Here is a 55930-nt window from a genome sequence, read left to right on the forward strand (position 1 = left end):
ACCTTAAAACGGACAGATACATTTTTTGGAGCAGCAGCTCCCTCCAATGAAACTAGCAAAATATGTTCGAGATTGACATCCAAAGCTGAATGCAAAGGTTTCACCTTTTTTATGACAACATTTTTCAATGTATTGTTTGTACGCTCGGCATTGAAAATAAAGACACCACTTTTCGCATTTCGATCGCCGCTATATTGTCCGGGATGTTCCTGAACCATATAATCGACCGCAATCTTGACATTTTCATTAAACCGTTGTGCTAATTGTTTTTTTCTCCAAAAAAAAGCTCCCAAAAAAATGAATAGAATAACTAGAATACCCGTAACCATAAAACATGCGTTTAATATAACATAAATAGATGGTTCAAAAGTAGCGGTTTTTTGCTTCTTGAAGCGCATATAGACAGCTCTTAACCAGATTTATACAGCACAAAATGAAAAATTGTAATTTATCAACTACAAATCACGCGTAAAAAATGCATTTCCAAAAAATGTCGTTATAAACAAGCAGAAATCAACAACCTTTCCCCAGCGATTAAATCAACTTGTCCATCGAATTATGTAGCGCAAATATCACCGCAAGCAAAACGAATCGTAAACAAAGTCTCACGGATATAAATAGACAAAAAAATGCCTGGTCTTAATGCGCATATTTGCTTAAGCAAAAGACAAACGAGCAATGATGGTTATAAAAAATGCTTAGACCAATGCGCTACGTTTCGCCTTATTGGGACTGAAACAGGGAACAAAAAATGAAAGCAGCAGAAATTTTTGACCAGATTGGACATCAAATCGCCACACATTATAAAGCATTAAGCTTTAAATACAGCAAGAAATGGGGCGTAAAGAAAACAACGGATGAATATGAATATAGTATCCGCTTTCATTCGGCCGAAGGAAACAGCAAAACGAAAATAGCCCTTTTCACCACATTCGTGATAAGCTGTAAAACGGTAAAGAGCGACTGGAATACTGCCACAGGTTTGATTTCAATCTCGTTATGGGATTTAGGTTACTACTATGAGATTGGTGAAATATACAGCCTAGAGCAAGCTTATACGGATATTTGCAGACATGCCGAAGTATTATTTATTCCATTTATTGACGTTTTTGAAAACCATGCCAATGCGCATTTGGGTGAATGGATTGAGCAAGGGTTTTTAGGAAAAATTCCGAATGATTTATATCATTATCCACATCGGGATTATACCACACACAAACATTATTGGGCTGGAAGTAAATTTCTAGCAGAACACAATGAATTTGGGTTTACCATTTCCCTGCGTTACATACTCGAAAAATTCGGCCAGCATCAGGCTGAAAAATGCCTGAATAATTACTACCAGTCACTTAACGATGAATCCAAAAGGTATTTTTCACAAGCCTATCAGGCCGAGAAAATCAATACAACACAACCCTGGGATTGTGACGATCAACATAGGCCTGACGTCGAAATGGTAAAATACGCTGTCAAACAAGGATTAACATTAAACATCTCATCATCAAGCAAAGGATAAAACACTAAAATATGAAAAAATATATAATCGTTTTCAGTCTCAGTCTACTTACTTTGGCTGCATCTGCACAGAAAAAAAAGAAAAAGCAAATACCTCCCCCAAAAGTTGAAATCATCCCTGAGGTGCTCGAAAAGGTTCCCAGGACGGAAACCATTTCTGAGCCTGCCGTCTTTGCTGCGCCGATGCCTACAACGAGTACTCCTGTTATTCATGCCACAACAACCGGCGGAAAGGAAATACACTTCCAGGATATCGAAGAATTTAAAAATGCAGATCTATCGACCTTGAAAGAACTGTCTTTTAGTACCATGGTCTCAGGAAAAACGATCGAAAGCAGTCTTCTACAGAAGATTGTGAACGAAGGCACACAATTGGAAGTTTTGACGATCAACAATTTTGCACTGGATGTTTTTCCGGAAATCAAAACGCCCAATCATCGGTTGAAAAAGCTGTCATTAACGCAAAATCAGTTAAAAACACTTCCGTCCAGTATTTCCAATCTTACCGCACTTGAAGGTTTCGATTGCAACAACCCCTTGACAGCACTGCCGGCATCATTTGCACAGCTCAAAAATCTACAGCACCTCGGACTCAACAACTACATGTTTACAGCCTTTCCAAAGGAAATCTTTAGTCTCAATAAACTGTCCGTGTTATATCTATCGCGCAATTACAAAAGTAAATCGGAACAAACGGAGCTGCCTGATCTGTTTCAGCAGCTACCTGAATTGAAAGAGCTCGGTATAGAAAATGCAGGACTATCTGCCCTGCCAAAATCTATTGCTATACTTAAAAAATTGGAAAAAGCTAATTTTTCCTACAACAAATTTACGTCCTTTCCCGAAGTACTGGCATCAAATCCTAAACTGACCTATATCCCCTTTACCAATAATCCTCTGCAATGGGAACCGTTTTTGGCTTCCGTCAAAAAGATAAAATTCGGTGGGTTGTTTTTCTTGGACGAAACTGGCCTTACCAAAAAACAATACGAACAGATCCAGGATATCCTAACCAAAACAGATGTCTATTACGACAGTATGAATGATTAAAATTCATAAGATCCGCCAACGATATATTTAGGCAGTCTGGTCAAAAGCTAGATTGCCACCATTCTGATACGATTCAAATAGATGAATAATTCGAACGAGAGTTACTTAAAAGAAACAAGGAGATTTAGCGACAAAATTACGTTCAAATTTCTGATGCCTCTTTTATACCTTATATTTTTCGTCACAAGTCCACTGATTACTATTATTCTTACACTGGTCTTATCACCACTGTTATTTATCCTCTTTTTTAACCGTAAAATCTTCAGTAGAAAATTCCTCTATTTTTCCTTTGCTGTCTACCTGACAATGTCCTTTATCTACTCCTGTTTGCCCAGATATCAATACCAGAGTTTCCGTCTTTTCCATCCCCAATGGACTGAGGTAGTCGGCAAAATTGTTGATTATAAAATCAGCTGGACGCCAACAACAAAGCAAAGTGCGGCTTCATCCTATGCGTCCATTACCTACGCGTACCAAGTTGGAGGTAAAGAGCAGCGCGTGTATGCATCGAAAGCCATTACCCGATATTCCGGCAATGTATGGAATACAGATGCTGATATTGCAGGCCACAATTTAGCATTAAAGCGAACAGTAGAAGCTTATGTGAACAGCAAAAATTATAAGATATTAGTTAACGAACAGGCGGACTCCGCATTATTTATTCCTTTGGATTATTTTACCTTTTGGGGTTCATTTTATTTGCAACTCATCGTCATTATTCTGAAAATCGGACTTACAATAGGCATTGTTGTTTCGTTGCCTTTTATCTATGCATATGTACTTGAACGCGTCAAGGAAGACCGACGGAGAAATTACCGGTGATCATCTACACATCTTTTCAATATCACTATTTTTTTATACTGATCAAATGGGTTTTCCGTTTCAAACCGCTCCTTTAGCTCTTTATCATAAAGGCCCAACCATGAAAGTTTTAAGACATCGCGATTAACCAGTTCAACGGTACATACCGTTTCATCATTCTGATATGCCGATGAATCATAGTCCTGTGATTCCTGGCCATTCATTTTTTCATAGCCATAATATACTTTGTTCTTCACGCGCTTAATTTCTTTCAAAGTGATATAATATTGATTTGTTGCCATTGAAATCACCAGATTGGCGTCCCGAATATTGATTGTTCTTTCTGCGGGATTACCATGTACTGACCAGAGTCCAATCAGCTGTTTTGCATCCGGAATAGTATCCTTTTTTAAAAGAACAGCATGTATTGAAAACGATGCTTCCTTTTTATCATCGCTAAATGAAAACGAAGTCAAGATCAAGAAAAAAGGGATGGATAGTATTTGACTAAATTTCATATTTAACATAACAAGATGTTCAGGTTACTCCAATTTAATAAGGTGGCCCGAACCTGTCAAATTCCATGGCATAGGCAATCATTTCTGGGAGATGGGGCAAATTATAATCATGCTCTTGCTGCAATTGACGCTGCAGCTTTACCCATAGTGTTTTACGATGGACCACATAACAATAACCGAGAATATTTCCCCACATACCATTATGCCAATGTTCAGGCGACTCATTCCAGAGCCCTTTGTGCAATGGATCAGTTGTATTGGCCGCAAAGGCGATAATTTTGATCAGTTCCTCCTCAGTCCACTGCTTTTGGTCGTCATAATATAGGGCATTGATCGCACGGGTAACATATTTTTGAAGTGCTATCACATAGGCATTGTCCTGCGCTGTGGTGTTATTCTGAATGTAACTGAGGATCGCGGTATCGATCTGAAGCTGATGGTTTTCGTCCCGTGTAAAGATGAGATTATCCGTAATATATTCTGGGGTACTTTTATACTCAGCCATACGCTCATCTAGCGGAATAGTATCTTTGTCTCTTAGATCCGTTCCCTGATTCAGGTTGAAGTTAGATTTTTGTTGTCCCTCCTGAAATGATACTTCAAGTTCCTCTCCGACCTGGCCTACTTCTAGTGTGATTGGCTGGGCTATTTTATCCGTCAATGTAACCTCCCATTTGCCCATGTACCTCAACTTGGTTGCGTCATAAAAATAAACGACGTATAAATGACCATATTCTAAAAAGGCATCGAGTATAATTACCTTGTTGGGGCCATGACCATACGCAAAAACCTGGCATCCCTGCTCGCATATATCATCAGCGGCCTGATCGACATAACTGACATCATTGACAGAGAAGCTGACACTTTTTTTTGAAAGAGCGATAGAAATTTTCTCATTTTCATTGAAACACCTATTGGGATTGTACTGTTCTCCATAACACTTCAGTGGTATTTCCTCAAAAGGGATGATCGCTGCCGTATCCTGAGGGGAAACGCTAGGCGCTCCCGTTGAGGTACGATTATCACCGCAGGATACTGCCCCTAAGAAAGCAAGTAAACCTATCAAAAACACTATTTTTTTCATCCGTATAAATGATCTGTAAGTATCTAAGCGCATCCATTCAATGCGCTTCACACTAAAAATAGCGATATTATACCTTGTCTATCAAACGATTTTATATCCGTATCGTATCATTTAATATCCGCTGTTTTTTTAAAGAAGATACTAAATCCAATAACCTAAACGCCTGAGTTTTCTAGACTCAGGCGTTTAGGTTATTGGATTTATTTCCAGTTTTTGATGATTTCACTCATCTTGTCAAAGGAGGTTTCGCCGCCGCCCGTACTTCGGTAGACGATCTTGCCATTGGGATCCACGAGGATCTTTGTCGGAAATCCGGTGACATTCAGCCGCAGGACAAAATTGTTGCTACCTTTGTCGTTCAATATTTGTACCCAGTTGAGCTCGTGCTGCTCGATGGCCTTGCGCCAGCTCTCATTTTTATCGGACGCGATGCCCAGTACACGCAGCTGATCGGGATAGCTGTCTCTCAGTTTTTTCAGATCAGGCACATCGGCCATACATGGACCACACCATGAGCCCCAAAAATCGATGAGATAAAATTTACCTTTCCAGCTGTTTGAGTCGAATGCCTTACCATCATAAGTATTGCTACTGTTTATCTGGAATATGGACTTGCCTACATCGTATTTGCTGCCCTCTACACGATTCTTTAAAGAGGTATAGAAAGGTGAGCTTCGGTATGCCTTATCTACGGTAGGTAACAGTGCCTCTACGGTCTCGATCGTTACAATCTCCCTGACCAGCATATCCTCAAGGTAATACAGGCCGGCTACAGACGAAACATTCTTCTTTAGAAAGTCGTTCACGTATTTAGCGGCCTGGGCATCGATCTGTTCTTGCTCGGCTGCAAGACGTTTGTTTAGCACCGCATCTGAAGTGTCTTTTGCCAGTTTTAGCTCGATATTTGCCGATCTATTCAACAGTGGGTGATAGCCTCTATTTAGCTTACTGATTATATTGTTTTCTTTATCTCCGCTAGGATAAACCTCAGCAAAGTCGGATAGCTTTCCTTTGAGTAATACCTTGCCACCCGGCATGGTTACAAACCAGATGGACTGGCTTTTGACAGGGATATAACCCCGGTCGACACGCTTAAAAAGCGATTCGGTCGGAAGGGTGAGCCGTACGATTAAGGGCATAGAAGTCGTGTCCTGATAAAATATCTGCCCGTTTTTAGTGCTGCCTTTTTTGTAATAGGCATCGGTCACACCATTCCAGATGGTCATGCTGTAGGTGCTGTCCTTAAAGTCAGCAATCTGGGAGGTCACCGTAAATGTTTTGCTCTGCCCAAAGCTATGCAGGCTGCTGGCTACCAGTAGGCCTGTAAGGACGAATAATTTTCTGAATTTCATGATCGTATTGATTAGCTAAATAATTTTTTCTAGTATGGATTCTGTTGTATCTGTCCCTTGCTGGCATCGATCTCTACACCGTTGATAGGTAAGACCAGATGCTTGCTTTCCAGGGTGTAAGTTTTTGGCGTATTGAGGTCAACAGCTGTTATACTGACCTGGTAGAAATCTCTTTTTACAGTGATATCATCCGCAGCATAGTCGTTGACACTAAATCGGCGTATATCGTACCAGCGCATCACAAACGGAAGTTCACGGCGTCGCTCGGCGAGCACTTGTTTGATGGCTTCGTCTTTGTTAGAAGCTGTAAGCGCAATATAAGTAGACATCCGTTTTTGACGTAGGGTATTGACCGCCGATAAGGCGTTCGGAACATCGCCTTTACGGGCCAGCACCTCGGCTTTGTTAAGAAGCATCTCCGCTCTGGTAGGACCTGAAACCAAGGTGCTCCCATCGGTAAACATGGTGTACCGATACGCTGCTGGTGTCACGACACTGAAACGTCGGCCTCCATTAGGGATCATCAGGTGCTTGTAACGAAGGTCGTTGGTCTGATCGTATAGGGCTACCAATGCGCTGCTCGGACTATACCATTGTGCGCCGGTGTATTGATAGCGGCTGTAATAGAGCTCGCTCCAATAGAGGTATTTTGCGGCGTTCCAATCGTTTAACTCACTGTACCGGAGCGTTGCAGCCGGATTGCTGTATGAAGCGCTTCTGCCCGGAAGAATGCTGTTGTAATCTACTAAGCTTACAGTACCAGACTCTAGTGCCTTGTTTGATTCGGCCAAACTCTTATCATAGTCGCCAGTGAATAGATAATACCGGCTCATTAAAGCGGAAATGGCTTTTTGGCTCACACGCCATGTCTTTCTAGGATCGACATCGGTTTCGGCTACTTTCTTCGCTTCTTCTATATCGGCAAGGATAAAATCGTAGGTTTCTTTCAAGGTTGCGCGTTTTAGAGATTCTTCATAATCTACGCTACGCTTTAAGGGAAGTCCTAAGGTATTCATATTGGCCGCAGTATATGGCGCACAATAGTTGTTGACAAGGATCCAGTAAGACATCGCCCGGATAAAATGGGCATCTGCTTTTACCCGTCTGCGACTGGTCTCGTCACCGCTCACCAGGTCTATGTTTTTTAAAATGACATTTGCGGTGAAGATCTTTTTGTATTCTCCGCTCCACAACTCGTCCGTAGCGAGGTTTTCAATACCCTCAGTAGAGGATACATAACGCTGGAGATTGCTGACAGTGAAAGCCGTAACATTATTTTTGTACAGCTCCTTGCTGATCTCGGTGTCATCCGTAGCGTAGGTGGCCGCATAATTCTCTTCTCTGGAAAATGCAGTCGCGTTATCTACTAAGGCCTCCAACTGATCTACGGTTTTGATACTGGCCTGTTTTTTGGGTTCTTCGGATAAGTATTTTTTGCAGCTTGCGGTCATTAGAATCGCAGCGGCAAGCCCTATATATGTGAACACTCTCATGTCTGTCTGTTATTAAAATTGAAAATTGATACCGAATGTATAACTCTGTGCAGGACGCATCGTGCCCGGTAACCAATCCGGATTGTAACCTTTAGAATTGGCACGCCAGATCAAGCCAAGGTCACGGGCCTGGACGAATAGGTTGACATTGTTCAGGCGGATGGCTTCTGTCCAGCGGTTGGACAGTTTGTACCCTAAGCTAAGCTCTTTAAATTCAATGTAAGATGATTTTTCGACCTGGCTGCTTAAAGCCTCACTGTAGCGGTCCCAAAGGTATAGATTGGTCTCATCAGGCAGTGCAAATCCCGGAATATCAGGTTTTCCGGCTAGCACATCATTGACATACTTGTTGACGAAAGTCTTGTCGGACCCTACAAGTGCGGCATAGTTGAAGATAGGATTGCGGTATACGCCTCCCATCTTGCCCAATAGGATAAACATGATGTTGAAGTTGCCTAACTGTACCGTATTGGTCCAGCCCAAAGTATGTGGCGGTACGTCGGTACCCATATAATGGAGGAAGGGAAGTCCTAAACCTCTATTGTAAATAGAGACATCATTAAATGTCTGCGGGCTATTGTTTGGTCCGGCTACATGCGGTACACCATCGATCATACCAATATAATCGAATGCGTAAACCGAACCGACGGGACGGCCTTCGACAAAAGTACCGGTGATCAACTGATAGGTGTAGAGCGACGGATTGTACAGCGCATCAATATTGTTGGCATTGTACGCGTAGTTGAAATTTGTGCTATACTGAATATTCTTGGCTATCGCTAAATTGGTACCTAACGCGAGCTCAAATCCTTTGTTGGTGATCTCGGCATTATTAAATTTCTGCGATTTTGTTCCGGTTGCTGTAGGCAGGGCAATCTGTCCGATAATACCTGAACCTTTTTTGCGGTATAGATCCACCGAACCGAAAAACTTGCTCTTGAAAAAGGAGAAGTCTATTCCGAAGTTGGTCGAAGCGGTTTTTTCCCAGCGCAGTCTTGGGTTTCCATTGTCGGCAATGGTGGCAGTAATGGTTCCTGTAGAGGAATTTAAGCTCCCGCCCACACTGAGCAAGGTCGCTGTCGAAGTAGAATTTTCCATGTTGCCGTTTTTACCATAGGTCAGGCGCATCTCCAGGCGGTCTACATAGTCCTGAGCGGCCATAAAGTTTTCTTTGGCGAGATTCCACTTGGCACCTACAGACCACAACGGTGACCAGCGCAATTTGGGGTCGTCTGTAATGAAATTGGATGCATCGCTCCGTATGCTACCCGATAGGGTGTAACGGCTGAGATAGGTATAGGCTGCATTTCCATAAAGGGAGATGAACTTGTTTTTCTGCCATCTGAAGGTTGTATTGCCCCCCGGAATAGTCGTTGGGGAACCTTCAAAATCGGTAAACTGGTCTACTGAGCTGCCGTAACCATAAGGCGGTGTCGTTGCCTGAAGCTTATCACCATAGTAGCCATATACCGTAGGATTGATCGTACCCTTGGTCAGGTACTGTGACATTTCCATGCCTCCGATAGCCGAGATATGATGATCAGCACCGAAAACCCTATCAAAATTCAATTGATTCCGAAAGACAAAACTCTGTATGTCCTCCTGCCCCAGTTCTTCAGCATTGAAGCCATCTTCGTATTGTAACATGCCACGCCTCAGGATTCCGCCTTTAGGGATATAAGCCTTACCTACCGTCTTGGTGTCATCGTCGTATTGAGTCTTGCTATTGATCAGACTACGTACGTAGAAGGTACTCTCATCATAGATACGCTCGCGATCGATCTTGTTTCGCTCATATTGAAACTTGGTATCGAAAGTAAGCCCCGGAATAATCTTTAGATTAAGTCCGGTCTGTACACGGGCATTGATGCGTTCGTCGGTAAAATCGCGGCCACGTACTTCGCGTAGCAGGTTGTACGACCAATCCGAATAGGTGAATTTTCCGGTAGGGATAAGTCCCAGCTGCTCGCGGTTATAGTCTTTTAGATTGACGCCGTAACTACCATCTTGGTTCAATAGCAGCTCATACGGCGATAGTTCCTCTATTTCAGCAATGGTCGCACCGCCGTATTGTTGTTTTTTGTACTGCAGGTTGGCGCCCAGGTTGAACTTTAGGAAAGAGGTAATGTTGAAATCGTTGTTGAAATTCAGGTTGAAACGGTCATAACCGTTTTTCTGAAAAGAACCCTTACTGTTTTCATAGAGAACAGAAGTGTAGTTGCGTATACGCTCGTTGCCGGCCTGCAAATTGACATTGTATTGATTGAGTACGGCTCTTTGCGTCAGCAAGTCCCGGAGCTGACCCCGATTGTCGATTTTGCTCAATCTGTCTAGCTCGGCATTCATGTCGGCTGTAGACATTGTGCCATATTGATTGGCATATAGTGCTTCTTGCGCTAGCGTCAACGAGTTCGCAATATCTCCAAAGGAATTCGCATAAGGGTAGAAAGCCCAGTTGTTTTCATAAGCCTTACGTTCGTAGGCAACCTGATCGGCCGAATTGGCTTGAGTAAGGATGTAGTTGAGATCCGGTCTCCGCGATATTCTGGAAAATGCACTCCCCTGAATCGTGAGTCTGTTGTCGGTTTTTGCTTTTTTGGTGACAATAACAATCACACCATTGGCGGCACGCGCCCCCCAGATGGATGCCGCGGCAGCATCTTTAAGTACAGTGACGGATTCGACATCATTGGGGTTGATATCCGAGAAGTTGCTACTGGATATCGGGAATCCATCGACCACGATCAGTGGTTTACTATCGGCATAAAGGGTGCTATTGCCCCGGATCAGGAAGTTTACACTACCATCTTCATTTTCCTTGGCCTGCATACCGGCAACTGTACCCTGTAGGGCACTGGAAAGATTGGATGTAGGACGCTTGCCCAATACCGATTGTCCGACCTGACTGAATGATCCTGTCGCCCGTTCTTTCGAAATCGTCTGATAGCCTGTACTGACCGTGACATCGACACCTTCCAGTGTCGATAAACTTGGCGTCAGCTGAATCAGCCCCATGGATTCTCTGACTTTGAGGCTGAGGGGCTCATAACCGACGTAGGATACCAAAATCATGGCATCCCGATCGGGTACCCGTAGGCTGAACGTGCCGTCTTTGCCTGTTGTGGTCGTCATATCGCTCTGAATCACGCGTATGGAAGCACCGGAAAGGTTTTCCAAATGTTCATTCACGACCCGCCCTCGGATGACCAACTGTTGCATAGCCGCTGCAGCTTCCGTCTTTGGTTTTAATGCGATAATATCCGTATCTATACGATACATAATATTGGTATTTTTAAAGATCTGATTTAGGACGTCGACTAGCGGAGCGTCTTTTACGGTTAGGTTGAGACCATTGACTTTTTTGATTAGTTGTGCATCTCCAATAAAATCGTAACCGCTTTGTTTACGGATTTTATTGATAATAAGCTCTAAAGAAGCATTTTTTTCTTTTAGCGTTATTTTTTGAGCAAAGCCACTGGCATATACCTGGCAAAGGCCGAATGTCAGTAGCACAATGATTAGTTTCATCACGACTAGCGTTTTATAGAGGATATAGACAGGCGTCCCCCTCCATTTTTCAAGGTAAAAATTCATACATTTGAGTAATTTGGGTTAGATGCTATTGTTAGTTTGTTGGAATTAATAATTGGGGCCCAAAAATGTACCGGATGTGTTCGCTGCACATTCGGTTTTTTTACGACCCAATTTTAGTTTTTACTAGGGCGGCTGTTTCATGATTTCTACTTTATTAAGGTTAGTATTTACTTTATCTGGTTAGGATGTGACTACAATCTTTCGTCCCGTACGTTTGAATTTAACATCGGCCGCAGCCTCCAGTGCACGTAGTACAGCAGATAGGTTGCGGGATCGGGATACGGCACCGATATAGGTCTTCTGAGAGGGCGTCTTTTCATACGTGAATTCGACATCGTACCAGCGCTCTATCTTACTAAGGATGCTGGCCAAGGTTTCGTTATCGAAATTAAAGTAGCCGTTCTTCCAGGCTAGAGCATGCTCGGTATTGATATGGGCTAGCTCTATCTGCTTTGTATCGTCGTTAATTGTACTTTGTTGACCGGGTTTTAGTAAGACCGAATTGCCATTGGCAATCCTATTTACTTTGACAGCGCCTTCTAATAGTGTAGTTACTGTGGATTCGGATTCGTAAGCCGATATGTTGAAATGTGTACCCAGTACTTCTATCGTTTGCTCCTGACTGCGTACTTTAAAAGGCTGTTTTTTATTGGGAGCCACTTCAAAGTAAGCTTCACCAAGTAATTCTACCACGCGTTCCTTGCTGTCAAATCTGGATGGAAATTTTAAGGAGGAATAGGCATTGAGCCATACCTTGGTTCCGTCTGCAAGTACGATATTGTATGCTCCAGTCCTGGGGGTTTGGAGTGTATGAAATATGGGGGCTTCGGATATTGAAGTGGTACCGAAATTCTGCCGTAAGTCCGGACCATCAGCATAACTGATATTTTCGCCTACGAGGATGGTATTACTATCCTCACTTAACTGGATGGCACTTCCGTCACTGCTCAGTAAAACAGCTTTGTTGCCCCCCGGCTGGATATCAGCCTGCTGCAAAGCGCCCTGATCTATAGCTGTCTTATCCGATTGTCTCATGGAGAAGTAGCTGCCCCCCAATAATAAGACTAAGGACGCTGCCACTGCACTTATTTTAAGGATCTGATTCTTCCTTCTTATCCGCTTGATATTATAGTGGATATCGGAGTCTATTTTGGTTTTTACTTCTTCCTGAATACGCATTATATCCACCGGATCTGCTGTATATCGGCTTTCTTTGAGCTGTTGAAGATGCCAGGTTTCTACCCAAGATTTCTCCTCTTCGGAACAGGTGCCCTGGCGGTAACGTTCAAGAATTTCTTTTGCGTTTTTGATCTCCATGATAACAAAGGTTTAATACATTTCTTTGTTATATGTAGGTTAAAGATGAAAAAAGTAGTAGATGAAATTTAAAAAAAAGTAAAAAAAAGCGATGTAAATTTAGAACGCATGATTTTCAAGGCGTTACTGACCTGTTTACGTACCGTGTTTAGGGAAACATTGCTCTGTCTTGCAATTTCTTCATAGCTTTTTTCTTCCTGACGGCTCAGGATGAATATCTCACGCATCTTGGGCGGCAGATTCATGATTTCTTTTTCGATCTGTTGTTGCAGTTCTTTTTCGAGGAGGTAGTTGTCGGTCGAATATACCCCCTGATCTAAAAAATGCTGTAGCGAATCAGCATAGCCCTGTCTAACTTTTTGCTTGTCGATGTAGTCGAATAACTGGAAACGCACGGCGGCATAGATGTAAGAAGAAAAACTCGTATTTATTTCTAGCAGCGTTTTCGACCAAAGGGAAACAAATACATCCTGAAGAATATCCTTGACCACCTCTTCATCGGAGATAATTTTACTCGCATAGATAAATAAAAGTGGGAAATATCGTTCATATAGGAGGCCAAACGCTTGTTCATCTTTTTTTAAAACAAGTGCTATCAATTCTTTATCCGATAAATCTGTGTAGCAATACATTCGTTAGTCAGAACCTGAAATCAAACTTACATTAAAATTGACAAAATACAAATTCTCGGGGTATGATTTATGGGGAACCCTCTAAGTCTACAGACCAGAAAATATTCGCCTATTTTTATCTGCCCAGGGAGGCAAGATTATCTTTCAGGCCGAAAGTGCGTTCGAATCAAGACAAGGACCAGCCAATAGCTTTGTCACTTCAATGTAGTTCAGATTATCCCGATTCAAAAGTTTAGCATATTTTCCTATATTTATGCCATGCTCCAAGAGCTCCTATTATGTCAATTGCTTAATACATCTTAAATCACTTGGAAAATTTGCAGACATCTCTACCTTATGACATTGAATCGCTTTTTCAACGGTATTACAAACAGCTCTGTCTGTTTGCAAACAATATACTGCATGACGAAGCGTTGGCTGAAGATATTGTCCAGAGCTTTTTCGCAGGACTCTGTGAGGGGCGGAATACCTTGCCCGAAGATGAAGATGCACGCAAGGGCTACCTATTTATTGCCGTCCGAAACAACTGCCTCAAACAGATCCGAAGTGAAAAAGTAAAAAGCAAGTACTTTGATCAACTCGATAAGGACATGATCGAAGAACAGACGATCATGGATGCCATGATGCAGGCCGAAGTTATCAGCCAGCTGATGGAAGCGATCAACCAATTGCCGCAGGGCTGTAAGCAGGTGCTGCACATGGCCATTTTTGAAAAGCTCTCCAACGATGAAATTGCTAACAATCTGACCATTTCCATTAATACCGTCAAAAGTCAGAAAAAAAGAGCAATACAACTTCTACGCACGCGTCTAGATAGCCGGATGCTAGCACTCCTGTTATTTTTACTACCTGATTAATAATATTTTACACTTTTTTCTGTTTTTCCTTCCATCCTTTTACATCCCTTGTGGCTCTTTTAATCAAACAACCGATTGAAGAACATGAAGGATCACCAATTTATACTAGTAGATTACTTAGTAAAGCACTTTAGTGGGACACTAAGTCAAACCGACATACAGTCCCTTCAAAAGATTTTTGAAGATGATCCTAACTTGCGCGATCAATGGGACAAATATACCAGCCAGGGCGTCAAATCCAGCGATGCCCAGTTTTGGAATAGCCTTGACCTCAATCAGGCAAGAACTAAAATCTTAAGCTATCCGTCCGCCAAACCAGCAGTTCAATCAATCGGCAATCGCAGCCTACGAAACCTAAAAATCTATGTGGGTATAGCCGCCAGCCTACTCCTTATTATTGGCGCCGCGCTGCTCCTGAATACGACACATCAGGATAAGCAGATTGTTACCGATCAGGTGTATCATTATAAAAATGATGTTTTACCCGGAGGGCAGAAAGCCACACTGACACTTTCTAATGGTAAGACGGTAGAACTCTCCCAGGAGCAAGCGACCTTAAAGGAACAGCATGGTGAACAGCTCCAGATTAGCGATGGACAACTGCACTACAAACCAAACAGCGAGCTGGCAGAACTTGCTACCTTAAAAAATACCTTGACAGTTCCGGCATCGGGATTCTACCGGATGGTGCTGCCCGATGGCACCAAAGTCTGGGTCAATTCGGCTTCCGAGCTAAGCTACCCTTTGGCCTTCGGCAAATCGATCCGACAGGTAGAACTGCGTGGGGAAGCTTATTTTGAGGTGGCGCACGAAAAAAATCGACCATTTATTGTCCGTACTGTCCATGGAGATATTCAAGTCTTGGGGACAGCTTTCAATCTAAGAGCATACAATAGTGCATCATCCAACGTCACTTTGATCAATGGCAGTATCCGGCTGACCAATAAAAACAAGACGACAAAACAAATTATACCCGGACAAAAAGTTGAATTCGATGGCAGCGACATGCGCGTCTCGCAGGCAAATCTTGAAAAGGAAATCGCCTGGCAGCAAGGCTACTTCTATTTCGAGCACGACAAGATACAGGATATTATGGAGCAACTGGCACGATGGTATGATATTAAAGTCATTTACCAGGGTCAGATCACCAAGAAAACCTTTGGCGGAAGCATCAGCCGAAGCGTCAGCCTGGCCGAAGCCCTGGAATTAATAAAACGTGGTGCCGGAGTTGAATTTGTTATTGACCAAAAAACCGTCACCGTAAAGAATAAGAATTAACAAGACAAGTAATTAATAAAGGAGGACCTATCTATGCTATAAAGATTTACTTAACCAAACTTAGCGGTACCGCGTCAGTCGATGCTAACCAACGGTACCTGAGTACCTGAATTAAAACCAAAAAACCAACCCTATTACTGAATATATGAATTACTTTATCAAATGTAAAGATTACTTGTTCGGGAGTCGAATGACCGAACCCAGCTTTACACCCCTCATTTCAAAAAAGGTCAAAGCCACCTTGTTTCTAGGATTACTATTTACCTATGGTGTATATGGTAAATCAGAAGCCCAGCAGGTCACCATGCATGTCAACAAAGGCGACCTGAAAACTATCTTTCTAGAAATCAAAAAACAAACAGGCTATCATTTCTTTTATGACGAAAGCCTCTTTAATGGCCTAAAGATGGTGAGCCTCAATGCCAACAATCAAAAGCTGGAAGCTGTCCTTAAGGAACTATCGGACGAACTACCAGTTGCGTTTGAGATCCACAAGAAACATATTGTTGTGCTGCCCAGCGCACCAAAAAATACCGTTCAGGTACAACCGCAACAACAATACAGCATTAAAGGCAGATTGACTGCCAAAAAAGACGGAGCACCTATTGAAAATGCAACGATAAGTTTAAATGGAACTACGACCAGAACATCTTCGGATAGCAAGGGAAACTTTTCACTTAAATCTTCATCCGCCGAAGGTACCCTTACGATCTCCCATCTATCCTTCAAACCTCAGACCATAAAATTCAACAGTACGGCTGCAAGCGATTTAGCCATATCGTTAGAAGAAAACGACAGCGCACTGGAGGAAGTTGTGGTTGTCGGCTTCGGTACACAAAAGAAAGTCAATTTAACAGGGGCCATTTCACATGTCGGTAAGGAGGCTTTCGAAAATCGGCCGGTCGCCAATATCGGTCAGGCTTTACAGGGCCTTGTCCCCAACCTGAACATTACCTTTGGAAACGGTTCGCCAAACAGTACACCAGGATTTAACCTGAGAGGAGGTACCTCCATGAATTATAATACGAATACGAATGTTTTTGAATCCGTCAACGGCGATCCTTTGATTATCATCGATGGGATTGAGAGCACCACAGGTGCCTTGAATCAGCTCAATCCAAATGATATCATGGATATGTCTTTTGTCAAAGATGCATCTGCCGCAGCGATCTATGGTACCAAAGCTGCCTATGGGGTCATCTTGGTCCGCACCAAACGGGGAGAGTTCAATCAGAAAGGCAAGATTGCTTACAACTTCGATTCCAACTTTGATACTCCATCCGGGCTCCCCGATATCCTCAATGCCTATGAGATCCAAAAATCAGGCATGGACAGAACCCTATGGACAAATGGCAAGCCCGGCACTGCAGATGAAAAAAAACTGGAGATGATCCAAAAGTATATGGATAATCCTACGCCTGAAAATGCATGGTATCAGGAGGGAAACAGCATCATTTGGGTAGCCAATGTCAACCCCTTTGAGGAAGCGGTCAAAAAATGGACACCGATGCAAAAACATACCCTCAACCTCAGCGGTGGTGCCGAATCCATTAACTACTATATTTCCGGAGGTTTACAGAATCAATCGGGTATGTACAAAATCAACACCGACAAATTGAAACGCTACAATGCCCTGATGAATATCAATGCCAAGGTGAACAGCTGGTTCAGTGTTTTTGGAAAGATCGGTTTTGACCAGACAAACTTCAATAGCCCCTATATCGTTGGTGGTAAAGGAAGTATATGGTCTGCTATGATGGGCGAGACAAACAAAAACATCAATATGCCCATCCAGACCGGGCCGAATGATCCTTTGCCCAATACCTATACCGATAATATCCTGGCCTGGCTGAGCTATGGGGCCAACAATCAGTCCACGGACAGAAGGGTATCGTTATTGATCTCGCCCGAATTTACCTTAATTCCAAATGCATTGAAATTAAAGGCAGATCTCAGCTATCAGCCGCAGTCTTACAGCCTGAGCCGGTACAGTCCCAAGTTCAACCAAGTCGTGGACTCCTGGCAATATACCTCTCAACAGGCCGAAGCCGCAGAGAACCGGGCCTATTTTGACAACAACAATACCAATAAATACCTCATTAATATCTATGCTGATTATAAGAAGACCTGGGCCGGGAAACATAATTTTTCCACTGTAGTTGGTTACAATCAGGATCAGACTAAATTTAATCAGATCACCAATACATTCCGAAAATTGATCTCTCCAGATATACAGAACCCTGATGCTGCCGAGGATCCATCTTTACATACAGTATCCCGAAATGCATATACACTAGCGGGACGTGCCATATTCGGGCGTGTGAACTACAACTTCGCCGAAAAGTATTTTTTTGAGAGCAATCTGCGCTATGACGGCAGTGCGAAGTTTACTGAAAAAGACCGATTTGTAACATTCCCTTCCTTCTCGGCCGGCTGGCGGATCTCGCAGGAGAATTTTATGGAAGGTACAAAAAGCTGGCTCAACGAACTTAAACTGCGCGGAAGCTGGGGAAAACTGGGCAATCAGCCCTCATCCATCTATCCGTATCAGGCAACAATGGGTACGGGAAAGGCTCCTTACCTGATCAATGGGCAACAGATCGTCTATATCAACCCGCCAGGACTGGTATCACCTTACCTGACCTTCGAGAAAGCCAGAACCTGGAATATCGGTTTGGATGGTACATTTCTCAAAAACCGACTTGACGTAACTTTTGAATACTACAACAGAAAGACCACTGATATCCTGACCGATGGCAGCGCCTCATTTCCAACGACATTGGGGACGGCAGCACCTTTGGAAAATTCAGGGATACTCGAAACAAAAGGCTTCGAGCTTTCTTTCCTTTGGAAGCAGACAATTAACAGTGACCTCCGCTATCGTGTAGGCCTTAACCTCTCTGACTATCTGACCAAAGTACAGCATTATGCTGCAAATACCAGCATGATGATTACCAATTCTTCGGGCAGGGAGGTGATGTATGACGGTAAAACGATCGGTGAAATATGGGGATACCGTACCGGCGGCATACTACAGGAAAGTGATTTTGCCGGACGAAACGAATCAAATGGCAACTGGATCTACAATGGAGCTAATCAGGGCAACGTTTTTCCGGGTTATATCTGGTATCAAGATCTTGGCGGCCCTGAAGGGATTCCGGACGGTAAAATAGATGCTGGACTGAATACCCTGGCCAATCCGGGTGACCGTGTCGTCATCGGAAATTCCACGCCACGTTATCGGTTTGGTATCACCGGAAATGTCCAGTACAAAAATTTTGATCTTGATTTCTTGTTCCAGGGTGTACTCAAGCGTGATGTTTGGGCCGGCTTATCATCTTACTGGGGTGGTGGCGCCGGGTCAAAATGGATGTACGAACGGTCCTGGACACCTGAGCGTACGGATGCTGAGTTTCCCATGTATGGCTCTTCGGTAAACGTGCAGGACCGGTACCTGATCAACGGTGCCTACCTCAGACTTAAGCAGGCCGTATTAGGCTATACCTTGCCCAATCAGCTGACCAAACGATTTGGCGTCGAGCGATTACGCTTCACACTTGCCGGTTACAATATCTTTGAAGTCACAAAAATACCTACAATTTTTGACGTCGACCAGATATCTGCCGATTATCCACAAAAGCGGTCTATTGCATTTGGTGCTCAAATTGTCTTCTAACTAAACTATTATGAAAAAGAACATATTCAGATTCATCGTCATGGCTGCCGCATCATCCCTGTTGTTGACGCAATCCTGTAACGATAAATTTTTACAACTAAGTCCCGAAACTGATCTGTCGAAGGACAACTCATTATTTACTGAAACGGAATTAACTTTATACCTGAATAACCTATATGGTCGATATATCCTAGGGCATGGTACAGCCTGGGCAGATGCCAAGGTAAACCCAAATGTTGTCGGTGGCAGCCATTTACTGGCTAGCGATTTTATGACCGACAATATGGTCCGCTATGGCAATATCAGCAATATAATGGACAACACCTTTATTCCACCAAATGCAGGCGCCTCGGTCGATTGGACATGGGAAAATCTGCGTTCGGTCAATTATTTTATCCAAAACTACCGCAACGCATTGCCAGCGGTCAATAACGACATTACCCGGCTGAACAAATATCTTGGGGAAGCCTATTTCTTTAAATCCATGGATTATTACCGCAAACTTATGCTGTTTGGGGATGTACCCTGGTTTTCAAGTGACCTCAATATCGACAGCAAGGAATTGTACAAACCCCGGGACAAGCGCACGGTGGTTGCCGACTCCCTGATGAAGACTATTGATATGGCCATAGCTGGATTAGAAGGCATTAACGGTCGTCCGGATGGGCGTATTAACCAGGATATGGCGTTATTTTTAAAAGCAAGAATAGGTCTGTTCGAAGGCTCCTTCCGCACGTATCATAACGAATTGTCCTTACAAAGTACAGCAAAATCTTTCTTGGAAGCATCTGTGGATGCCTGCGAAAAAATCATCGCCAGCGGACGTTATCAGCTCTATGCCACAGGTGACAGCCCCTATTGGAAAATGTTTACCTTCAAGAAAGACCCCACTTCGGATGGCAACAAAGAGGCTATCTTGGCTCGGGTATACGATGGTACTGTAGTAGGCCATGCGACCCAACGTTATTGGGACCAGAACAACAGTCTTTCGGGTGCACGGCCAGCAGGCGGGGCCACACGAGGTCTCGTAGACGAGTATCTATGTATCGACGGCAAACCGATTTATTCTTCGGGATCGGCCGGCAACTATACCGCCAACCCCCTATTCAAAGGATATGACGGGCTATGGTCCGAATTTGAAAACCGCGATCCGCGCTTGAAGCAAACCATTAATTATCCTGGTGAAAACCGCTCCCTGTTTAACAGAACGGATGGGACCACCAGCCTCGAAAAAAATGGGATCACCTATCCCCGACTATCCTATAATGTAGGCGGTGGCACTACAGTAACGGGCTACCTTCCCATTAAACACTGGATGGGCGACCGGACCGAAAATGAAGCGACAACAAACGGCCAGCAAACGGCTATCGAATTTCGCTATGGCGAAGTGCTGCTGATGTTGGCCGAAGCAAAAGCAATCTTAGGTACGCTGACCCAGAATGATCTGGACCGGACAATCAACCTGTTGCGCCAGCGCGCAGGATTTGACTTTGCAAAATATCCCGGTAGCAAACTAGAGCTTGGCAACCCGCCGGCAGACCCTAGGCTTGATGAGATCTACGCCACCAAACTTGATTATGCCGTTAGCCCCATCATCCGTGAAATCAGGCGTGAACGTCGTGTAGAAATGGTCTTGGAAGACCGTCGTTACGAAGACCTGATGCGCTGGAAAGCCGGCAATCTGATGACCGTTCCCTTACGTGGAATGAAATTTACAGCCGAAAAAGGAAAACTATACGATGGTACCCATACCGCCAAACCGATTATTGCCTTAAAAGAAGAAGTCAATAAAGATATCTTTTTGGATAACAACGGATTTATCATCGTCTATCCAAGAAGTGCGAACATCAGCAATGGTACTGCGCTATGGGCAGATTACCGCTATTATTGGCCCTTACCTTTATACGATCTGACCCTGGAGGGCAATCAGCTGGTTCAGAATCCGGGATGGTTGGGCGCAAAATAATGAGGATAAAAAGAAATAACATTATGAAACCATCATGATTTATTCAAACCGAGTGAAACGAGTTCATGAATACAACTAAAAAACAAATCATGAATGAATAATCGCACTGGGGAAAGAATAAATCTGATAGCTTCATCACAATTGAAAAACAAACCGAGTGAAACGAGCTCATTTATACCGATGAGATTAACACTTATAAATAATTTATACAGATGAAAATTAGATCAAATATATACCTGTTAATAGCCTGTCTGTGTGGAAGCCTGGGTTTACATTCCTGCAAAAAAGACCTCGGTCCCATCAAAGACAATTTAACCGTAAGGGAAGCTATACTTTCGGGAGGATTTATGCAGATTCCCGTTAAAATCGGAACACCGCTGCAGCTCAATCTGGCAGTCAATCCTGGAAACCGTACTGTAACCACGGCCACGTACAGCAACAAACATCCAGAAATTGCCAGCTATAGTACGACAGGGCTGATTACCGGCCTCAGCGTTGGCAGAGATACCGTTACCATACAGTCCGGCGAATTAAATGTCTGGTATATCGTCAACGTAACGAACTAATAGCCGACAGTCGGTCAAAAAAATGGTAGAGGTGACCATCGCTTTAATTTAGCGCGTTTAGTTTGACTATCAGGCCGGATGGCCTGATAGTCTTCTTTTATTGACCCGGAAATATCCCAGCCAACAAACTGCGATAGACAGCCAATAGTAAATATGAGGTATCAAAGCGATTAGGAATCGTCGCCTAAAGTTTTTCAATTCGGACTTATCAAAAAAGCAATTCCAAAACATGAAAAAAATAACGATAAAAGATATTGCCAAAGCCTTGGGGTACTCCATAGGCACCGTATCCAAAGCGCTTTCAAACAGTCACGAAATCAGCCCGGTAACTAAAGTTGAAATCCAAAAATTTGCAGATGAGCATGGCTATCAATCCAATCAATATGCTAAACTATTGCGTAAGGGGCGAACAAATATTATCGGTATGATTGTCCCTTCGATCGGCAATCCGTTTTTCTCGCAGATTCTCGAAGGCATTGAAAGAGAGATGTCCGAAACGACATATAACCTGATCATTATGCAGAGTGCGGACGACCCCAAGCTTGAATTGAAACATTTAGAAATGTTATCAAAAAAGGGCGCGGATGCTGTCGTCATTGCAGCTACAGGAAATCATCTTTCGTTAAGATATCTCCAGCGGTTAAAAGATGAGGGTACTCCTATTGTCCTTATTGACCGGACTAATTATGCTTTAAATACTTATAAAATCGGAATAGATAATTTTAAAGTGGTTTACCAAGGTATTTCTCAGTTGATCAATCGAGGCAAAAGGAAAATTCTGTTTATTTCCAATCTCTCGCCGGGAACATCAACGGAGCGCCGGCGCGGTTATATTCAATGTCTACGGGATTTTGACATAGGTTTTAATTCGAATTATCTCCTATCGATAGAAACCAATAGAAAAAGAATAGATGTGCTGGACCAATTAAAAAATCACCTTATACGTCTCGTTAATTCAAGTGCCCCACCCGAAGCAATTTTTACTGCGTCAGATCAACTCACCTATTTAACGTTAGAGGCTTTACAGGAAATCGGAATAGCCGTACCAGATCGCTTGGCCCTGATTGGTTTCGCTAATTTTCAATACACAAATATTTTTCAACCGTCATTGTCAAGCATTGTACAGCCTTCGCGTGAAATCGGATCTCAGGCCTTCGCTATTCTCAATAAAATTTTGGACAATTCGGATAATAATATTGCAACACACTATCAAAACATTGAATTACAAGCTTCTATCCTGGCACGCAAGTCCTCTGAATAAGTACATCAATTGAAACGTTTTCGCAAGTTACGCAAACGTTTGACTTAAACGAAAACTACTATAAATCAAAATATATTCTCTACTATAGATCTGTCTTTTGGTTGGCCCTAACCAATCAATACCCATTAACAGTTATAGATTATTTATTTAAAAAATTATGAGAAAACAAACAAAAAAATGGATGCAAATCATTCAAGGAATTGCGTTGTCCGTCACAGTCCTATCACTTTTTTTCGCTTGTTCAAAGCCATTGTCAGAGCAAAATACCACAGAAATCCGACGGTCAAAGGCGTCCTCGAATGGCGATATAGACACGTCCTTATCCAATCTTAAATTTGTCACGAATCCAGTAAACCTCAATATCATTATGTTTGTACCCACAGACAATCCGGCCCTACCCGGCTACAAAACACGGCTATCGCAGCTGTTTGTCCATTTTCAGGACTGGCTACATAATGAAATGGGACGCTATGGCTACAACAGTTATCTGGGACTGGCAAAAGATTCTACAGGCTTGGTCAACATTATTGAAATTCCGGCGGCAGGAGCTCAAGCGGACTACCCGTACAGCTCAGCTATATCAGCCGGTAAAATTATCAATGAGATCAATGCATACAAAACCAGCCATCCGGGCCAATTTTCATCCAACAATCACTATTTAGTACTTTTGCCGGCAAGAACAGACGGCGATGGCAGCCAGCCATTCTATGGCTATGGAAAATTCTGCTTTGCTGTGGATAATTCCTCTATGTCCGTTAATGGAATTCCAAATCCAAGTTCAAACTACCTCGGCGGTATGCTACATGAATTAGGCCATGGATTAAACCTGCCCCACAACCGTGCTAAATATGTGAGTGAAGAACCTACATTGGGCACATCACTGATGGGAAGCGGCAATGTAAGCTTTAGCAAGGGACAACCTACTTTCCTAACCGGCTCCGATGCAGCTATCCTCAACAGAAATGAAGTTTTTCAACCAGCAGTAGCGACAGCCAGTCCTTACCAGGCGCCCAGTTATTCCATACAACCTCAATTTGCAATTGACAACAGTCAGCAAAAGATTTTTATTACAGGAAATTATACATCTAATTTACCTGTGAGCGAGATATTGGTCTATATGGATCCCAATGTGAACAACGAAGGTACCGGAGCTAACAAAGATTACAATGCAGTCACATGGAAATTTACGCCGCTTTCCTCCGGTAATATCCAAGGAACCATAGACCTCAATGAACTCTACTACAAAGGCAATACACCTTACGAACTCAAAGTAAAATTATTATTGCAAAATGGATACACAACCTCCAATGTTTACGACTTCAACTATGTCAACGGGCTTATGACGACCAATCAAGATTCGGTATATACCTATTCCAATGCATCCTATGCCGGTGTGAAGGGAAGCTTTGGTAAAGGACAGTATACCACATCGGATTTATTGGCAAAAGGCGTGACCGACAATAGCATATCTTCCATTAAAGTAGGAGCAAATGTGAAAGTCACATTATACAACGGGAATAATTTTACCGGCGACAGTCTCGTCGTGACCTCGTCGTCTTCCTATCTCTCAACTTTCAACGATAAAGTTTCATCCATGAAGGTACAAAACCGTTAGGAAGGCCAGAGAGGGACAATGAATAATTTAATATTTAATAACATAAGAACAATCCTGCTTCTGCTATTTGCTGTGGCAGGATTGAACCTGTTCGGCCAGCCGGCCCCCTGGTTTACCGATGGCAAATTCGGGCTGTTTCTGCACTGGGGTCTGTACTCCCAGACCGCAGGCGACTGGAACGGGCATCCCACCAAGGGCGGCGAACATTTTATGCTCTATGAGCGGATCCCCGTTAAAACCTATGCAAAGATCGCCGATCAGTTTAATCCGACGGCCTTTGATGCCGATCGTTGGGTGCAGATGGCCCATGATGCGGGGATGAAGTATATTGTGATCACCGCCAAGCATCACGATGGCTTTTCGATGTACAATTCGGCTGTCAGTGATTATAATATCGTCAAGAGAACACCTTGGGCCAGGGATCCGATGCTGGCGCTCGCGGCAGCCTGCAAGAAGTACGGGTTAAAGCTCTGCTTCTATTATTCCCTGGGCCGCGATTGGGAAAACCCCGATGTACCAACCAACTGGCCGACAAAAGCTGGACGTAGCAATACCTGGGACTATCCCGATGAAGATGCCAAAGACCTGAACAAGTATGTCGAAAATAAGGTCAAACCGCAGCTTCGTGAACTGCTGACACAGTACGGTCCCATCGGTATTATCTGGTTTGACACGCCCGAGCTGATTACCAAAAAACAGAGCCAGGAGATCCGCGATCTGATCCACTCCATTCAACCTCAATGTATGATCAACAGCCGCATCGGCAACGGCCTCGGCGATTATGCCGTCGTTGAGCAAACGCTGGTCTCTGCAGCACGCAAGAACTGGGAAGCCTGTATTACGATGAGTGAAAACTGGGGCTACAACCGGCACGACCACAACTGGAAAAGCCCCGAGCTGCTGGTCCGCAACCTGATTGAAGTGGTCAGCAAAGGCGGTAATCTCCTGCTCAATGTCGGGCCGAAAGGCGACGGTAGCTGGCCGGCTGAAAGTCAGCAAAATCTACGGGCTATAGGCGCCTGGATGAAGGTCAATGGCGAAGCCCTACACGGCAGTAGCGTCTGGAATGGGCATAAGGAAATCGCAGCAGCGCAAGCAGCAAAAAAAGAATCCGACAAAGATAAAGCCAGCATGAAAGATGCCGTCAACGATGCAACCCCGAAAGAAATTGTATCAGACTATCGTTTTACCCAGAAAGGGAATACGGTCTACCTCTTTGTGCGGAGTCCTGCATCAAAAGCGATTGACATTCCGGAGCTTGCCAAAAACAAACTTGCGATCAGCTCGATCAGCCTGCTTGGCAACACATCAAAGGTCAAATGGACCCAGGGTAAAGATAATTTAAATCTTGTTTTACCCCCAGGACAAAAGGATGAGATACCGATCTATGTGTATAAGATCGAAGCGAAGTAACGGTTGCCTCATTTTACAGTCCTTGAGCAGCTTTTTCACATAAAACCAAAGGCAGCCAATCTTAAAAGATAGGCTGCCTTTTTCAACATGGCTCTCACTTAACAAGGGTATAAAGCAATTTTAAGATTCTACCATTTGCCCTTCAATGATTTCAAGCGCCTTTGGAAGCAAAGGAATATTTGATGAAGTCTCGGTCTTTTCCCTGCCTGTGAAAAACCGGAGCTTTCCATCCACCCGCTCAGCAATGTCTGTCCATTTTAATTTCCTTACATCTGCATAGGAAAGTCCGGTATTTTGTTATCTAGGCTAAAACTTCAGACTCTTGGTTAGGTTATCCCATATTCTTTTAAAAATGGATTTATCCTCTGTAATGATTTCCGCATCACCATAGATGCCTGGCTTCAAGATAATCGATGAATCTCTGACAGATCGAATTAGGGTCACTTTAGCAAAAAATACACTGTCCTGAATCGGAATATCTGAAACATAGCCTATTTTTCCATTTAAATATCCATACTCCTGGTAAGGATAACTCCGAACTTTTATCATTACATCCTGTCCTTTTTTAACTTTTGCCGATATAACCTGAGGGAGCAACAGCTCCCCATAGTATTGCTCATTTTTTGGATTGACGTAAAAAAGAGGCTGATCAATCTTAACCTGTTGATTTTCCTGCAAAAAGGATCCATAAATGAGTTTACCACTGACCGGGCTTGTTAATATATACTGCCTTTTCCAGGTTTCAGCTTCACTTATAAAGCTGTTTAAAGCCTGTTTAAACTTTTTACGTTCTTCATCAATCTGATTACCAAGATCAGACAGCTCCCTATTTTTAGAAAGCATATTTCCTTCATAACTGATCAAGGTATTTTCCATTTGAGGAATGGTCTGTCTCTTCGCAAGCAATAAAGCCTCTTTCTCCCGTAATTCAGAAGGGCTGATGATTTTCTTTTGAGCAAGAAACCGGTACTTTTCGAACTCTTCCTCTGCAAGTTTTAATTGTTGCTGTTGGAGTCTAAATGATTGGGAGGCTTTTTCCTGCTGTCGGGTCAAATTAGCCCTTTCCTCTTCCAAGGCTCCTTTACGTTTTTGGTAGATGCCATTCTCACTCGCAGCAATATAATTTAGATAAGCTAGATAAAAATTATGATACCCGCTCTGTAATTCCCCTAAATTTAACTTATTAGGATCTATGAGGCTTTCTAAATTATAACGTTCGTTTTCAACCTTTCTCAAATTCAGCAATCTTTCCAGTAACATGGCCACCTGGCCATGATCTGCCGTACTTTCCAAGTAGGCCACATCTGTCCCCTGTTCAACCCAATCGCCATCCATTACCAATAATTTTACAAGGTTGCCGTTATTTCGGCTCACGATAGTCTTTGGTGCATTGACACTATTGAATTTCATCGAACTTGTCACAATTTCCGGAAAACGTATAAACACAGATAGTCCCAAAATCAATAAAATAGTTCCAAGTATCAGGGAGATTCCTCTTTTCAATAACCAAGATGGAGGTTTGGTGATAATCTCCTGTAAGTCTTCTGAATGAAGGTCCTCCTCTAGCCAATGTGATTTTTTCATCTTTAATTCCCCAGTTCTAACTGATTTTTAACGAGCTCAAAATATCTTCCTTTTAGTTGGGTTAGGGCCGAGTGTGTACCATGTTCCACAACTTCTCCTTTTTCAATCACTACAATGTTATCTGCATTTTTTACCGTACTCAGCCGATGAGCAACCACCACGACAGTACGATTTCGGAAAAAACGATCCAGATTTTCAATAATTACTTTTTCATTATTGGCATCAAGCGAATTGGTAGCTTCGTCCAACAAGATAAAATCGGGTTCCTTATAGACAGCCCTTGCAATCATAAGACGTTGCCGTTGCCCCTGGCTAACCCCTTTCCCTCCGGTCCCAATCTTTGTGGCTATTCCAAAGGGCTGTTCAGCGATAAATTCATCCAGATTGGCAACGGTGATGGCATTCTGCAGTCGCTGCTCATCAGGGAATTCATCATTTATGGCTATATTACGTTGGATCGTATCGGCATATATATAGTTATCCTGTAACACAGCGCCACAACTGTCCCGCCATAGGGAAAAATCGATCTGTTCCAGGCGCTTACCTCCAACAAGAATCTCTCCCTCTTCATAATCATAAAATCTCAATAACAACTTTAATATCGTCGTTTTCCCACTACCGCTGGTTCCGACTATGGCTGTCGTCTTTCCAGATGGGAAAGTCAGATTGAGCTTCTGAAATAAAGGCTCATTTCCGGCGCCATAATACCGGAATGTCAGATTTCGAATTTCAATGTCTTTTTGCGTTGGCAATTTGGATAGGTAATCCTTTTGGATATCTTCCTCCTCTGGGGTTTCGTAGATCTCATTCAGGCGTTCCATACTAATTTTAGCATCCTGATAAGATTGCAAAAAGCTTAATAAAGACTCTACGGGACTGTTGACCATCCCGACAATGTACTGGATCGCCATCATTCCCCCTAAGGTAATTTCACCATCGATAACCGCTTTAGCGCTAATATAGGTAATGAATATTCCTTTTGTCTGGTTGATTGCCATTGACCCCAGTGACTGGTATTGCGCCAATGCAAGACTTTTTACCTTGAACTGGAAGAGCTTAGCCTGTAGCGCCTCCCAGCCCCAGCGTTTCTGCTTTTGAGCGTTATTAAGCTTAATATCCTTGATACTCTGGATCATTTCCACCATATAGGTTTGATTTTCTGAGCCTATCTTAAACCTCCTATGGTCAAGTTCTTTTCTATATTTCATAAAAAACAAGATCCAAAGCGTGTACAATGTTGTTGCAATGAAAAAAACCAAGAAAATTGTCTTATTGTAAATAATCAGTAAGGTTCCGAAAATCAGCATATTGACTAAAGAAAACAAGGTATTTAAGGTATTTCCTGTGAGAAAAGATTCTATCCGCTGCTGATCTGACATCCGTTGCATCAGGTCTCCATGTGTTTTTAAATCAAAGAATGACATTGGGAGCTTCATGATCTTGATCAGTAAATCTGTCAAAATTGAAATATTTACTCGTGTACTGATATGCAACATAATCCATGAGCGAATAAAAGACACTGACACACTGCCGATAAAAAGCATAAGTTGGGCAATCAGTATTAAATTTATAAAACTGATATTTTTTGTATTGATTCCTATGTCTACTACTGATTGGGTAAGAAATGGGGTGACCAGCTGCAAAATCGTGCCTAAGATCATGCCAAGGAACAGCTGCAGGAAAAGCTTTTTGTACTGGTAGAAATAAGTAAACATCTTGCCCCACTTCAAAGCAACCGAAGCTTCATCATCATCTAACTGATAGAAATCGGGGCCGGGACTCAAAAGAAGCGATAACCCTGAATGTAGCTCCCTTGTTGAATACCAGTTTTTTGAAAATTCCTTTTCCTGGAAAGTAACAAGTCCGGTTGCCGGATCTGCAATGGAATATCGGCCTTTCTTCATTCGATACAGAACTACAAAATGGTTTTGATTCCAGTGCAATATACAAGGAAGTTGTACTTCTTTCAGCTGTTCAAGGCTTAACCGAACGCCATAGGTACGGAATCCTAACTTTTCCGCAGCTTCGGAAATACCCAACAGATTGACGCCATTTTTGGTGGTCTGACACAGTTTTCGAATCTTGTGGATAGAAACCAGCTGTCCATAATATTTAAAAATCATACGGAGACAGGTTGCCCCGCAATCCATCATATCCATCTGCTTATAATGTGGAAATTTCTTTAGCACGCTCAGTTAGTGATTATGGTTGGTTAATTGATAACAGAAACAAAATATACATAAGATTCAGAATGACACCTATGAAGATTTAAAAGGATAAAAACCTTTCATTAGATTAAAAGCATTTATAGATGTTGTCAACATCCTTGTCGTGAACGGCCAACCAAATTAGATTTAAAGGATGTAAGTCCGTTAAAAATCTTGTCTTCTGTCGAGCAATAAAAGGATATCTTGTTTTCCACTCCTGATCATTTATCGTTTTTACTATCGTACCTAATGCTTCTTCAATGTTGTGAATGTTAATTTTCACGTAAGCCCGGGGATCAACGAATTCCTCTATATTTGGACAACCGTCGTAAAAGCATAGTGTTTCGGTCACAATCGGGTCGATTAATTTCTCTGTAAAATAACCGTTTTCAAAACTATTCTCGCAGGCCAGATGATAAAGATATTGCCATAGTCCATCGTATTTATCTGGCAGGAACCCTCGATAATTAGCTAACAATGAAAAAAAATTGCCATTAAATGGTCTTCCATAGATATCTAAACCATCAGCGATAAGCTGATCCATCACATGAACAAACTCCAATCTGGTCCTATGGCCTGGCAGCCCTGATAATTCACTCACAACTACAGAAAGAAGCTTATCCTTCTTCTGTTCGATAACATCAATATCAACTTTTTCACCAATCTCTCGATACACTGAAAAATTTTTAGGAAAAAAAGGTAGATGAAGATGTATTTTCATCTTCACTTCCGTCGGATGACTCTTCGCATAATAAGAAACCGTAGGTTCTGTCATAAATGTCAGCGCTCTACTTTTTTCATAGCCTTTTTCTAGGGTATCTTTATGGGGATACGTTAGGATAACCAAGCGATCATATGATTCATCAGAGACAAACTCAATGTCTTTCCATGTTTTTACTCCTGAAAGATAACGGTTAGTAAATCGGGTTAACAAGTCGTCATCGGGACGGGCAAATGTTGTAAGTCGAATTTTCATTCTAGTCTACAAATAATATAAATAAACTGATGCTGTAAAAAACTTATTTCAAATCGTAAAGGTCCAGTTCAAATGGCAATCAAAATCAATCAGCACTAAGAAGGGAAAGTGCCTCAAAGATTTGTTCATAGGAGCTCTCATCCAAGATCATGTGGACCGTGTTTAAAAAATAGGCTTTCATTTCTTCATTATAATTATTCTCATCCAGGAAGTAGTACTTGACGATCGTCTGTATAAGATGCTGAAAAGCTTCACCATAGTCATTTAGCGTTTTTTCGTCATCAGTACTGGCCATTAATTTTCCATAAAACGAAGAAATCAGATTCGTGAATCCCCAAAATGCAGCAACCCTCTTTGCCTGAGTGAATTCACTTTTTCTCAGATAAGAATCCGCCCTTCCGGTAAACGCGATCACAGGACTTTCCATAAGGGCGCGGATATTCAGTTCAACATCCTGAAGACGTGGATAATCCTCGTTCCAGCCCTGTATTCTTACTAAAAAATTTTTATTCCAGGTCACGGCGGTAGTGGTCCATATGATCTGATGCTTTAAAAATGATACGATTAATTTTTCCTTATTATTGTCCGATTCGGAGTTCCGGAATACTTCAATTACGTTATTGATATCATGCTTAAAATACGTTGTTTGAGAAACGAGCATATCCAGATCCGTCCTCCCCTTCAGGAAAGAACTTCGAGTTTCAATACAATCAGGATACAAGATATCATCGCCATCCAAAAATAGGAGAAGATCATCTTTGCACAATTTCAAGCCTATATTTCTACAAAAATTGGCGCCTCGATTGACGGAGTTTTCAACCAATTGAAACCGTTCATCATTGACAATCCTGGATTTTATATTCGCTATCGTCCGATCACTCGAATGGTCATCTACTAGGATACAATTCCAGGATCGGGAGGTCTGCTTTTGAACAGATGCTATGGTATCAACAATCGTATTTTCGTTGTTATGCGTCGGAATTATAATCGAAATTGGTTTCATTGTTATTTTGAGAGATCATGATCAATAAAAAACTGCCTCCATCAAAGGAGGCAGCTTTCCTGAAATCCTAAAGCTTAAAATTTAAGCCTAGAAATTACCGTAACGGCTTGTAACAGGGTCCGTGACCGGATTACCAGGATTAGTAACCGGCCCCCTGTCAGGGTCTGTTGGTGGAACCCCATTATAAGTTCCACTATTTGCACCATAACCGCCACCTAAGACTTTCTTAAGTTGATCTTTTGATAGGACTTCGGCGTCCCCAAGATTAATGAAATTTAATTTCAATTTCTTCATTTGTGTGTGTTATTTAATTAATTAATGATTTATATAAACTAGCTACTAGTTTTCAATTGATTTTTTATTATTACCTTTTAAAAAAGACTGATTATCTACGCTCTAAGTGATCCATTAGCACTATTGATCTTTCTCAAAAAAACCGCTTAGAGAACAAAAAACATATGCTGTGACCAAATAAATTACGAACGAGTTAGATTTTCGCGTCCATCAGTTTGTCTTCTGCAGTTTTCGCATTTCCTAGCTTTATCTTTACCAAAAAAGCTCTTTTAGATTGCAAATCTTCAGGAATAATAATGTCGAAATACATATTTTGATCCCTGTCAAAGCCAATATTTGCCTTTTTTAAAATTAAATCCTTTTGAGAATCCAATAGTATTGCTGAGGCAGGGATAAGTTTGGAATTCTTAGGAAACACCACTCTTAAAATATTATTGACGGGTCTATTCATAACAGTTAAGAACAATGAGGTCGAATCGGTTTTACTGACAGTATAGTATCCATACTTACTCTCCAGTGGAAAGTGACTGACATTATAGATGCCTTCGGCATTCGCCTTGGTCCATTTCCCCAGATCAGTGATGAGTTCATTTTCGTGCTTGCTCATGTTTCCATCGCCATCCGGACCAAAATTGAGGACAAAATTACCGTTCATGGAGCGGGATCTCATCAATAGGTCGATAACATCATCGGTGGTCTTAAGGTACATACCATCCGTGTTCTTAACATATCCCCATCCATTTGGAGGTATCGTCATCACACAATCCCAATCGTTGCCATCAAGAATATCTATATTAGCAGGCATTTTTCGCTCCCATCCCTGTTCGTAATCTCCTAACAATACCCCATTTGAATCAAAATGTCTGCTCCCATGCTCATCGTTTCGAAAGCGTGATCCGATAATTAGGTTTGGATTATTTTTTCTGAGTTCTTTTTCCAAATTGTAGGTAAATTCGTAGGAATTCACCCAGGATCTATCCCAGGTACCATCAAACCAAAATCCTTTTATTCGAGGATAATTTGTTTGCAGCTCCAGTAACTGGTTCTTTGTATATTTTAGAAAACGGTCAAACCTTGCTTTTTCATCGGCGGTTTTCGGGATGGATGTAACGCAATCTTTGTTGGTCCATTCTGTCACCGAAAAATAAAGGAAGACATCAATGCCTTGCTCGGTATAAGCGTCTACAACCTGTTTAACTATATCTTTTTTATAGGGACTATTAGCCACTGTATAGTCCGAATATTTAGAAGGCCATAAACAAAAACCATCATGATGTTTTGTAGTAAAAACCAGATATTTAACCCCCATTTCTTTGGCACGTTTAGCCCAGATTTTGGCATCAAAGTTCTTTGGATTGAATTGCTTATAGAGGTTGTCATAGATGTTCAGCCAGTTTTTTGGTGCAGTGGGCCCGCCCCAGGTCCTGATCCACTCAGATGCGGGAGCACCCTGTCTCGCACTTATGCCATTCCATTCATTTCCGGGTATTGCATACAATCCCCAATGGATAAATTGTCCGAGCCCATAATTACGGAAAGCTACCATTGCGGAATCCGTCCTGTTTGGCCGAGTAATCGTTCCATATTTGACATCAATGGTCTTGGCTGGTTTTTCTCTTTTACCGGTCCACTGCGCTTTGACTAAACTTAACGGACTTAACATAGCTAACATTAAAAGAATTTGAATCTTGTTTCTTTTCATTTTAAAAATAATTAACATCTTATTATATTACCTTTCATGCGAGTTTTAGATATTTTGGACTTGGGCGATCATTTGCGCTATTAAATCTTCATCACATTTTGCCCAGAAAACGTCATCGTCGGTCCCCCCCCATTCCTGAAGCGTGTAAAACATGAATATATGGACATGATTGTGAGACGCATACTTTACCCCCCTTTCTTGACCGTTTTCAATAATATGCTGCGTGAACAATATGCATTTGGATGAAACCTCATCCGTACAGTATAATTGTATAAAGGAATCCAGGTCATCGATCAGCATTTCAAAATCAGCCCGATGGTTCGTAAATCTATGGTGATAAAAGGCGTATACCTCTTTTTTTCCTTTGATATCCACTAACCTCTCCGCGCGTTTTTTGATGGTATCCCTAATTGCCGTACTTTCTATTACGTCACTATGCGAAAAAACCACCCCGTCCATAAACATCTCGTGATAAATATTACGGGTTTTGACATATTTTTTCAACACTGGAACCTTTCTGCCGGAAGGATTATTATTTAGGTCCCCATACTCCAAATAATCGGTATTGACTATATCTTTATACGTTTCTTTTTCAAGCTGCAATAGATATTCTATATTGGATTTACCATGAGAAAATGGAGTCGTGAACGATTTTAGCCCAAACCTTGCTAAAATCGCATCGGCAAGACAGTTTTCACCTATTGAAATAAAAACTTTTTCCATCATATATTATTTATACATAATGCATTAATCATTTCGGTTGCATACAAATAACCGCTCTTCACTATTTAATCCAAAAAGGTCGTAATCTGGATATAGGTTGAACTTTTGAACGGAAAAACCAACACGTTCTAATCTTGTCACGTAATCATTTCCATATATTCTAACATGATCTTTCTGACCAAAAGCAGCCTCACGGTCGGTTTCATTCACAATCTCAAAATTTTCATACGTAACATCCAGATCAAATGAAATCGGAGTCTGCAGAATCGCCTGCCCACTGGCTTTAAGCACTCTAAAAATTTCTTGCATGGCCAAAATATCTTCCTCGATATGCTCCAGTACATGGTTACAAATAACCAGATCGAAATATTTGTCAGGATAAGGAATATCCAGAATATTAATTTCTTCGATCATCTTTCGACCGCTGTTATAGTAACCGGGATTAAGATCACCACATATGTAATCTGAGGCAGCAAATCGATCATTCAAAGATCTCAATAGGTTAAACTCCGGAGCGATATGGAGAATTTTACAGTCATTTCTTTCGAATATCTTATAGACGGATTTTAGATAGACGAAAACGAGCCGGTCTCTATCTGTACTGAGACAATTTGGGCACCCACCGTACCTTTCTCCACCTCCGACAATCTTCTTTTCTTTAATCACGGGAAAGTCAGTACCAATAATATTCATTATCGGTAGAGAAAAAGAGCAAAACGGACATAGATAACTATTTATATTATTCATTTTGATATGTTTATTGCAAAATTGCGCTTACTTGGAGCACACCTTCCTCATCTGTTATTTTTTCCAATATTGAAAAGAGCAGCTGTTTATCACCCTCTCCTAATTCAATCTCGTTTGATAGGATCAACCGCAACATATTCTTGATCAGAAACATAAAAGATGCATTATAAATATCCTGTACCGTCTTACCGTTCGAAAATCTATTGATTACCTCAAAATATATATTGAGCAACATGGCAAGTTCCCTAACTTCCTGTAAAACATCCGATTTGCGCCCCTCTATTTTCATCAATGAATCTTCAATTTTAATAAAATGGAGCTTAGGTCTGTCTAAGAGGGCCCTGATATAGAGGTCCATTTCCGAAAAGGATTTAAACTTAGTAGACCAATTTCCGATCTTTAACAGAAATCTTTTTTCCCATGTCACTGAGCTCATTGTCCATATCTGGCAGCATCTTATCAGCCTATTGATCAGATCATGGTAATCGGTTTCTATTACACTATGATTTACGCTACCAATAACATGGTCTACCTGATCCTTAAACAAAGTGGTGTGAGAAACCAGCATATCTATCTTTGACCACCCGTTAATAAAATAACTTCTTTTCTCAATACAGGTCTCGTATAAAAAATTACCGGGCTCTAAAAACACGAGATAATCACCCTGACTATGATCTACCCCTAAATTTCTACAATGATCTATACCGCTACCTACACGGTTCTCAAATAACCGAAATCGCCGATATCCTGCAATTTCTGCCTTTACTGTTGCTACGGTCCCATCTGTGGAACAATCATCAATAATGACACATTCCCAAAGATCAGATGTCTGCTTTTTGATTGACATTAGGGTGTTGACAATCGAATGCTCATTATTATAGGTTGCAATTACTATTGAAATTATTGGCATGTTATCTTTTGTATTTTTCAGATGGTATACGTTCACTATATGGATACTAATTGTAAATCCGATATCATCGCAGAATGGCTAGGCTTAGCATTTCCACCGATAATTACTTCCAGCAAATCATTCCTGATTTGATTACTGCTCTGGTATTCAATCCATAACTTTTCTATTAAAATTTTAGTATTCATTTCTATTGCAACCCCGCTGCTTACTATTAGCCCATAAACCCGTAGAAATTTTTCTGCATATACCGAAGAACATACCTCATCAAAATTTATCAAGCTGATGTAATGAGCGATGTATTGTTTTCCTCTTTTTTCCCATCTGCCAATCTTCAATTTCTTTCCAACGTTATGGTAACATACACTCAACATTAACAGGTCGATATATCGCTCCTGTGAGATTTCATCCGAATGCATATCCAATGATTCAATAAATAGATATTTTATGAAATTCGACATCTTATCAATCAATTGCTGGATGACCCCATATTCTGTGTAGGGTAAGAATGGTACGAAAGACAATATGTGAAACAGCTGAGAAATAAATTTTAATTGATCGGTACTCCAATCATTAACGTTTTTGGGGCTCCCCACATTTGATGAAATTATAGCAGAAAAGGCTGTAGATAACCTATCTATCAAGATAAAAATACATTTTGCGATAGGAATTTTCTTAACCTCCGGGCTGATCCTATCCAGTCTATTAACCAGATAATATAAATCTCCCAAAAGACCATTTGCCAGTGAAAAATCAGATGCATTCTGATAAATCGTTCTTTTATAGATAAAATTATCCACGTCTTCCAAAATTTCCTCAACTTCGTGTAGGTCAAACCGCAGTAAGAGCTTTTTCTGAACGATCCATTCCAGCCTCCAGGCCATACCAACTACCCCGCTACCAAATGTCGTATTCTCTTCGTCATAGAGTTCAGCAATTAATTTTTGAAAACTCTCCGTCAGATGATCCTTATCTTTATTCCCTCTGGTTTTGCCGGTTTGGATCGCCTTAATTAGCAATTTTTCGCTGCTCCTGTTTCCCAGGTGATTCATTATCGTATTTTCCACGGTGTTCTGATTAAAGTTGAAAACAGGGTCCATCAATATAACTGGATTCTACAGGACAACTAAAAATATCATTCACGGAGTTCTTAAGATCAACTCCTCTTAATTGCGACAGAAATTCTGCGGTTGTTGTAAAGAAGGCTGCGATTCTTTCATTTTTGTTTTTTTGTACCTGGTTAAATTTGTTATAATTCTTAATCAGTAGATCGATATCGATAAAATCTGAAAACAATGCATGAAATAAGCTGTCCACTTGTGCTATTTCCGCATTCTCAGTGTAAGGGATGACCGATTTTACCTCCTTGTTCTTCATACTTCCCATGAATTTCATGGCGGATATAAGCTGCTGTTCTGAGAGTATTGTATGATTGCGCATGCAGCCAACAAATGGCGTTTTTATGGCGTCTGAAAGATCATCAATCAACAGCTCTTCATTTTTATAATGATCTAAAGAAAAGTATCCATAACCTAAGCCGGAAAGTAGATCAAGGTGCTCCTTTCCAAAATTTGCACCTAAATCCAAAATGATGAGATCTATATTGAAATATTTATAAAACCATAGCAGATTGACATCCAGGCTGTCGGCACTGATTCGGTCATAGATCAGAATAAATGAATGTTTACTATCCGTGTAGGTATTTGGCCTCAATTCCTCTTTCACAAAATCTCTAATTCCTTGCGCCATTGCATTACTCACCGTATCAACGTCTATTTCTGCGATATTTTTCGAATAGTATGGCGGGAATAGATTATATAAGCCTTTTCTAAAAAACCTTGTACTGGTTATACTGCCTGAATAATGCAGAATAGGTTTCTTATCCCATTCGCTCATGTGATCCCAGGGCCAACAATGATTCAGATCCTCTAAAACCCGAATTTCCTTTCCACCTAGACTGAGATTCCAGAGCATCGCCCACATATCACTGCACCATGCCTGTATCCCTATCTTTTTGCCTGCCAGGGCGTCATTATTACTACGGAAATCTCTATTCTTTTTTTCATTAATCGCGGTCATATAGTTAAATAGATTTTCAGAATCTATTTCCACTTTCCGCCAGAAATCAATAGAGGTTCCTTTCAGGATATATTGAGCGCCACCCACAAATTTTTGGTCCAGACCTTTGACCTGCTCTGAGGGAATCCCCACAATACTGCACATTTTCCCAAATTCACGTTCTGAGAGGCAATCCATTATATAATTATACCCCAGATAGGATTTGGTATTGGCAACATAACAGTACTCGTCATACATGAAGAGATTAACATCCGGAAGTCTTTTAAACAATAGATCAGAATCGTGGTATAATAATACAGACTGCTCCAGATAGGGGTGTTGAGCAATATGTTTGGCGATGATATGAGGCCTTACAGAAGATAAATAGTTCTTTTTGCTTCTGGTGTCATTATACAAAAAGATGGAAGCATATTTAGAATTTCGCGTTACGAATTCCTCTAAAATTTGCTTCTTGTCAACCTCCTCATTGTATGCAAAAAGTATATGGATATTTTCCTTGCTTAATCCCAGATTCTTAAAATTAAAAATTAACAAATCCAGTTGCCAGATAAAATAAACTGATACGGGTTGCGCTGAAATATAGTAAAGATCCTGCATGTTGATTATAGATAGAATGTACTCACACTTTTATGTTCACTTTTAGGCTTTCGATTTTATAAAAACATCACTTGCCCGCGATCAGGAAAGCACAAAAAAATCTGTTTGATTCTGAAATAGTACACGAAAGATCTGATAAACTTAAAGGAAATAACCTTTTTGACATCTGATGCAAAAACAGAAACCAAATCTAAATTGCTGAATCCAAATAGGAAAAATAAGGTATAAAAAGTCTTCTTTCTTTTCATAATTGACATACGATTGGTTTTTAATCCTGGATCATCCAGCAGATATTAACTTATTTAATCCAAACCGGCATTAACAAACCTTTTGCTTGAATTTCTATTGTAATATTAGTTGATTAGATTCAAACAGCTATCAGCGAAAACCAACGCAATCGATTGTGCTAATCTCGAAAACGTATTCGTGTACAGAAAACACTTTAATCAAAAACAAACATAGGTTTGCCTCATATTTAAAAAAAAATAATAGCTTTAAATAAGTACAACCGTAAGATATATTCATTTCCCAGACTGACAAAGAAATATTTTCGTTCTTCTATAGCGACCGTAACATGAATTGTGTCAGAGAAACAAATTCAATAAGATTGTTTATATTCAATTATTCAAGCGGCACGGTCATGAAAGAAAAGGCCCCATTTGATTTTTCGTTAGTGTTTGTTTTTAAAGGCAGTCAAGAGAGCTTGGCCGTTTGGAACGCTTCAAGGCAGCAGCTATGTAAGGTGTTTACGAAGGCAAAAGTTTATCTCCCAATGATGACATTCTAGCGCCATTAATGAAGCATATGTTGGAACCGATGATGGATGGCGAACTGGAAAACCACCTTAACGAAGAGAAAGCCTCTGGCAATATCAACCTGCAAAATAGCAAGACTAAAAAGACTGTCCGAGGCCTTTCAACTCTGAACAGGCCTGTTTTAACCTTTTTAATAACACTATTTCAATAAATAGTTGTAATCATTTACTATAGCAGAGATATCCCAGGTCATCACTACATTTTTATAGTTTTTGAAATGACCTTTATCCCATTTGGTGATGTGGTACCCTTTACAAAATTTACAGTAGTAAGCCCTTTTGCAAGCCGGTTTGCCCATGCGATGTTTGACACGCTTGCCGTCTTTATTCCTGATGCGTGTCATAAATTTAAAATTGATCATCCTCCATTTTGCTTCGATCAACGACGGAAATGCTACTTTACCCGTGGCACGGCACTTCCAAGTGTTACTTTTTAGGTTTTCCATAGCCAATATTTTAATATCATTGATTTGTACTATTATCCTTTTCAATAGGCACCTGAAGCATTACCCAGTCTTTTATCCTACGCGAGATGGTCACCGAAACCACAAAACTGTCCATATCTCCAAACGGTACGCGCAAAATAATCCGAAGCCGGCCGCCCTTCAATTGGTAACAGGCCTTAATCATATCCAATGGGATCGCGTGATGCCGGTCTATTTTCTGTACAAAGCCGTGCGTATCGCGCACAATTTCGTTCAGACTACGTTGCTCACAGCCTATTCCCTCATTCATATCGCTATTCAAAAATAATTTGACGATCGGCGTATTATTGGTCTTCTCGAATAAAAATATACCCAGCTCATTGTACATAATCTTTTTGGTCAGGTATCTGTTGTTTAGCAAAAATTCCTCCTCAAGCGTATCCATTCCCCTCAATAGTGCGAGGTCTATTTCTTCGGTCATATCCCCTTCTTTTTCTTGCTCATCTATTTTGGAAGGCTCTTCTTCATCCAGCTGAGTGTCGGACAAGTGTACCAATTGCGGCTCTTTCTGCGCTGATAATTTTTGTTCCAGATGCTCCACTCGCTTTTCCAGTTCCCCGACATAGGTCTCCCTTTTGCGATACACAGACGAATAAAAAAAGATCGCATAGCCCATATTAAAAAACAACATCCCGCCCAAGATCACCAGGAGCGGTAGCCATATCCACTCGCTTTTGGGCGGGGCAACGGGTCTTATGATTGCAAATAAAAATATCGTAGGCAACAAAACGCAAAAGAAGAACTGTGCCCCCAAACGATCACCAAAACTATGCAGCCAGCTTTTTCGCTTGTCCAATAGCTTGATCATCGTGCGCGTATAAAAGAGCGCAAAAGCAATGATCATCACATAAAATAGATAACTCAAGATCAAGGGACTATCCTCAAACCAGTCCGACAGCGCAGCGATATGGCCAATATACCAACAAATCCCCCCGAAAAGAACCGAGGCAATGCATACCCATATAAAATCCGGATAATGCACATGCACCTCCGTATCTTTTGAATACTTGACCTGTTGGATACTTTCCATAATCTACGTTTATATATAGGACAAAAAACCTTACCGATCTCATAGATAAAAAATAGGTTAGAATTTAATCCAGCAAAAATTTCTTTCAAATAGGAATTTTATATTATAAATTTAGTCAATATTTTAATAATCAGTCCACAAAAGTAGAAATACTACCCCCATACCCGATTTTTGCAAGTCAAGAAAATACGCCAAAACAGGAAAATTGAGTACTTTATTGTACAGATAATATCCTTCGTTGCAAAAAGACATGCTTTAATGTAGAAAACATGTGCTTGTTGAAATAAAGATGATCTTCAGGCAGAATAAGCCCCTTTATAGGTAATTTTAGCATACAGCAATTTACTGATATTAAAAACCATGCGTATGGAAACCCCAAAGCCAACGATACAACGGTTCACCCGCAATTACATCCTGATCTGTGTAGCGGTCCTCGTTACCTTATATGGTCTATTCATTGCACCAACATTCCCATTAAGAGTATATAGCATAGGTGTCCTTGTACTATTTATACCTTTTTTAGAGATCCGTAATCAAAGCGTGGTACTCCAGTTATTCTTTGTTTTCTTTATCTGCATCCAGATCAGCAGCATTGCACTATTTGACCGTATGCCCTATGAGCTACTGCTCAGCTCACAGCCCTTTGGAACAGCTTTTATACATGCCCTTCCTGCTGCGCTACTCTGTTGTGCCGCAGCTCATATTCTACTGCTCAAGCAGGTGAATATCGTAAAACTATATACCGTCCAGTTTCCCATTATGCTTATTGCCTGTACCTGGTATATCCGCATGGTTCTGATCCTCAATAATTGCCAGCATACAGCTGACGCCAATAATGTACAGATTACGGCTGTTGTCGTTCAGAAATGTCCTCTGTGCTGTGATATCCATGAGCTCCTACTTTCCTTTTCTTACGAAGGGCGACAATATCAGCTACCGATGGACGTACATCCCAAACTTTATAAAAAAGCAAAAGAAGGCGATAAGCTCAATCTCCAGCTGCATCCCGGTGTATACGGTTGGCCCTGGTACCACAAAGATATCAAAAGGAGGTACCAATGATTGTAAGTCTATACCAGCTCACCCTGATGATCGAAACATTGCATCGTGTCGATCAGACCGAGATACCGACACGGCTATACAGTATATCGGTAGCCTGTTCGGACAATTTCCCGTTAGCACTACATGCCCACAGAGAGGCCGGCAATGTAGACAGAGCCAGCAATGCCGTACGTTTATATCATATACAGTTGCTCTGGCTACACCAAAAGCTGACGGCATTCTGTACAGAGAAAGGTATTGAAGACCGGAGTGCGCTAACTGCATTGGAGGAACTGCTGGAGCGTATTGAATTTTTATTTAAAAATGATATCGATCCCACGACCAACCTGCCCAGCCATTACCGGGACAAGATCAGTACCTATGTCTACAATCGCATACCTGCTATTTTTGATCGGCTGGCAAAAAAGAATATTCCACTGGTCTATCTCCATGAAATCCATTCGGCCATCGACAGCCTATTTGTGGAGGGCAAGATTCCTTATATCCAGTACCGTCATCAGGAATATCTGATACAGTTGCTGGATGCACTAGCGCAACTGGCCGAAGATAACCGACAGAGAAAAAACTGGCATTACCGCTTTTTGATCTTGATGATCAATTTCAATTTTAACCATATGGGATTTTTCAATCGTTGGAAGGAGTTTTATCAGACCGATCCCATCTTTATGGAAAATTTATTGCGGTTTCCAAAACATTTCTCCTGCATACGGGACTTTGCCTACGATAGTAACCGCAGCAGTCTACTTAAGCTGATGTGCGAATATGTGCAAACGGAGCTATCCCAGTCTCAGCAGACATCATCAGAAAAAGATGAAGAACAATTTATACATAGCAATTTCAATGGCAAGGAGCTCAAGCTCTGGTTACATTTGTGCGTAAAAGCCAATATTACGCGTTCGTCTGAGAAAAAGGAGGTCGCTGCGGAGTTTTCAAAACTCATCAAGACCAAAGAAGGTATCTTGCTGACGCCACATACCCTGACCAAAATGGATAAAAGTGTGGAATATGCTGCTGCCGTGCGTATTCTCCGGACATTAAACAACATGCAGGCTGAACTGCGCGAGCTATTCCCGGATTTAAAAAGGTAAAAAAAAGAAAAATCATAAAAGTAGGGGTATTCACCCACTACCCCTGCAATTGCCCCTTATCATACTGCCTTAAATAGTGGCCAAGATAATTTCCTGCCCCGATAGTCCCTTCCGGTATATCTGCAAGCATTTTACCCATGGTACCCCCTTCCCTTTCCTGAAACTTGTTTAAAGCCTATTTGCAGGCATGATGAGCATGAAATACTACCCCTACGAAGCGCTATTATCTGCGCTACCTTTGATTTAAGGCGTACGAGAAAGTAGCAGCTGACGCTCAGGCAGGCCTCTGTACCTAATGGAGGGGCAGGTACGGCGCCCTGTTTTTAAAAATAATAAATACCACAGTACAAATAATTAAAGCTATGGAAGCGAATAAAACAAGCAGCATGATATACAAGATCCTACGGGCGGTAATGATCCTGTTTTGGATCTATGTAGGCATAGACAAGATCTGGCAGCTGGGCGCATTCCGGATCGCCCTCAAGCAGCAGCCAGTAATCAGTTATCTGGCTCCGATACTCTTTTGGTTACTTCCGCTTATGGAAATCGGTGTTGGGATATTGCTAGCCATGCCAGTAGCCCGGCTGCGTGCCTGGGGATGGAGAACCTCCACCCTATTGATCATCGTTTTTACGATCTATATTGGATTAGGTGTACTGAATGTCTATTCACAGAAACCCTGTATGTGCACGAGCTTTCTGAGTGGTATCTCCTGGACTGCGCATCTCTTGATAAATATCCTGATTCTTGGCCTTTCTATCATAGGATTGGTACTGCATCGGAGAATAGCCAAATATGGCGAGTGTGCATTGACCGGCAAAACAAACATCGCACTATTTCTGATTGGCTTCGTGGCAATGGGAGCCATCAGCCACAGGAACATCCACTATACAAAGTCAAAAGATATGTGGTATGCACCAGACAGTCTCTATTATTATCCAGCACATAACGACGTCAGTAGGCCTATAGTAGGCAGCCTGGCATACGGATACGATCGGTATACAGAACCGTACCGACAATTATTTACCAAAAAGTTGCAGGCCAGTATCTTTACTAACCAATCACTGACCTGCAGTAAAGAAAGGAGGGTAGCAACATGCTAACCAAATTTTTAAACAATTATGGCTACATGATATTAGGCGGAGCCATGATTATCGGATTCTCAGCATTTAAAGGTGCTGAGGCTTATGCAGGAAAAAGTTTAGCTCCTGTAACTGTTTATTTTCATGGGACTCCAACGGATCCCACACAGGTAGAAGATCTGTCGCAATGGAGTACATCTCCTAATGGCAAAAGTTGTAATAACCAAGATGAGCTCGCTTGTGCAGTTCAAGTTGATCCAACAGACCTTAACAGTTCTGGAACATCTTTCGACTCGAGCAAAATAGCGATCGAAGCGACATCTACCAGCTCCGGATACATTCCATCGTTGGAGCCGGGGTCTAACCCTATGCAGTTTAATCCGATTAATCGAAATTAGAGATTCGACTTGCATCAATTAATAGCGGCCCTATACAGGGCCGCTATTATCGTAAATTAACGTGGATTTTGAGGAATTCCTGCTATCCTCACAATATCTGCCGGCAGAGGTAATGCATACCGGTTTTCGTTGGGCACAAGCCTGTATTCTTTCCCATCGACTACTCTTTTTAAGATGATCTCCTGCCCTTCCAGATTTAATCGTTTGATATCCATCCACCTCAGCCCTCGATAGACCAGCTCTTTCCGTCTTTCACTTAATATCACTTTCAGCACCTCCCCCGTATCCGTCAAAAGATAAGATTTATAGGTTCCTGCTTTATATCGCGTCGCCAAAAGTTTATTAAGATCTGCTTGCGCTTCCACCAACTTGCCCGCTCGCGCCAGACATTCCGCTCGGATCAGATACATTTCATCTGTAGCCACCCCGCCAAATAAAAGTGCACTTCCCGAGTATTGTCCCTTAAAATTGACCGTGTTAGCTGTCACTTTAAAATACGCTTGCTTCCGCAGGTCATTGGAATCATAAGAGCGATAGAGTACAGAATCGATATTTGAATACGCATTGCTCAATATCGTTGCCTTCAGTTCCATATAAAATGTAGTCTCTTTATTGAATAAACTAAAGGAAAAAGAGGCCGTCAACTTCACTTCATTGCTGTTATTATAATCAAGTAGCTCGTTTCGCACTTGCAAATACAGCTCAACATATTTTAATGCCAGATCATATTGACGCATCGACAGATAAGCTCTTGCCAAAACCCCATATACAGCTGGCTTACTTGGCTGTACCACATGATTCGGTTCCAATGGCAGAAGCAAAATCGAAGCTTCCAGATCTGTGATCACCTTTCTATAGCTATCTTCCACGGAGGCCCGTACGGATTTCACATTAAAATCCGATGTTTCCCGAAGAACAATACCTAGATCCGTCTCAGCGGCATTCTGCTGATAGGCCTTGGCATAGGTCCATAACAAACTGAGATAACTATTGGCACGAAAAAATAGGGCAGCGCCTTTAATACCGTCCCATTTTGCAGCATTCTGTTCATTTCTATCAATTTTATCAAGACGCTCCAGTACGAGATTAGCTATATATACAACATTGTACATGCTCGACCAATCGTTGGAAAAATTATATTGGGAATCTTCCCAGATATAATCCAGCTTCTCCACATCATTCAATGCTTTGTAATTGCTCTCAGGAATAAAATAATCGTCACAGGCCTTTTCACCACGTGAACAAAAATTATTGTTCATTACACGTACATTGTCCAGTAGTTTCTGTAAGTCATCCAATTCTTTGGGTACAACCAATTTATTATTGGATTGTACATCTAAATATTTATCACAAGCCCCGAAGATTAGTGTAGCAAAGCCTAGGGTTATAATTATAATTATTGTTTTCATCTCTTAATAATCTATTTGAATTCCCAATGAAAATGTTTTTGGAGGTGTTAGACGATAGGCAAATTCAGGATCAATATGTTGCCTATTGGTCCTCCAGATTACACCTAGGTTAGCAATATTCCCATACAGCCTAAATTTCATTTCGTTCTTACCGGGTAGCCTATGTTCCCAGGCGGCATTAATATATTCCAAGCGGATATGGTCTCCTTTGAGGACATGAATTTCCGATTGGGTATAAAATGTACTGAGATTATCATTGATCGGATATTCCATTTTAGGCATGCTGGTCTGCTTTTCATCGCCAGGCTTCATCCAGCGATTTTCATAATCGGGATAAGCCACGCCCTGCTCGAAGAGTGAGTAGTAGGACGTGGACGGCTTTTGAAAATAATAATCAGCTTTAAAGCTCATGTTAAAAGACATCGAAAATGCTTTCCACACAAAGGTATTGGTGAGATTGCCAAACAGCTGAGGTTTGGAAGAGCCGATAAAGACAATACTTTCTGAATCCGAAGCGCTCTGTAGAGACGCATTTCTGATCTTGAGATATTCTGTACTGACTTCACCGTTCAGGTATCCCTGCGGCTGCCCCTGTTCATTCAGTCCAGCCCATCGATAAGCCGCTATTGCATTTAAAGGTCTTCCTACTATCGGCGTGATGCCATTCCCATTGCCGAGAAAATTACCGAGCCCTTGGTTCACACTTCTATAATATGCGGTCGTTTTGTTTTTATTCAGGCTTAATACCAGACTCGTACTCCATTTGAGCCTATTGATTGTATTGATACTATTCAAAGCCAGATCGAGTCCATGACCACGCATGGCGCCGACATTTTTGACCACTGTTGCCTGTGCTCCCCAGGTTGTATAATCATAATCTGTGGTACCATACAGGTCTTTTCCATTTTTCACATAATAGTCAACACTGCCCGAGATCCGGTTTTTAAGTAAAGCATAATCTAGTCCTAGATTGAAAGTTCCAACCTTCTCCCATCGGAGCGAAGGATCATTTAGGTTTCGGATATTCAACATGGGGTAATTCGTGTAACGGGCGGTCTCAATATTTGCAATGGGTTCGGGCGTTCTGGTCAGATCAACGTTACCACTGTAACCAAATGTAGCTCTGAATTTGAGATTATCCAACCAAGACAGCTCCATAAACTGCTCTTTACCGAGATCCCAAAAACCACCCACAGACCATAGCGGTGACCATTTATCATTTGTATTGGCTCCAAATATATTGGCTCCATCCTGCCTAAAACTGAAAGAAATGGCATATTTCTCCTTCCATATATCAGAAAAATTGATGTATGTCGAAACAAACCTATTGACCGTTTTTGTGAAATCCGGACTTCCCCCTATTGTCTGTAATAGTGCATCGGGACTGGTACGATAAAGGTTTATAAAGTCTACAGCCTGCGACGTCAGGGGGATTTTGTTGTACCCATACACGGTATAGGCTGTTCCGCTCTGTGTATTCTGTCGCATCTCCGCACCAAAGATGCCGATTAAGTGATGCGCACTCAATCGTCTATCTAAATTGAGCTGACTGCGCACGGTGTACGACTGCCCCTCACTTTCACCAATTTTGTTAATTCCCGCACGCGGCACCGGATAACTTACCTTTCCTGTCACCGGATCCACCTGTGTAAATTTATTGATCAACAGACGAGCACTATAACTTTCCATTTCACTTAAAAACTCACTCTTGGAAGCCTGCTTTTGATATTGTCCTGAAGCGGTTAACTTGAGGTAGGGCAAGATCTGATAAGATATACCGGCAGATGCAAAGAGCTCGGTCAAGTTTTTGGTAGTCTTCGAATAATTATATTCCGACAGCGGATAGTAAGACCAGTCTAAATAATTAGCACCAAAATTCTGGTCGAGATACGACCTCCTAAAATCCCCGTCAAACGATATTTCCTTACCGTCATTATCAGAGAACTGCATATAGGGAACCGATTTGCTGCCATAGCTCAGGCTGGAATAATCAGGTCTCCCCGATTGATCCCTATGATCGGTATAGTTCACATTCAGGTCTACCTGCAAGTTTGCGATCGGACGATAACTATTTGAAAATAGCAGATTCCATTTTCTATTTCGGCTATCCAATTCAGTTGTTGTTTTCGTGTAGCCTAATCCTAGCCCATAACTGTTTTTTGCATTGCCGCCGGCGATATGAAGATTATACTGCATGGACATCGGTGATCTATAAAAAGCATCTGAATAATTCTTCAAACCGTCCTGCGCCAAAAGGTTATTGATTACCTCTGCGGAATCCAATGATGAAATCTTTCCATTTTTTGTGCGGTCCAAAATATCAATTACGGGGGTCATTGCTACATACAGAAATGATTGTAGAAAAACATCATAATGGCCCCCGTCGAACAGCATCTTTTCGATAGCAATAAAATCAGCGTTGGGTACCTGATACAGTTGCGACAGATTTGGGCGATCTTTAAAGATCATGGTACTTCCAAACGTAATTTTATTGCGGGTATTTGTCCCTATCATACCTTTCTTGGTGGTCAGTACAATTACACCATTTCCTGCCCGGGCTCCCCATATTGCACTCGCCGCAGCATCTTTCAAAACCGTAGCCGATTGAATCATCGCAGGGTCTATGTTGGTAATATCACCCTCATAGATAAACCCGTCCAGCACAATTAAAGGATCAAGATTACCGTTAATGGTACTTAGTCCCCGAACAGAAACATTTAGCTTCTGCTGCATAGCATTTTTGATCGGCTGATTGTCAAAGCGAATAGCGGGTACAACATTGTTAAGACGCTGCAGGATATTGGTCCCTACCTGCTGATCCAACATTTTTCGGGAAATTACATTTATAGCCCCCGTGACTTCGTTTGCCCGAAGTGTCTGATAGCCGGTATTTACCTGTACCTCCTGCAAATAGTTTTCTTCCTTTTGAAGCAATATCACTGCATTATCTCTAAAATAACCTCCGGCCACAGTGCGGCTGTGGTATCCTACCGAACTGACTGTCAACGAGTCCCTATCAAAAATACCATTTACAACAAACTGTCCCTTGTCATCAGTACGTGTTACCTGCTGTTTATTGATCACGCGAATATTGGCATTCGGCACAGGAGATCTATCCGTACTATTTAGTACGCGTCCTTTAACCTCCATCCGTTGCACTTGCTGAGCCTTGCCCAGCAAGATGCTTACGCTGCATAGCAGCGTTAATAGTCCTACTTTCATAACTTCGGACTAGTAGATTGGATAAACAAAAGGATAGGTTCTGTATTCTTTCACAGCTGTAAAAACTATCCCTCTTTCTTTCAGAAAGGATAACTTTTCTTGTTCTGTCCAACGGACAAAGTCAACTGGTACGATGATATCAATATTAAAATTTTCCTTCTCTTGCAGTTCAGTCGGAAGATCAAAAGCATAAAAGAGATTCTGCAGAAACAGACGAATAGGGATATTCTGATAGAAAGCCTCTTCACCTATCCCTTGAAACCGTGCAATTGAAGCCTTTCCACTGGTAAGAATGTTTTTGATCTTATCGGAGAATCGTATTTTATACAGTTCGATGCTGTCGCTTTTACGCGCGACAGCAATTTTAAAATAGTTCTGAAATTCTCGACAAAAAATATCCTCAAATTGTTGTCGCGACACCGAGTCATCGGCATAAAACTGATACCAACACTTGTTTTTGGTACTATTTCCGTTCAACAACTTTTCTTTAAATTGCCTGCCGAGGCGAGCATCTATTACTAGATCATTTTGTCGGAATCCTTTGAGCGCCTTTCCATGAGCTTGAAAGAGCATAAACTGGAGACTCTGATTGCCCATTTGAAGGAACGTTGTCCCATTCTTATGGTTCAAATTAGGGTATACAGGCAGGTAATTTTCCCTATATCCTCCAAATGCAGAAATGTAATGCATACCTACTGTATCCAGCAGCGGTTCAGCAGCACTCCGAGTGAGGTTTTTATAATTACCTTCGCTCTTTAACACGGCGTTTCCATCCAACAAAGCCTGAATATTTTTGTCCGTCAGTGAATGTGAGCTGGTCATGGCAATAAAGACACCATTTGTATCAACTACCGCCAATGCAGGTAGGGTATTATGCGCAAACAATGCGGTAAATATGGTATCATCTAATACTGTGGGTAAAGAGGGCGTAAAATTAAAATCAGCTTTAAATTTTTCAAATCTCGTCTTTATCCGTTTTGCGGTATCTTTATTCCGCTTACTATTGACCATTATGACCTGTATGTTATCCAGAAAACGCTGCTGTATCCATTCCATTTTGGGAATACCTTCGATGCAGCTCGGGCAACCTGTTGACCAGAAGTCTAACAATATCAGCTTTCCTTTCAGGTCAGAGAACTTGATTGTCCTCTTCTTTCCATTGAAATAGTTCAGCTCGAGCGACTGGTTCCATACCGCATCAGGGATCTTGTCGCCCGGCTTTAGCGTAACGAGACTGAATAGCCCATCGGCCCCGCTGTCCTTGCGGGGCGTCTGAGCCAATAAACTAAACATAGAAACTATCATTAAGAGCAGGCATGTCAGAGACATACGATATCCCTTTCCGTAACCTGCAACTACTGAAAAGTATTTTAAAGCCTTCTGAGCACCTATTTTCTTTTGAACAGCTAAACACCCATTCCTACACACTCGAGTGACACTGAACGCTTGTAAATCCTCTGATTTCAAACGGCATCCATCTCCTCCACTTACCAAATTGCCTCTATGCATTTTAGTAGGAATTTCCATTGCACGTCCAAGCTTATACCTACGGTTCACCAGAAAGCTACTGAAAGCCTGTACCTGTCTGGTAGCTATTTGGTACCTCTTTAGTAGCTCTTTAGTACCTTTCCAGTACCTTTTTGGTACACTCTCAGTACACTCACGGTAGCTTAACCGTGAATCAATAGTGCCTTTAGTGGCGGGGAATAGACCAGTTAAGTACCTATCAACTCCTGACCAAATCTGCCCTTTCCGTGGGTTTTCATCGAGTCGGCATAGGTTTTTCGTCGAGCCACGCAGATGCTGCCCCGAAGAAAATTGGGAGCCAGCTGCATACAAGGCAGAAGAAAGGCAGGTATTGGTCAGAAGAAAGTCCGAAGGTGGTACGGCTCCATTAGTCAGCACCCGACCAGTACTCTTACAGTATGATCTGTCAGAGTATCTGGCAAGTGCTTCGCAGATGTAGGTAAAATATAGACGTAATCGAATCGGTATCTCGACACCTTTGGCTCTTCGGCTAGGCTTCGGCAACGCTTCGGGACCTCTTCGGGACTCGTTCGAGACATGTTCGGCTACGTTTCGACTCGGCTTCGGCTCCGCTTCGAGTGGGCTTCGGCTCGCACCCGAAGGGCAGTCGAACAGCAGCCGAAGCAACCCCGAAGAAGGGGCGACGCAGGCTCGAAGCAGGTTCGAAGAAATGTCGAACAGCCACCGAAGCCCTCTCGAAGAAAGCTTTGGTTTTGTAAGCTTTTGCGACAACTTTTTACTTGTTAGCTTGCTTCCAATAATCAAGTATGTATATAGCAGCAGAAAAGCACTTTGATAGCACGTTTTTCCTTTGTAAATATGCTTACGCAACATTTGCGTAAATAGTACTATATCTCTGCTTAAGGAGTGCTTTATCCGTACTGGAGATATACTGGTAAAATATAACCTAAAAAGCACTACTAATTTAAAGGCCAGAGGCCATAATTTTTTGGATTTAATTTGGTTTGAGCAGGAGGAACCTTTTCCAGTAGGCAGTTCACTCCCACCCTTGTAAAAACTGTTCATTTTTAAAGGTGTTGAGGGCTGTGACCTGCTGACTCGGTTCTTTTTATTGATACTTACAAACGTATCCTCTTGCTCCTAAGCCTAGCTTAGGTCACAAATAAAAAAATTGTTGTAAATGCGGGAAGCGCAAGACGTTAAATGACAGTTGCAAGTATATAATTGGTTCGATACGTCTTCAGCAGCTAGGAAAGTCATTGTATGACTTCTGTCACCGAGCTACTCGGGGGCCGTGATGATGTTCTTTGATCTTTGTTTTTTGTTCATAACTCGTTTTATTGGTAACGAGTCTTGTGGGTTGGTTCCAATGATAAATGTGGGACTGCACACCGTACCTGAAATAAAGTTTCTGACGCCTTACACACCACGGATTTACAGCAGTACCCACATCTATCTGTTATGCAAATATAGCATAAAAGTATAGACATGGGTGTTTAATCTGCTGTCTTGCGATGTGGCGTCAGAAAATACAGGCACAAGACTCTTTGATTTAAACACCTAAACTATAGATGACTGATCTAATATTTTACTGAAACAAAGATACTAAAGTAATTCTTGAAATTCAAATTATTTACAGCACAAAGCATAAAATAATTCTATTCATTAATTTATATATGAACAAAAACACTTGGCATATATTTCCAATTGAACTTTATATTATTATTGCTGTTAGAACTATTCGCTTTGAATTAGGAATTTCTGGCGAAGATATTTCTGAGCATCTTGGAAAAAATGAAAAATATATTGGACACATGGAAAGCGCTGCAAACAATTCAAAATACAATGATGAGGTTTTGAGCGAAATTGCATTATACTTTTCTCAAATTGCAAGAATAAGACAACAAGAACTTAAAGATTCAGGAGATAGCTCCATCATAAAAACAGAATACACCATATATGATTTCTATCCGTCAGAAATTTTATCTAATGACAAAGTTCTCAAAAAAATTCCTCCTATCCCACCCGGCGTAGGTCCAGCACCTACCCTAAGTGCATTAATAGAGGACCAAACTTTTTTCAAAAAAGCTAAGACTCTAAATGAAATTGTGATGAAAGCTAATGAAGTCCAAAATCAAAACTGGGAAGCAAAAGACTTTACTCGTCCATTAGAACGTGCTGTAAAAGGCAAAAATAAAAGACTCAAAGTAGTACTTAAAGGGGACCTTAACACATACATCCTTATCGGTAAGCAGAAAAAGGATTAGTATCTTTGTGGTCAAAGAAATGGCCATTTTTATGCAAGTTGATCTTAAATTTGAAATAATTAACATTACTGCCATGCCACGAATAGAAGTCGAAAAAATACTAAATGTATTTCTTTTGAGGAAGAAAAAAGGTTATAGTCAATTCGAGCTTTCTTTTCTCATGGGCCAACGAGACTTTTATGTTCGTGACGCAGAAGATCCCACCCATACCTTAATTTACTCCGTACCTTTTAATAATATATTTCGTGAAATTTTCGATTGTAGCATTGAGCAAATAGTACCCGATATCACTAACTCAGAATTTACAATCCAAATATCTGTAGCAAAAGATGAATCTGACTCGGCTGTTTATAAAGCTGAAAGATTCTTCAAAGATGGCCGAATTGAAATTATAGGCACCATATCTCCTGAACAAAAAAATTTATTACTTGAATCGCCAAGTACTGTCTCAGAACAATCGGTCAAAGATTGGGTATTACGTCAAATCTCCTCAGGATATTTTAGCGAAACTAAAAATGCCTTACAGATTCTTAAAGATTGTCAGAAAGAATTCGATAGTGCAGTACGGCCATTATTTATTGCAAATGCTTTAAAGGCATGTAACGGTACAAAAGGAACGCCTAAGGTGACGAGCAAGAAAGATGAGAATGGAAGGTTTGTTTTTGAAGCATAAAATTGTTTCGCAAATTTAAGATAGGTACATTTATTTGATTTACAAATTCGTCATTTATAAACCATTACTAAAGCTTAATCAAAACATGAACAGAGTAACAATATCTTCATTTATAGATTTCATAAATTATCTTGATACAGTCGAAATATTAGGATATGAAATCAATCTATTCCGTGGTCAATCCCATAATCATCCATTGTTACCAAGTATATGTAGAAAGAATTCATCTAAAGATTCTACCGAATTGGAGCGCGATATGCTTAATGATTTCAAACGTAGATCTGCTCTTCTAATAAAAAAAGAATTTACAACAGATTGGGAATGGTTGGTTTATGCACAACATTTTGGACTTAAAACGCGGCTATTAGATTGGACTAGCAATCCCCTTATCGCTCTTTGGTTCGCATGTCAAAATCTTAATAACATCGATGATGATGCTTATTTATATATTTTCTCTTGTGATAACAACATGCGCGTTGATATTGATAAGAAAACTTCCCCATTTGACATTAGAAGTACTAAAATCCTAAAGCCAATGTTAAACAATGAAAGAATAGTCGCTCAATATGGATGGTTTACAGCCCACGCGTACTCAAAATCTGCCGGTAAGTTTGTTAAGTTGGAAACTAATAAAAAAGCTAAAGAGCACTTGACTGAAATCAAAATCCCCGCCAGCTTAAAGAAAAAGATCCTCCGAAAACTATCAGTCTTCGGGATTAATAGCGGAAGCGTCTACCCCGATATTAATGGGCTTAGTTTAAATTTAAATTGGGAATATTTGGAAGAAAAATATTAACTATAACCAAGGAGTATAACTCAAACTGTATCGTTGGCTCATAAACCTAATTCTAAAATTTTAAACCAAGTTTGGGTGCATTTTCAAATTCAATGTAAAGTTGGGAAACTGCCAATCCGTAATTGTACATTGATATCGTCGAATTTTCAATATTTCTACTGATAACATACGTCAGTTTCATTGTTACAGATTGGTAAAAGATTTGGATATTAGCCTTGCTAGACAGCACAACAACAGTAAATAATCATCTATAATAATACCAAACTATTAACTATTTAAATGGAAAGTATAAGAGAGTTTTTAGAATTCACAGAATCTTTAAAACTTAATCAAAAGGCGGAAATTTTTGACAAAGGTGGTAAATCTTTGATAAATAATTTATATACAGATTTATTTCCTGAAAATGCTATAAATGATAAAGTAAACTTGGCTAACTCCACTATTATAATTGGAAGAAAAGGTACTGGAAAATCTACAATTTTTCAAAAATCCATTAATGACCAAATTTTAAATAAAAACGTATTCCCATTATATCTGGATGTAAAAACAATCTACGACAGAGCCACTCCAACGCTAAAGTATGAGAATGATATATATCTAAAGACGAAGTAACAAAATTCTTATTGTATAAATGACCTCTCCCCAAATCTGGGAGTGTTCTAAAGTAGGGAATCCCGCTGTTTTGACCTGTTTTTCGATAAACATTTCAGGTGTCAGATCCCCTAAACAGCTGTGGGGTCTAAAGGTATTGTACTCTTCCTTCCAGATTTCAATTTTTGCCTTCGCATCTTCCAATGACAGGAACCAATGCGCATTTAGGCACTCGTCACGGAAACTTCCATTGAATGACTCAATATACGGATTATCTGTTGGTTTCCCAGGTCTGGAGAAAACTAATTCAACCTGATGTTCATAAGCCCACCTGTCGACTTCCTTGGAGATAAATTCCGATCCGTTATCAACTTGGATTTTTCTGGGCATTGCCTGGTGGAATAGCCGGAGTTCTTCCAAAACAGAAACAACGTCATTTCCTTTAAGCCCCTGTCCAACCTCAATAGCCATGCATTTACGGCTATAGTTATCCACTATAGTTAAGCAGCGGATTTTCCTGCCATCGAACAGCGCATCAGCAACAAAATCCATACTCCAGCAGTCGTGTAAATTGGAGAAAGTGGGTTTCTCGGAACGATGCGCCGCGGCTCGGCAACGTCTAGTGTGTATATCGGTTATTCCGGGCCAAGCCTATCGCTTGAATATGGGCCACCCGTATCGGTGATTACGGGCCAACAATTATAAGATTATTTTTTCA

43 protein-coding genes and 1 pseudogene (1 of these 44 only partly in view) are annotated in these 55930 nt (G+C 41.3%); 19 read left to right on the forward strand and 25 right to left on the reverse strand.

The genetic code is table 11. The features are described 5' to 3' along the window. On the reverse strand, window positions 1-329 hold the 5' portion of the coding sequence (locus M2408_RS25245; protein ID WP_259187339.1) for a hypothetical protein. Its footprint begins 208 nt before the window's first position; 329 of the gene's 537 nt are visible here — the first part of the coding sequence; it begins with the start codon at window positions 327-329; the stop codon falls past the left edge of the window. A gap of 422 nt (window positions 330-751) precedes the next feature. On the opposite strand from M2408_RS25245, the gene M2408_RS25250 reads away from it, so the two are divergent. The 3 genes from M2408_RS25250 to M2408_RS25260 all read left to right on the forward strand — a co-directional run bounded on the left by M2408_RS25250 (window position 752) and on the right by M2408_RS25260 (window position 3387). After that, the gene (locus tag M2408_RS25250) at window positions 752-1516 is read left to right on the forward strand and encodes a hypothetical protein (protein ID WP_259187340.1); all 765 of its coding nucleotides are present in this window, start codon (window positions 752-754) and stop codon (window positions 1514-1516) included. An 11-nt stretch (window positions 1517-1527) separates the two neighbouring features. Further along, window positions 1528-2565 carry a leucine-rich repeat domain-containing protein gene (locus M2408_RS25255; RefSeq protein WP_259187341.1) on the forward strand — a complete coding sequence of 346 codons (1038 nt, stop codon included), beginning with the start codon at window positions 1528-1530 and terminating at the stop codon, window positions 2563-2565. An 81-nt stretch (window positions 2566-2646) separates the two neighbouring features. Next, window positions 2647-3387 (forward strand): hypothetical protein, encoded by a 741-nt coding sequence (locus M2408_RS25260; RefSeq protein WP_259187342.1) that lies wholly within the window; start codon window positions 2647-2649, stop codon window positions 3385-3387. On the opposite strand, the gene M2408_RS25265 is transcribed toward M2408_RS25260, so the two are convergent. The 7 genes from M2408_RS25265 to M2408_RS25295 all read right to left on the reverse strand — a co-directional run bounded on the left by M2408_RS25265 (window position 3378) and on the right by M2408_RS25295 (window position 13356). Beyond that, window positions 3378-3884: a hypothetical protein gene (locus M2408_RS25265; protein WP_259187343.1), complete on the reverse strand. Its 507-nt coding sequence runs from the start codon at window positions 3882-3884 to the stop codon at window positions 3378-3380. The genes M2408_RS25260 and M2408_RS25265 overlap by 10 nt on opposite strands. Before the next feature lie 34 nt (window positions 3885-3918). Continuing rightward, window positions 3919-4968, reverse strand: a complete 1050-nt coding sequence (locus M2408_RS25270; RefSeq protein WP_259187344.1) for a hypothetical protein — start codon at window positions 4966-4968, stop codon at window positions 3919-3921. Between the two features lie 200 nt (window positions 4969-5168). Beyond that, window positions 5169-6320 (reverse strand): TlpA disulfide reductase family protein, encoded by a 1152-nt coding sequence (locus M2408_RS25275; RefSeq protein WP_259187345.1) that lies wholly within the window; start codon window positions 6318-6320, stop codon window positions 5169-5171. Between the two features lie 29 nt (window positions 6321-6349). Further along, window positions 6350-7813 (reverse strand): RagB/SusD family nutrient uptake outer membrane protein, encoded by a 1464-nt coding sequence (locus M2408_RS25280; RefSeq protein ID WP_259187346.1) that lies wholly within the window; start codon window positions 7811-7813, stop codon window positions 6350-6352. 12 nt (window positions 7814-7825) lie between these two features. After that, window positions 7826-11341, reverse strand: coding sequence for a SusC/RagA family TonB-linked outer membrane protein (locus M2408_RS25285; protein WP_259187347.1), 3516 nt, complete (start codon window positions 11339-11341; stop codon window positions 7826-7828). A 246-nt stretch (window positions 11342-11587) separates the two neighbouring features. Continuing rightward, entirely contained in the window at window positions 11588-12724 is a 1137-nt protein-coding gene (locus M2408_RS25290) for a FecR family protein (RefSeq protein ID WP_259187348.1), read from the reverse strand. Window positions 12725-12792: 68 nt separating this feature from the next. Continuing rightward, complete coding sequence (locus M2408_RS25295) at window positions 12793-13356, reverse strand: RNA polymerase sigma factor (protein ID WP_259187349.1); 564 nt, start codon at window positions 13354-13356, stop codon at window positions 12793-12795. Window positions 13357-13664: 308 nt separating this feature from the next. Between M2408_RS25295 and M2408_RS25300 the strand changes: the two genes are divergently transcribed. The 8 genes from M2408_RS25300 to M2408_RS25335 all read left to right on the forward strand — a co-directional run bounded on the left by M2408_RS25300 (window position 13665) and on the right by M2408_RS25335 (window position 25988). Further along, a complete protein-coding gene (locus M2408_RS25300; protein ID WP_259187350.1) occupies window positions 13665-14213 on the forward strand; it encodes an RNA polymerase sigma-70 factor in 549 nt (182 codons plus the stop codon). 84 nt (window positions 14214-14297) lie between these two features. Beyond that, entirely contained in the window at window positions 14298-15491 is a 1194-nt protein-coding gene (locus tag M2408_RS25305; protein ID WP_259187351.1) for a FecR family protein, read from the forward strand. Between the two features lie 145 nt (window positions 15492-15636). After that, window positions 15637-19167: a SusC/RagA family TonB-linked outer membrane protein gene (locus M2408_RS25310; protein WP_259187352.1), complete on the forward strand. Its 3531-nt coding sequence runs from the start codon at window positions 15637-15639 to the stop codon at window positions 19165-19167. Window positions 19168-19177: 10 nt separating this feature from the next. Further along, the gene (locus tag M2408_RS25315) at window positions 19178-21133 is read left to right on the forward strand and encodes a RagB/SusD family nutrient uptake outer membrane protein (RefSeq protein ID WP_259187353.1); all 1956 of its coding nucleotides are present in this window, start codon (window positions 19178-19180) and stop codon (window positions 21131-21133) included. Between the two features lie 212 nt (window positions 21134-21345). Continuing rightward, window positions 21346-21699: an Ig-like domain-containing protein gene (locus M2408_RS25320; RefSeq protein WP_259187354.1), complete on the forward strand. Its 354-nt coding sequence runs from the start codon at window positions 21346-21348 to the stop codon at window positions 21697-21699. Between the two features lie 229 nt (window positions 21700-21928). Beyond that, window positions 21929-22960, forward strand: coding sequence for a LacI family DNA-binding transcriptional regulator (locus M2408_RS25325; RefSeq protein WP_259187355.1), 1032 nt, complete (start codon window positions 21929-21931; stop codon window positions 22958-22960). A gap of 157 nt (window positions 22961-23117) precedes the next feature. Further along, window positions 23118-24575: a hypothetical protein gene (locus tag M2408_RS25330; protein ID WP_259187356.1), complete on the forward strand. Its 1458-nt coding sequence runs from the start codon at window positions 23118-23120 to the stop codon at window positions 24573-24575. Window positions 24576-24593: 18 nt separating this feature from the next. Further along, complete coding sequence (locus M2408_RS25335; RefSeq protein ID WP_259187357.1) at window positions 24594-25988, forward strand: alpha-L-fucosidase; 1395 nt, start codon at window positions 24594-24596, stop codon at window positions 25986-25988. Window positions 25989-26294: 306 nt separating this feature from the next. On the opposite strand, the gene M2408_RS25340 is transcribed toward M2408_RS25335, so the two are convergent. The 13 genes from M2408_RS25340 to M2408_RS25400 all read right to left on the reverse strand — a co-directional run bounded on the left by M2408_RS25340 (window position 26295) and on the right by M2408_RS25400 (window position 41136). Beyond that, window positions 26295-27572: an HlyD family secretion protein gene (locus tag M2408_RS25340; protein WP_259187358.1), complete on the reverse strand. Its 1278-nt coding sequence runs from the start codon at window positions 27570-27572 to the stop codon at window positions 26295-26297. A 2-nt stretch (window positions 27573-27574) separates the two neighbouring features. Next, a complete protein-coding gene (locus tag M2408_RS25345; RefSeq protein WP_259187359.1) occupies window positions 27575-29761 on the reverse strand; it encodes a peptidase domain-containing ABC transporter in 2187 nt (728 codons plus the stop codon). A gap of 106 nt (window positions 29762-29867) precedes the next feature. Beyond that, on the reverse strand, window positions 29868-30755 hold the full coding sequence (locus M2408_RS25350) for a glycosyltransferase family 10 domain-containing protein (protein ID WP_259187360.1): 888 nt from the start codon (window positions 30753-30755) through the stop codon (window positions 29868-29870). Between the two features lie 85 nt (window positions 30756-30840). After that, the gene (locus M2408_RS25355) at window positions 30841-31758 is read right to left on the reverse strand and encodes a glycosyltransferase family 2 protein (protein WP_259187361.1); all 918 of its coding nucleotides are present in this window, start codon (window positions 31756-31758) and stop codon (window positions 30841-30843) included. 87 nt (window positions 31759-31845) lie between these two features. Next, window positions 31846-32043 (reverse strand): hypothetical protein, encoded by a 198-nt coding sequence (locus M2408_RS25360; protein WP_259187362.1) that lies wholly within the window; start codon window positions 32041-32043, stop codon window positions 31846-31848. 202 nt (window positions 32044-32245) lie between these two features. Further along, window positions 32246-33754 (reverse strand): alpha-L-fucosidase, encoded by a 1509-nt coding sequence (locus M2408_RS25365; RefSeq protein WP_259187363.1) that lies wholly within the window; start codon window positions 33752-33754, stop codon window positions 32246-32248. Between the two features lie 45 nt (window positions 33755-33799). Next, complete coding sequence (locus M2408_RS25370) at window positions 33800-34480, reverse strand: DUF1796 family putative cysteine peptidase (protein ID WP_259187364.1); 681 nt, start codon at window positions 34478-34480, stop codon at window positions 33800-33802. Window positions 34481-34501: 21 nt separating this feature from the next. After that, window positions 34502-35224: a class I SAM-dependent methyltransferase gene (locus M2408_RS25375; RefSeq protein WP_259187365.1), complete on the reverse strand. Its 723-nt coding sequence runs from the start codon at window positions 35222-35224 to the stop codon at window positions 34502-34504. 10 nt (window positions 35225-35234) lie between these two features. Beyond that, a complete protein-coding gene (locus M2408_RS25380; RefSeq protein WP_259187366.1) occupies window positions 35235-36134 on the reverse strand; it encodes a glycosyltransferase family 2 protein in 900 nt (299 codons plus the stop codon). A gap of 35 nt (window positions 36135-36169) precedes the next feature. After that, window positions 36170-37198, reverse strand: coding sequence for a hypothetical protein (locus M2408_RS25385; RefSeq protein ID WP_259187367.1), 1029 nt, complete (start codon window positions 37196-37198; stop codon window positions 36170-36172). A gap of 10 nt (window positions 37199-37208) precedes the next feature. Continuing rightward, window positions 37209-38807, reverse strand: a complete 1599-nt coding sequence (locus tag M2408_RS25390) for a hypothetical protein (RefSeq protein WP_259187368.1) — start codon at window positions 38805-38807, stop codon at window positions 37209-37211. Between the two features lie 954 nt (window positions 38808-39761). Continuing rightward, complete coding sequence (locus tag M2408_RS25395; RefSeq protein WP_259187369.1) at window positions 39762-40067, reverse strand: hypothetical protein; 306 nt, start codon at window positions 40065-40067, stop codon at window positions 39762-39764. Window positions 40068-40083: 16 nt separating this feature from the next. Continuing rightward, a complete protein-coding gene (locus M2408_RS25400) occupies window positions 40084-41136 on the reverse strand; it encodes a hypothetical protein (protein ID WP_259187370.1) in 1053 nt (350 codons plus the stop codon). Between the two features lie 366 nt (window positions 41137-41502). Between M2408_RS25400 and M2408_RS25405 the strand changes: the two genes are divergently transcribed. The 4 genes from M2408_RS25405 to M2408_RS25420 all read left to right on the forward strand — a co-directional run bounded on the left by M2408_RS25405 (window position 41503) and on the right by M2408_RS25420 (window position 44766). Then, the gene (locus M2408_RS25405) at window positions 41503-42198 is read left to right on the forward strand and encodes a hypothetical protein (RefSeq protein WP_259187371.1); all 696 of its coding nucleotides are present in this window, start codon (window positions 41503-41505) and stop codon (window positions 42196-42198) included. Further along, the gene (locus tag M2408_RS25410) at window positions 42195-43286 is read left to right on the forward strand and encodes a hypothetical protein (protein ID WP_259187372.1); all 1092 of its coding nucleotides are present in this window, start codon (window positions 42195-42197) and stop codon (window positions 43284-43286) included. The genes M2408_RS25405 and M2408_RS25410 overlap by 4 nt, the downstream gene beginning before the upstream one ends. 386 nt (window positions 43287-43672) lie before the next feature. After that, the gene (locus M2408_RS25415) at window positions 43673-44389 is read left to right on the forward strand and encodes a MauE/DoxX family redox-associated membrane protein (protein WP_259187373.1); all 717 of its coding nucleotides are present in this window, start codon (window positions 43673-43675) and stop codon (window positions 44387-44389) included. Then, window positions 44383-44766 (forward strand): hypothetical protein, encoded by a 384-nt coding sequence (locus tag M2408_RS25420; RefSeq protein WP_259187374.1) that lies wholly within the window; start codon window positions 44383-44385, stop codon window positions 44764-44766. Before M2408_RS25415 ends, M2408_RS25420 begins: the two co-directional genes overlap by 7 nt. Before the next feature lie 56 nt (window positions 44767-44822). Here M2408_RS25420 and M2408_RS25425 read toward each other — a convergent pair whose 3' ends face one another. From M2408_RS25425 to M2408_RS25435, 3 genes are read right to left on the reverse strand one after another with little or no spacing between them, the layout of a single operon-like run. Then, a complete protein-coding gene (locus M2408_RS25425; protein WP_259187375.1) occupies window positions 44823-46175 on the reverse strand; it encodes a RagB/SusD family nutrient uptake outer membrane protein in 1353 nt (450 codons plus the stop codon). A gap of 3 nt (window positions 46176-46178) precedes the next feature. Then, complete coding sequence (locus M2408_RS25430) at window positions 46179-49397, reverse strand: SusC/RagA family TonB-linked outer membrane protein (RefSeq protein WP_259187376.1); 3219 nt, start codon at window positions 49395-49397, stop codon at window positions 46179-46181. A gap of 9 nt (window positions 49398-49406) precedes the next feature. Then, a complete protein-coding gene (locus M2408_RS25435) occupies window positions 49407-51656 on the reverse strand; it encodes a TlpA disulfide reductase family protein (protein WP_259187377.1) in 2250 nt (749 codons plus the stop codon). A gap of 905 nt (window positions 51657-52561) precedes the next feature. Between M2408_RS25435 and M2408_RS25440 the strand changes: the two genes are divergently transcribed. The 4 genes from M2408_RS25440 (at window position 52562) to M2408_RS25455 (ending at window position 55233) form a co-directional block, all read left to right on the forward strand. Continuing rightward, complete coding sequence (locus M2408_RS25440) at window positions 52562-53152, forward strand: hypothetical protein (protein ID WP_259187378.1); 591 nt, start codon at window positions 52562-52564, stop codon at window positions 53150-53152. A 31-nt stretch (window positions 53153-53183) separates the two neighbouring features. After that, a complete protein-coding gene (locus M2408_RS25445) occupies window positions 53184-53825 on the forward strand; it encodes a hypothetical protein (RefSeq protein ID WP_259187379.1) in 642 nt (213 codons plus the stop codon). 85 nt (window positions 53826-53910) lie between these two features. Beyond that, complete coding sequence (locus tag M2408_RS25450) at window positions 53911-54621, forward strand: FRG domain-containing protein (protein ID WP_259187380.1); 711 nt, start codon at window positions 53911-53913, stop codon at window positions 54619-54621. Window positions 54622-54900: 279 nt separating this feature from the next. Then, a complete protein-coding gene (locus M2408_RS25455) occupies window positions 54901-55233 on the forward strand; it encodes a hypothetical protein (RefSeq protein WP_259187381.1) in 333 nt (110 codons plus the stop codon). On the opposite strand, the pseudogene M2408_RS25460 reads toward M2408_RS25455, so the two are convergent. Then, window positions 55219-55833, reverse strand: a pseudogene (locus M2408_RS25460) (integrase core domain-containing protein); the annotation flags it as partial. The gene M2408_RS25455 and the pseudogene M2408_RS25460 overlap by 15 nt on opposite strands. Window positions 55834-55930 lie beyond the last annotated feature (97 nt).

Source organism: Sphingobacterium sp. BIGb0165 (assembly GCF_024810095.1).
GTDB classification, from domain to species: Bacteria; Bacteroidota; Bacteroidia; order Sphingobacteriales; family Sphingobacteriaceae; genus Sphingobacterium; species Sphingobacterium detergens.

Bases quoted from the DNA above. Each gene is read 5' to 3' on its own strand.
- M2408_RS25400 (WP_259187370.1), bottom strand. From the start codon at position 41,136: ATGGAAAGTATCCAACAGGTCAAGTATTCAAAAGATACGGAGGTGCAT.
- M2408_RS25265 (WP_259187343.1), bottom strand. From the start codon at position 3,884: ATGAAATTTAGTCAAATACTATCCATCCCTTTTTTCTTGATCTTGACT.
- M2408_RS25280 (WP_259187346.1), bottom strand. From the start codon at position 7,813: ATGAGAGTGTTCACATATATAGGGCTTGCCGCTGCGATTCTAATGACC.
- M2408_RS25370 (WP_259187364.1), bottom strand. From the start codon at position 34,480: ATGATGGAAAAAGTTTTTATTTCAATAGGTGAAAACTGTCTTGCCGAT.
- M2408_RS25250 (WP_259187340.1), top strand. From the start codon at position 752: ATGAAAGCAGCAGAAATTTTTGACCAGATTGGACATCAAATCGCCACA.
- M2408_RS25445 (WP_259187379.1), top strand. From the start codon at position 53,184: ATGCAAGTTGATCTTAAATTTGAAATAATTAACATTACTGCCATGCCA.
- M2408_RS25270 (WP_259187344.1), bottom strand. From the start codon at position 4,968: ATGAAAAAAATAGTGTTTTTGATAGGTTTACTTGCTTTCTTAGGGGCA.
- M2408_RS25425 (WP_259187375.1), bottom strand. From the start codon at position 46,175: ATGAAAACAATAATTATAATTATAACCCTAGGCTTTGCTACACTAATC.
- M2408_RS25335 (WP_259187357.1), top strand. From the start codon at position 24,594: ATGAATAATTTAATATTTAATAACATAAGAACAATCCTGCTTCTGCTA.
- M2408_RS25315 (WP_259187353.1), top strand. From the start codon at position 19,178: ATGAAAAAGAACATATTCAGATTCATCGTCATGGCTGCCGCATCATCC.
- M2408_RS25305 (WP_259187351.1), top strand. From the start codon at position 14,298: ATGAAGGATCACCAATTTATACTAGTAGATTACTTAGTAAAGCACTTT.
- M2408_RS25290 (WP_259187348.1), bottom strand. From the start codon at position 12,724: ATGGAGATCAAAAACGCAAAAGAAATTCTTGAACGTTACCGCCAGGGC.
- M2408_RS25390 (WP_259187368.1), bottom strand. From the start codon at position 38,807: ATGCAGGATCTTTACTATATTTCAGCGCAACCCGTATCAGTTTATTTT.
- M2408_RS25440 (WP_259187378.1), top strand. From the start codon at position 52,562: ATGAACAAAAACACTTGGCATATATTTCCAATTGAACTTTATATTATT.
- M2408_RS25395 (WP_259187369.1), bottom strand. From the start codon at position 40,067: ATGGAAAACCTAAAAAGTAACACTTGGAAGTGCCGTGCCACGGGTAAA.
- M2408_RS25285 (WP_259187347.1), bottom strand. From the start codon at position 11,341: ATGAAACTAATCATTGTGCTACTGACATTCGGCCTTTGCCAGGTATAT.
- M2408_RS25430 (WP_259187376.1), bottom strand. From the start codon at position 49,397: ATGAAAGTAGGACTATTAACGCTGCTATGCAGCGTAAGCATCTTGCTG.
- M2408_RS25350 (WP_259187360.1), bottom strand. From the start codon at position 30,755: ATGAAAATTCGACTTACAACATTTGCCCGTCCCGATGACGACTTGTTA.
- M2408_RS25405 (WP_259187371.1), top strand. From the start codon at position 41,503: ATGGAAACCCCAAAGCCAACGATACAACGGTTCACCCGCAATTACATC.
- M2408_RS25420 (WP_259187374.1), top strand. From the start codon at position 44,383: ATGCTAACCAAATTTTTAAACAATTATGGCTACATGATATTAGGCGGA.
- M2408_RS25260 (WP_259187342.1), top strand. From the start codon at position 2,647: ATGAATAATTCGAACGAGAGTTACTTAAAAGAAACAAGGAGATTTAGC.
- M2408_RS25365 (WP_259187363.1), bottom strand. From the start codon at position 33,754: ATGAAAAGAAACAAGATTCAAATTCTTTTAATGTTAGCTATGTTAAGT.
- M2408_RS25455 (WP_259187381.1), top strand. From the start codon at position 54,901: ATGGAAAGTATAAGAGAGTTTTTAGAATTCACAGAATCTTTAAAACTT.
- M2408_RS25415 (WP_259187373.1), top strand. From the start codon at position 43,673: ATGATATACAAGATCCTACGGGCGGTAATGATCCTGTTTTGGATCTAT.
- M2408_RS25375 (WP_259187365.1), bottom strand. From the start codon at position 35,224: ATGAATAATATAAATAGTTATCTATGTCCGTTTTGCTCTTTTTCTCTA.
- M2408_RS25310 (WP_259187352.1), top strand. From the start codon at position 15,637: ATGAATTACTTTATCAAATGTAAAGATTACTTGTTCGGGAGTCGAATG.
- M2408_RS25325 (WP_259187355.1), top strand. From the start codon at position 21,929: ATGAAAAAAATAACGATAAAAGATATTGCCAAAGCCTTGGGGTACTCC.
- M2408_RS25450 (WP_259187380.1), top strand. From the start codon at position 53,911: ATGAACAGAGTAACAATATCTTCATTTATAGATTTCATAAATTATCTT.
- M2408_RS25275 (WP_259187345.1), bottom strand. From the start codon at position 6,320: ATGAAATTCAGAAAATTATTCGTCCTTACAGGCCTACTGGTAGCCAGC.
- M2408_RS25255 (WP_259187341.1), top strand. From the start codon at position 1,528: ATGAAAAAATATATAATCGTTTTCAGTCTCAGTCTACTTACTTTGGCT.
- M2408_RS25320 (WP_259187354.1), top strand. From the start codon at position 21,346: ATGAAAATTAGATCAAATATATACCTGTTAATAGCCTGTCTGTGTGGA.
- M2408_RS25330 (WP_259187356.1), top strand. From the start codon at position 23,118: ATGAGAAAACAAACAAAAAAATGGATGCAAATCATTCAAGGAATTGCG.
- M2408_RS25340 (WP_259187358.1), bottom strand. From the start codon at position 27,572: ATGAAAAAATCACATTGGCTAGAGGAGGACCTTCATTCAGAAGACTTA.
- M2408_RS25380 (WP_259187366.1), bottom strand. From the start codon at position 36,134: ATGCCAATAATTTCAATAGTAATTGCAACCTATAATAATGAGCATTCG.
- M2408_RS25355 (WP_259187361.1), bottom strand. From the start codon at position 31,758: ATGAAACCAATTTCGATTATAATTCCGACGCATAACAACGAAAATACG.
- M2408_RS25295 (WP_259187349.1), bottom strand. From the start codon at position 13,356: ATGTATTGCTACACAGATTTATCGGATAAAGAATTGATAGCACTTGTT.
- M2408_RS25410 (WP_259187372.1), top strand. From the start codon at position 42,195: ATGATTGTAAGTCTATACCAGCTCACCCTGATGATCGAAACATTGCAT.